Here is a 56,800-nt window from a genome sequence, read left to right as displayed (position 1 = left end):
ATCGATAAGCATCGATCCCTGTCAAGTCGGCGCGGCACATCGACCCGGACCGTCCGGCACGACCGCCGCTAGAATCCTCGAATGGACTCCTCCCCCGACGCCGCCGCCGACCCCGCGCCGCAAGGCGAACCGTTCACGATCGCGCAGCTCGCCGAACACGCGGGCGTCTCGGTGGCCACGGTCTCCAAGGTCGTGAACGGGCGGCTCGACGTCGCGCCCGAGACCCGGGAACTGGTCGAGACGCTCATCCGCCGCCACGGCTACCGCCGTCAGAAGAAGGCTTCGCGTCCCGCGCCGCTCATCGAGGTCGTCTTCCACGAGATCCGCGGCCTCTACCCGGTCGAGGTCATCAACGGCGTCAGCGCGGTCGCGCGCGCGAACGGCCTGGGCATCGTGGTCTCCGAGCTCGGCGGCAGCCACACCCCCGGCCGCGGCTGGGTCGAGGACGTCCTGGCGCGCCGCCCCGTCGGCGTCATCCCCGTCTTCTGCGGCGTCACCCCCGACCAGCGGGAGCGCTTGCGCGCCAGGGAGATCCCGATCGTCGCGGTCGATCCGACGGGCGAGCCCGACCACGACGACCCGTCCGTGGGCACCAGCAACTGGAACGGCGGCCTGGAGGCCACGAGGCACCTGCTCGAACTGGGGCACCGCCGCATCGCGGTCATCACCGGGCCGGAGAAGGTACTCGCGGGCCGGGCCCGGCTCGACGGCTACCGCGCCGCCATGGACCTGGCCGGCGTCCCGGTCGACCCCGAGCTGGTGCGCGTGGGCGACTTCCAGATAGAGGACGGCCGCAAGTTCACCCGCGACCTCCTGCGCCTGCCTGACCCGCCCACCGCGATCTTCGCGTGCAACGACGGCGAGGCCCTCGGCGTCTACCAGGCCGCCGCCGAGGCCGGTGTCCGCATCCCCGAGGACCTGAGCGTCGTCGGCTTCGACGACCTCCCGATGGCCGAGTGGAACATCCCGCCGCTCACCTCGATCCGCCAGCCGCTCCATGACATGGCCGAGACCGCCGCGCGGATGCTCCTCGAGCTCGCGGCCGGGCGGGTCCCGCCCAGGCGCCGCGTCGAGATCGCCACCGAGTTCGTCCTGCGCACCAGTACGGCCCCGCCCGCCCGCTGAACCGCGCGGGCGGGCGGGACGCCTGGTCAGCCGAGCGACCACCGCTGGTTGGATCCGCCGTGGCAGGTCCACAGCACCGCCTGCGTGCCGTTGGCCGTAGCGGCTCCCGAGACGTCCAGGCACAGGCCCGACAGGGCGTTCCTGACGGTGCCGTCGGACTGGAGGGTCCAGCGCTGGTTCGTGCCGCCGTGGCAGGACCAGATGATCACCGGCGTGCCGGCGGTGGTCTGGTTCTCGTAGGCGTCGAGGCAGCGCCGCGACGCTCCGCTGTAGACGGACAGTTCACCGCTCGCGCTCAGCGTCCACTGCTGATTGGCGCCGGTGTGGCAGTCCCAGATCTGGAGGCGGGTCCCGTTGGTCGTGGCTGAGTTCGGCACGTCCAGGCAGCGGTTGGACGCGGCCGAGCGGAGCTGCCCGGTGTCCTCGCCCCCGCCGCCGGTGGCCGGGGTGAGGTAGACCGAGTACGCGTCGCGGGCGTTCTGGATGTTGACCGGCACGGTGATCGAGCCGTTCGCGGCGCTCACATCCTGGCTGTAGACGACCTGCGGCGCGGCGAGCGGGGCCGCCTCCGGGATGCGGTTGACCGTGACGTGGACGTTCCCGCCCTCGGTCAGCCACGGCACCGAGGCCAGCCCGTTGAAGGTGACCGAAGTGGACCCGGTGGCGCCGTTGATGTTCCCCAGCACGGCCACCGCCCGGCGGGCGGCCTCGTCCTTGGCGGCCGAGATCGCGGTGCCGTTCACCTGGCCGGAGGTCTGGACCAGCCGCCCGGTCATGTCCGCGTAGGACTTCATCACCCACCAGTTGCCGGTGGGCTGCCAGGTGCCGCCGGACTGGGTCAGCAGCCCGGTCAGGTTCGGAGTGAGGCAGCAGAACCAGTTGCCGCGGATCGCGTTGTCGTAGTCGGACTGCGCGAACCGCGCCAGGTACCACGCGGTGACGTTGGCGGTCTGCATGTTCTGGGGCTGGTACTCGTTGGCGGACAGCGGCAGCGCCGGGATGCCCTGTGCGGAGAGCGCGGCGAGCGTCGCGTCGCCCACGGCCACCGGGTCGTCGACGTTGCCGAGGGTGTGGTTGGCGATCATGTCGGGCAGCGTGCCGGCGGCCTTGACGTGCGAGAGGAACGTGCGCCACTGCTCGGGGCGGCGGTCGGGAGTGTACGCGAAGGACGGGCCGACGATCTCGGCGTCGGGGTCGACGCGCTGAATGGTGCGGACCGCGGTGTCCCACATCTGGAAGTACTGGGGGCTGTTGACCCCGCGCGTCCAGAAGATGTCGATGTCGGGCTCGTTCCAGATGTCGTAGGTGATCGGCAGGCCGGTGTCGCGCAGCTGCGCGACGACGGTCTCGAGGAAGGTCACCCAGTTCGAGCAGTTGCCGTTGTCGCAGGGGTACATGGTGTTCGCGGGCTGGCCGCCGTACGCGCCGTACATGTCGCTGAGGATCGCCTGGTACTGGGCGTTGTAGGGGGCGGCGGTGAACCGCCGCGCCTGGGACGTGATCGAGGCGAGCACGGCCTGGGTCGCCTGGCCGTTGCGGTACCCGTCCTGGATCCAGCCGCGGGAGACGTGGCCGCCGCCGCGGAAGGCGTTCATGCGCAGGGGGTCGAGGAGTGAGGCGGGCGGCTGGGAGCCGTCCGCGTTGACGCCGTAGAGGAAGCCGAGCCCGACCCCGGTCGAGGGGCCGGCGTCGGAGGCGAGGTTCACGGTGAGCCCGCTCTGCGCCTGCGCCGCCTGCGGGGCGAGGAGCTGGGCGGACAAGACCATCAGGAAGGCGAGGAGGACCGCGGCGGCGCCGCGGCCTCGGACTGTGAGCGCTCTCAGTCTCATGGATGCTCCAGGTCGGTGAGGTTTCTCGGATGGGGTGGCCGAAGCCGGGAGGCGCCGCGGTCGCGGCGGGCGCGGGCGGGGACCGAGGGTGCCGCGCACCGATTCATTCGATGTTTCGACCGAACGTTTCGATCCACATACCATAGACAGATGTCGATATTCGGTCAACCCGTGCGAGGACGATGTGGAGCGCGGGCGGTGTCGGCGGGGCCGGATAGGCTCCGGCCATGCCGAACTCCTCGTACCTGTGCACCACCGACGCCGAATCCCTCTACCCCTCGACGACGGTGGCCGACTTCGAGCCGTCCACGCACGTCGTCGCGTGCGACGCCCGCTGCGTCCCGCTCCTGTGGCTCGCGCTGTTCCGCGCCGCGGACATCAGGACCCAGACGATCGTGATCGAGGCCGACCCCGACGCCGTGTTCTACGAGTTCGATGAGGCCACCGGCGACTTCGTCGAGACGGACGAGGAGGACGAGGACGAGGTCGTCGAGGCGGTCGCGCCGCTCGTCGCCAAGGAGCGGGCGCTCGCGCAGCTCGACGCCGCCGTGCCCGCACTCAACCGGCTCTTCGAAGCCGAAGGGCCCCTTGACGGTCACGCGGCGATGCTGCGGCAGGCCGTGGCCGCCGCGCCCGGGAGGTTCATCACGATCGAGCTCGACGAGATCGACGGCCTCTGGGAGGAGGGCACCTTCCAGCCCGCGCTCCGCGCCGCACTGTCCGCCATGGACGCGAGCGCCGACCCGGTCGCCGAGCGCGCCAACCTCGTCGAGATCGCGCAGCTGCGCGCCGGCCGCGCCTTCCCGCCGGCCCGCTTCCTGCTCGACGGCCGCGACGCGGCGGACGACGACCTCTGGAACTTCGTGCGGCTGCTCGGCACCGCGTTCAGCGCCGAGGTGCCCTGGGAGCCGAGCAGCTAAGCCGACTGTCGCCAGAGCATCTTGGACGCCACGACCCGGTTGATCGAGTCGAGCCGCGCAAAGTCGGCGGCGGCCAGCGCCTCCACGATGTCGAGGGTGTGCGCGGTGAGCCCCTTGCGGTCCATCGCGATCGAGGTCAGCGGCGGGTCGACCGCCTCGCCGAGCGCCAGGCCGTCGACACCGACGATCCGCACGCTGCCGGGGACGTCGATGCCGAGCGCGTGGGCGCTCTGGACCGCGCCGAGGGCCATGAGGTCGTTGAACATGAGCACGGCGTCGGTGTCCGGGTGGCGCTCCATGAGCCGGGCGAAGGCCCTGCCGCCGCCGGAGATCGACTCTTCACCGCGGACGACGGCGGTGAGCTGGTCGCCGACCTCCTCCTCGAACCAGCCGCGGCGCGGCGAGGGACCGTAGACGCCGCCGATCTCCTCCGAGTACGAGGAGTCGACCATCCCGAACCGGCGCGCGCCGCGCTCGCGGAGGGTGCGAATCGCTTCCACCACACCGGATCTGAGGTCGATTTCGACCGAGTGGACGCCGGGGAGCGCGCTCGGGGTCTCCAGTCGGACCACCGGCAGGCCCTTGGCCACGGCCAGCAGCTCCTCGTCCGGACCGGTGAAGTGCCCTATCACGACGTCGACCTGGTTCGACAGCAGGTTGATCGCCTCCGCTTCGGTGCCGGAGGAGGCCATGACGACCTGCCAGCCTCGTTCGGCGGCCGCTTCGACCAGGTCTCCGGCGAGCTCGGTGAAGTAGGGGTTGCGGAACGAGGCCACGACCAGGCCGAGCGCGTGGGTCTTCTGCCTGGTGACGAGGTTGCGGGCGAACCGGCTGGGGCGGTATCCGAGGCGTTCGGCGGCGGCCAGGACCTTGCGGCGGGTCGCGTCGCTGATGTCCCCCATGTCGTTCATCGCGCGGGTGACGGTCTGCCGCGAGACCCCCGCCTCCGCTGCGACGTCGAGGATCGTCACCCGTTTGGCCACTGCATTCCCTTTCGCTCCACTCGCCGTGCCGGTGCTCGATCGGCGGTGCTCAATTCGACCATGACGCGCCCGCCGGGCCCGCAGTGGATGCGGGCCCGGCGGGCGCGGACGCTGGTCAGGCGACGGAGGCCGGGGTGCGGCGGCGGCGTGCGGCCACGCTGTCACACGCTCCTCCCCGCTCATCCCCTGACGCCGAGGTCGGCCTCCCAGACGACGCCCGGGACGGCGGCGTCGTCGGCGAGGCGGTCGCGGGCGGCGGTGTCGCCGTACAGGCCCCACCGCATCCAGTCCAGATAGGTCTCCAGCGTGGCGCCCGCGTTGGGGCCGCCCCAGATGTACTCGTGGTGGCCCACGCCCGTGTGCGTCATGAACGCCTTCGGCGCCGGCAGCTCCGCGTAGGCCTGGCGCGCCAGGTCGAAGTGCGTGAGCGTGTCCTGGTCGCCGTGCACGAACAGGACCTTCGCCTTCACGTTCGGGGACGGGTCGCCCATGTCGATGCACGCGAACGGCACCGCGGCGGTGATCCGCGGGTCGGGCCACGCGGAGAGCAGGCCGTGGGTCGTCATGCCGCCCAAGGAGTGCCCGGCGGCGCCGACGCCCGCATCGACGGCCATGCGGCCGGCGAACGGGTCGCCGGCCGTGTCGTTCAGCGCGAGCGTCCGCGTGATGACCTCGGAGACGTCCTTCGACTGGTTGCCGTTGTAGACGTCGCCCACGTTGCCCTCGGTGCCGCCCGAGGTGGTCGGGAAGACCGGCGCGGGGACGATGAACCCGGCTTCGGCCAGCGGGAGCACGAGCGCCCCGTAGCTCTCGGGGCTGCCGCCGAGGCCGTGGCTGAACTCGCAGACGGGGAAGACCCCGTCAGCGAGCGGCGCGTCCCGGACCGGTCCGCCGCCCGCGGCGCCGGTGGCGGGGTAGAAGATGCGCGTGGTGAGGCGGCGGTCGCCGCGGTTCCACTGGAACTCGCGCACGCCGACCGCGAACGGATCGGTCGGCGCGGCTTGGCGGGGCCGGCCGTGGCCGGGCCGCGGGCCCGCGAGGGCCTGGCCGATGCCGAGCGCGGAGGCTCCGGCGGCGGCGGTGCCGGCGAGGCCGAGGCTCAGGAGGGTGCGTCGTCGCATGGTCATGTCGTCGCTCCTCAGCGGGTCGCGGCCGGGAGGCCGAGTCGGTGCGGACGGGGAGCAGCGGCATGCCGGGGGCCGGTACTCCGTTCGGGCGTGGAGGCGATTCGGTTGCGGCGCATAGGCGTCGTCTCTCCTTCGTTCGCAGTTTTCGGAGCGGTCTCCGAAACCAACGGTTCCAAACTATAGATATCGTTCGATATCGGGTCAAGACGTGAAGGTGGAGACCCGTAAGGCGAAGGCGGGCAGGGGCGGCGCGAGTGCGCCGCCCCTGGTCGTCCGTATGCGGTTAGGCGACGGTGCCGGTGACGACGTCACCGTTCTTGGTCACGGTGTACTCCATGACCGCGCCGCTCCAGAAGTAGAACGTCAAGGTCACGGGCGCGCCCTCGTCGATCTCGGCCAGCATGTCCTTGGTCAGCTGGATCGTGTCGTTCTTGTAGTCCGGCCGGAAGTGGTCCCAGAACCCCTTGTAGGTGGTCCAGTCATGGGGCCCGGCGCCGGTGCCGTCGGCATAGACGGCCTCCATGGTGGCCAGCTGGTCGCCGTTGAACTGCGTCGGGATGAACAGCGACTCGGCGGTGCCGGTCGCGTCCTCCTGCACAGGGTTCTCGTAGCTGATGACGTTCAGCTTCCACGGCATGCCCGCGGAGAAGCGGACCTCGAGCTGCGCCTTGGTGCCCGGCGCGCGGTCGCCCAGGATGCGGCTGAGGACCTTCGCCTTGACGGTGAGGGTGTCGCCCTCGAGGGTGTAGTCCTTGCCCTCCTTCAGCTTCGTGTTGCCGAAGTACAGGCCCGAGAAGTCCAGGCCGTTGTAGTTGAGGGTCACGGACTTGTCGGTGACCTTGTCGGTGGAGTCGACGAACACGAGGTCCGACGAGGCCGTGCCCGAGCGGGTGGTCCAGCCGCTGGCGGTGTACTCGTACTCCTCCTGGTCGCGCCACCGGTGGGTGAAGCGGTCGTAGAGGGTGCCGTTGTCCCACAGCATCGTGGTGATGCCGCTGGTGCGGGCGAGGTAGGTGAAGTGCTCGAAGAACTTCAGGGCCTCGCCGCGCTCGACCTTGCGCTGGTAGTTGTCGAGCAGGCCGTACTCGCCGATGATGACGGGGATTCCCTTGGAGACGAACGTGTCGACCTGGCGCTGGAAGTCGCCCTCCAGAATCGCCTGGTACTCCTCGGTGTACTTGGTGCCGCCGGCGATGTTGACGCTGAAGGGCCAGTAGCCGTATTGGTGCGTGGTCGCGGCCAGCATCGGGTCGTCCAGCGCCTCGATCTCGGCGGCGAGTGCGTCGAGGTGCTCCTGCGCGGCGTTGGTGTGGACCGTCTCCAAGACCAGGAGGCGATCGTCGTTGTCGCCGCCGGAGTTCCGGACGATCTCATGGAACGAGGTGTTCAGCTCGGCCATGAGGGCGTGATTCTCCTCTGTGCTGACATCGTTCCAGCCGACCTCGTTCATGGCCTCGAACACCAGCTCCTGCGGGTAGTCCTTGAAGGTCTCCGAGATCTGGACCCAGGTCGCGTCGAACTGGGCCAGGACCGCGTCGTGCTGGGCGGGGTCGGAGAACTTGTTGAGGTACTGCCACGAGTCGTGGTGCGTGTTGATCATGACGTAGAGGCCCTCGGCGAGCGCCATGTCGACGACCGCTTGGACGCGGTCCATGACCTTCGGGTCGATCTCGTAGTCGGGTGCGGGTCCGGTGTGGGTGTTCCAGCTGACGGGCAGGCGGATCGAGTTGAAGCCCTCGGCGTGGATGGACTTGAAGAAGTTCGCGTCCGGACGCGGGTTGCCCCAGGTGGTCTCGTCGGCGTTCTCGTCGCCGCAGCACATGGAGTCGAAGGAGTTGCCGAGGTTCCAGCCGGGCTGCATGGCCGCGACGATCTCCTCGGCGGTCTGCGGCTCGGGGTCCTGCGCCTGGGTCGCGGCGGGGACCGCCAGCAGCGTGAGGGCGAGAGGGGCCGCCAGGAGCATCCTCATTGCCTTGCGTATCAAAGGAGTTTCCCCTTTCAGTGCACCTGGGACGGTCCGCGACGCAGCCGCGGGGAGGTGCGGGATGGGTGGGTGCCGACTCGGCTCCAGACGGGATGCCGTGGGGCGAGATATGGAAAGACTGCAATACCTCGCTGGCCGTGTCAATGTTTGGACGGCCGATGAAACTAAAATTTCCGGAACCGTGACCTTGCCGGTCGACTGGCAAATAGATCCGACTTATTCGCCGCCCAACCCCGGAAGAGAGGCTGTTTAGCATGAAATGCCCGGTTTCGCGAGAACCGGATGGGAGCGATTCATCGGGGTATTCCAGTACCGGCCCTTGCGCTCCCCCCGCGGCCGCGACTAGCTTGATTCGATGACACCCTGCGACCTCTGATCCATAGTGGAGCGTTCTTTGGCAGCGACCGACCCCCGGCCCGACGTCGAGCCGGACTTCGAGTGGACCCTCCCCGGACTGCACCTGGGGTTCGACCGCGCCGATGACCGGCCGGTGCGGCTCGTGTGCTTGGCGACCGGGGCCGACGCGCCCTCGGCGGTCGCGCCCTGGGCGATCGTCGACGTCATCACCCCCGGCGAGCACCGCGCCCGAAACAACCAGAGCCTCCTGCACTCTGGGACGGGCCAGCGCCTCCGGTACGTCGACCACGAAGCGGAAGACGAGGAGCTGCGCGTCCGCCAGCGCGATCCGCTGACCGGCCTCGAGGTCACCAGCGCGTTCCGCGCCGCCGGGCCGGGACTGCAGCTGCGGCACACCGTGCGCAACGGGTCCGAGCGCGAGATGGTGTTGCTCTCGGTGAGCTCGCTGGTCGTGGCCGTTCCCGAAGGCGAGCACGAGCTCCTGTGGGGCGAGAGCGAATGGCTCGCTGAGGGGCGCTGGCGGCAGCGGCCGCTCGCGGAGCTGCTGCCCGACGTGAACGTGCCGTTCCACGGCCAGTACTCGCGCGGTCGGTTCGCGCTGACGAGCCACGGGAGCTGGTCCAGCGGCTCGGTGCTGCCGACCGGAGTGCTGGTGAACCACTCGGGGCCGTCGCTGGCGTGGCAGGTCGAGACGAGCGCGGGCTGGCACTGGGAGGTCGCGCAGACCGGTGCGACGGTCACCGTGGGGGTGAACGGCCCCACGGACATGTTCCACCAGTTCGCGGTGCGGCTGGCACCGGGCGAGACATTCACGAGCGTGCCGGCGGGCCTGTGCATCGCGGACGGCGGGCGGGACGCGGCGTTCGGGGCGCTCACGGGGTACCGGCGCGCGATCCGGGAGCTGCGGCCGGTCGACGCCCGGCTGCCGGTGGTCTACAACGACTTCATGAACACGCTCATGGGCTGGCCGACGACGGAGCGGCTGCTGCCGCTCATCGAGTCGGCGGCGGCAGCGGGCGCGGAGTACTTCTGCATCGACGCGGGCTGGTTCGCGGAGATGGAGGGCAACTGGTGGACGGGCGCGGGCGAATGGCGCGAGGCGCAGGGCCGGTTCGCGGGCGGGCTGCTCGCGGTTGTCGACGCTATCCGCGACAAGGGGATGCGGCCGGGACTGTGGCTCGAGCCGGAGGCGGTGGGCGTCGATTCGCCGCTGGCGGGGAAGCTTCCCGAGGAGGCGTTCTTCCGGCGCTTCGGGGAGCGGGTCGAGGAGGCCGGGCACTTCCAGCTCGACCTGCGGCATCCGGCGGCGCGGGCGCATCTGGACGAGACGGTGGACCGGCTGGTCGACGAGTTCGGGCTCGCGTTCTTCAAGCTCGACTACAACACGAACTCCGGGGTCGGCACCGACGTGGACGCCGCGGGCGCCGGTGCGGGGCTGCTGGGGCACACTCGGGCGTTCCGGGACTGGCTGCGGGCGGCGCAGGAGCGGCATCCGCACGTGCTGTTCGAGAACTGCGGTTCGGGCGCGATGCGCATGGACTACCACGTGCTCTCGGTCGCGCACCTGCAGTCGACGAGCGATCAGCAGGACTTCCGGCTGTACGCGCCGATCGCGGCGGCCGCGCCGGCGAGCGTGGTGCCCGAGCAGGCGGGGAACTGGGCGTATCCGGCCGCGTCGATGAGCGTCGAGGAGACGGCGTTCGCGATGACGGCGGGCGTGATCGGGCGGCTGTACCTGTCGGGGTTCCTGGGCGATTTGAGCGTGGAGCAGTCCTCGCTCGTGCGTGAAGCCGTGGCGCTGCACAAGGACTGGCGGCACCTGATCGCGGCTTCGACGCCGGTGTGGCCGCTCGGGCTGCCGGGGTGGGACGACGAGGTCGTGGCGCTCCAGCTCGACGCGGGCTCGCGGTCGCTGCTGGCGGTGTGGTCGCGGGGCGCCGCGGCAGAGGTCGCGCTGCCGGGGCTGCGCGGCCGGACCGTGGAGCAGGCGTATCCGATCGCGTTGCCGCAGTGGGCGATCCGCGGCGGCGGGGGCGTGCCGGTGCTCGAGGTGCCAGCGGGTCCGGCGGCCCGGATCTTCACCGTGAGGTGACGATGCATCAGATGTATCAGTCGACTCGATATATGTTTTGTGGCGTTTCATCAGTCTTGTAGGTGTCACAACTCGGCATCGATCACGATACATCTGATGTTTCGCGTCTCAGGGGTTGCATGCGCGGCCCGGCCTCGCCTACGTTTGTTTGCAGGCATATCCAAATTTAGAGATCCCTCGCTGCCCACCCCTCCCTCGCGGCAGCACGACTTGAAAGGCCGATGACGTGCCCGACTCCTCTTCCGCATCCTCGATGCGCCGCCGCTCGCTGTTCAAGGCCGCCGGGCTCGGTGCGGTCGGCGCGGCAGGGCTCCCCTTCGCCGCCGCCTGCTCCGACCTCAAGACCGGCGAAGGCTCCACCCAGAAGACCGAGGGCTTCGACTTCCTGCCCGAGTACAAGGAATGGCCCCTCCCGGCCGAGCCCGACCTGGTGGGCGAACCGCCGCACCACCCGTCCGCGTTCACCTCCTACCCCGAACCGGTCGAAGGCGTCACCGAGGTCGCCTCGGGCAGCGGCAGCTACGAGATCACCGTCCCGTTCTGGGGCGAGGCCCCCTCGAACGACGACCCCTACTTCGCGGCGCTGCGCGACGGGTGGGGCGGCACCAACATCAACCTGCGCCAAGCCGACGGCAACACTTACGCCGACACCTCCGTGCAGTGGCTCAACGCCAACGAGTACGGCGACGGCATCCTCCTGTTCAGCTGGATGCTCGGCTCCCACTCCAACTTCCCCGAGACTGTCGTCAACTCCTTCTACGACCTCACCGACATCGTCAAGGGCGACATCTCCGAGCGCTGGCCGCTCCTCGCCGGCCTACCGACCACCTCGTGGGCGCAGTCGGTGTGGTCGAAGGACCCGAGCGACCCCGAGACCGCCCGCATCTACGGCATCCCCTCCACCTTCAACGGCGGCATCGGCAACGGCATCCTCGCCCGCACCGACCTCCTCGAAGAGGCCGGCCTCGCCATGCCGACCACCGTCGAAGAGCTCCTGGACGCCGCCCGCGCCTGGTCGGACGACGCGAACGGCAAGTGGGCCTTCCCGGGGATCGACTGGATCCTGCCGCAGCAGTTCGGCCTCGTCGGCTACGACGGCTGGTCCTGGGACGAGGAGCAGGGCAGGCTCGTCCACGATTCCGAGCGGCCCGAGTTCACCGAACTCATGGAGTTCCGCCGCACCCTGTGGGACGAGAAGCTCATCCACCCCGACGCCCCCACCGGGACCTTGGACGGCAACGCCCTCCACGCGGCCGGCAAGGCCCTGTTCGCCCAGGTCAACCTCGTCCGCTGGTACGAGTACACGAACCTCATCAAGACCGGCGGCGCCCAGGGTACGGTCGCGCCGCTCCCGCCGCTCGGCGCGAAGGGCCGCACCCCGGTCGTGTCGGTCAACGCCTCCGTCGACGGCTGGACCTTCCTCAACAAGGACCTCTCCAAGGAGCAGGTCGAGGAGATCCTGGACGTGGCGAACTGGTGCTCCGCGCCGTTCGGCACCAAGGAGTTCGAACTCATGGAATACGGCGTCGAAGGCGTCGACTTCGACTACGACGCCACCGGCACCCCCGTCCACACCGAGCACGGCGCCAAGATCGTCCAGGCTCCCGTCAACCTCAAGATGTTCTCCGGCAAGGTGCAGCGGTTCCTCACCGGCGACCCCGAAGTGGTCCAGAAGCACTTCGAGTGGAACGCCGCGGCCCAGCAGTACATCGTCCCGAGCCTCTTCGAAGGCGTCCGCGTCGAGGCCCCGGCCGCCGCGAAGTCCGCCGCGCAGACCCTCAGCGACCAGCAGAACGACATCGCCTACGGCCGCGCCGAACTCTCCTCGATCCCCGACATCGTCGAGACCTTCATGGCTAACGGCGGCGAAGAGGCCCGCACCTTCTACACCGACATCTACAAGAGCCTCAACGAGAAGTGACCGGCTCCGGGCCGCATCGCCGGCCCGGGACGGCCGCGAGCGCGATGTGAGGGTCGGGGGGTCGATTCGCCGTCGTACTGCGCGCGGCCGGGGGCCTTCCGCCCCGGACCGGCAGGTGCACACTGCCGGACCGGGACCGGAAGGCCCCCTTTGCATACCACTGCGAGCAGCGCTGCTGTGGCGGGAATGGTTCGATGATTCTTGCGGTTCGCAGGCGACTCGGCGATACTTGCACCCATGTCCCGCACGGACGATGTCGTCAACGGCATCAAACACATGATCCTCAACGGCGAGCTCCAGCCCGGCCAGCGCCTGCCCGTGGAGAAGGACCTCGCCGAGGCCCTGGGCGTCTCCCGCGGCTCGCTGCGCGAAGGCGTCCGGGCCCTGTCGATCCTCGGCATCCTCAACTCGCGGCAGGGCGACGGCACCTACGTGACCGACCTCGGCGTCTCCCAGCTGCTCTCGCCGATGGGCTTCGTGGTCGACCTCCAAGGCGAGGGCCAGACCCGCGACATCCACGCCATCCGCCGCCTCCTCGAATGCGAGGCGGCCCGGCTCGCCGCCACCCGAATCACCGACGAGGCGCTTGCGGAGGCCGAGGCGCTGCTCAACGAGGCCGGCCGCATCCTCGACGAGACCCCCGAGGCGCACGAGCGGATCATCGAGATCGACATCGCGTTCCACCGCATCATCGCCGCCCACACGGGCAATCCCGTGCTCACCGGCATGATCGAGACCTTCGCGAGCCGCACGGTCCGGGAGCGGCTGTGGCGCAGCCTCCGCGAAGAGGGCATCGACCGGCGCACCCACGGCGAGCACCACGCCATCTGGCGGGCGCTCTACCACCACGATGCCGACTCGGCCCGCATCCGCATGGCGAACCACCTGCTCGGCGTCGAGGACTCGCTGCCGTTCCTGCCGTCCGATGAGGACGAGGCGCCCGAGCCCGCCTAGCCGGCTTCGAGTACGGCCATGGCCGCGTTGTGCCCAGGGATCCCGCTCACGCCGCCGCCGCGCACCGCCCCCGCGCCGCAGAGGAAGACGTTTGCGTGCTCGGTCTCCACGCCCCACCGGCCCGCATCGGCTGCGCCGCGAAACGGCCATGACAGGTCGCGGTGGAAGATGTTCCCGCCCGGCAGCCGCAGGTCGCGCTCGAGGTCGAGCGGGGTCTTCGCCTCGATGCACGGCGCCCCCTCGGCGTCCACGGCCAGGCAGTCGGCCAGCGGCTCGTCGAGGTAGCGGTCGAGCTGCGCGACCGTGGCCTCGAGCAAGCGCGCCCTCTCGTCCCCCGAACCGTCGAACAGCCTTGCGGGCGTGTGCAATCCAAAGAGCGTGAGCGTCTGGTACCCCTGGCGCACCAGGTCGTCGCCGAGGATCGACGGATCGGTGAGCGAGTGGCAGTACACCTCCGACGGGGGCTGCGACGGGAGCCGCCCGGAGGCCGCCTCGGTGTACGCGGCCTCCAACTGCTCGAACGACTCGGACACGTGGAAGGTCCCCGCGAACGCCTCGCTCGGGTCGACCCCGGTGTCCCGCAGCCGCGGCAGCCGCTTGAGCAGCATGTTCACTTTGAGCTGCGACCCTTCGGCCCGCTCGGGCCGCTCCCGGCCCAGCAGTGCCGCCAGCGCCTCGGGCGAGGCGTTCACCAGCACGTTACGGGCCTCGACCGTCCCGCTCCCGTCCGCATCCGTGTAGGACACCTCCGCGCGGGTGCCGTCAGTGGCGAGCGCCGTGACCTCATGGCCGGTGCGGATCTCCGCCCCGGCGGCCTCGGCGGTAGCGGCGAGCTCGTCGGTGAAGGCGCCCATCCCGCCGATCGGCACGTCCCAGTCCCCGGTGCCGCCGCCGATCACGTGGTACAGGAAGCACCGGTTCTGCCGCAGGTCCGCGTCCCACGCAGAAGCGAAGGTGCCGATGAGCCCGTCGGTGAGCACGACGCCGCGCACGAGGTCGTCGGCAAACGCCTGCTCGATGGTCTCGCCGAGGGGTCGCTGGAAGAACATGCTCCAGATCGCATCGTCGCCGACGCGCTCGCGCAGTTCGTCCTCTGTAGGCAGCGGCTCGGTGAGGGTCGGGAACACCCGCTCGGCGACATGCGCGGCCTTCCCGTAGAAGTCCTGCCAGGCCTCGAACTCCCGGTCCGACCCGGTCAGGCGCGCGAAGGACTCCCTAGTGCGGAAGACATCGCGCGTGACGAGGAGCCCGGTATCGCGCCCCCCGCGCTCGGTCGGCGTGTACGAGGAGACAGCGCGCTTGCGCACCTCGAACCGAAGGTCCAGATCCTCGACGATCTTGCGCGGCAGCAGGCTCACCAGGTACGAGTACCGCGACAGCCGCGCGTCCACCCCGGCGAACGCGGGCGCGGAGATCGCCGCCCCTCCCGTGTGCCCCAGCCGCTCCAGAACCAGGACGCGCTTCCCCGCCCGGGCGAGGTAGGACGCAGCAACGAGGCCATTGTGACCACCACCGACGATCACGGCGTCGTACGACTTGTGCAGAGGCATCCCCATTCCTAACACGCCCAAGGCCAGTCGTGTCGTTGCATAACCGTGATCTGGGCGTGGCCTGGTTGTGGCCGAGTGGTCGTAGATTCTCGGTTAATCGATTAACAACTTCTGGCGGCGACGTCTTAGTATGTTGGTTAATCGATTAACCTATGAAGGGAAGTCAATGGTGACCAAGCAGCCCCGATTGGCCGATGTCGCGCGGGCGGCCGGCGTCTCCACTGCCACGGCCTCCATGGCTCTCAACGAGACCGGGGGGCGGCGCATCGGCCCTGAGACCCGGGAGCGGGTGCGTGCGGCCGCCGCGGAGCTGGGGTACCGGCCGAACACGGTGGCGCGGGGGCTGCGGACGCGGCGGACCCAGATGATCGGGTTCGTCGGTGACGATGTCGCGACCACGCCCTTTGCGGGGCAGATGATCCGGGGCGCGCACGATGCGGCCCGCGAGGCCGGGTTCCTGCTCCTCATGGTGGACACCTCGGGAGACAAGGACGAGACCGCGGAGGCTATCGGGGCGCTCCAGGAGCGCCAGATCGACGGGATCGTCCTCGCGACCATGTACCACCAGGTCGTGGAGGTCCCGGACGCGATCGGTTCCACCCCTTGCGTTCTCCTCGACGCCAGGACCGCCGACGGGTCGGCCTCCTCAGTCGTCCCCGACGAGCGCGGCGGGACCCTCGGGGTCCTCGCCGAGCTGACCGGCGCCGGGCACGTCCGCATCGGACACGTCACCACCCGCGAGGAGGTCCAGGCGCGCGCCGTGCGGCTCGCGACCTGGCGCGAGCGCGTCAGCGACTGCGGGGTCGACCCCGAGCCGCTGCTCGTCGAGGTCGAGGACGCCACCACTCAGCTCGGCTACGAAGGCGCACTCGAGCTGCTCTCGCGGCCCGACCGGCCCACCGCCGTCTTCTGCTTCAACGACCGGATGGCCATGGGCGTCTACCGCGCCGCCGCCGAACTCGGCCTGTCCATCCCCCACGACCTGTCGGTCGTCTCCTACGACGACCAGGAGCTCATCGCACCGGCACTGCACCCCGGGCTCACCTCGGCCGCCCTCCCCCACTACGAGATGGGGCGCTGGGCGGTCGTGGAGCTGCTGCGCCGCCTCGACGACCCCGAGGCCGCGCCCGTGCAGCACCTCATGCCCTGCCCCGTGGCGAGGCGGCACTCCGTCGCCAAGCCGCAGTAGCCCGCAAGCCCTTCTGCCCGAATCACATTGGAGTGAGCACCATGCAACGACGCCACCTCATGAAACTGGCCGCCGCATCAGGAGGCGCGGCCCTCGCCGGTCCCGCCCTCGCCGCGTGCAGCACCGCCGGCTCCGCCTCGGACGGCGAGCTGGTCCTCTGGAGCCACAACGCCGGCAGTCCCCTCGAGATCGCGGTCACCGAAGAGATCATCAAGGCCTTCAACGACTCCCACGACGACCTGAAGGCCGCCCTGGAGCCGTTCCCGCAGGACGTCTACAACGACTCCGTGAACGCCGCCGCACTCTCCGGCGATCTCCCCGACCTGCTCACTGTGGACGGACCGAACGTCCCCAACTGGGCCTGGGCCGGGCACCTCCAGCCGCTCGACGTGCCGGAAGCGGTCACCTCCAAGTTCCTGCCCTCCACCCTCGGGATCTTCCAGGACCAGCTCTACTCCGTCGGCCACTGGGAGGCCGCATGCTCGGTCTTCGCCCGCCAGTCGGTGCTGGAGACCGCCGGGGTGCGCATCCCTACGATCGAGTCCCCTTGGAGCCGTGAGGAGTTCGACGACGCCCTCGCCGCCGTCACCGGCGCGGCCGGGTACGAGTACGCGATCGACTTCTCCACCGCCGACACCGGCGAGTGGTACCCGTACGCGTTCTCGCCCTTCCTGCAGAGCTTCGGCGGCGACCTCATCGACCGCTCGACCTACCGCAGCGCCGCCGGCGTCCTCAACGGACCCGAGGCGCTGGCCTGGGGCCAGTGGTTCCAGGGCCTGTTCACCGCCGGGCTCGCCAGCCCCGAGTCCCCCGGCGGCGCCGAGGACTTCATGCAGGGCAAGGCCGCCATGGCCTTCCACGGCAACTGGGGCGCCCTCCCCGCCATGGACCTGTACGACGACATGCTGTTCCTGCCGCCGCCGGACTTCGGCAACGGCCCCAAGATCGGCGGCGGCTCCTGGCAGTGGGCCGTCACCGCCACCGCCGACAAGACCGGCTCGAACTCCTGGCTCGAGACCGCCCTCTCCGACGAGTACGTCGCCGAGTACGCCAACCAGACCGGCCTCATCCCCGCCACCGACGCCGCCGCCGAGCTCACCGAGCACTACGGCACGGACGGCAAGCTGCGCATGATGGTCGAGTACTCCAAGGCCTACGCGACCCTCCGCCCCGAGACCCCCGCGTACACCGTCATCGCCTCCGTGTTCACCCAGTACGCCGGCGACATCGTCCACGGCGGCGACGTCCGGACCGCCCTGGACGCGGCCGTCGCCGAGATCGACGCCGACATCGACGCGAACTCCGGGTACGGGTTCTAAGCCGATGGCCACCACCGTCGCCGAGCGGACCGCGACGACAGCGGCGGCCCCACCCGGGCCGCCGCCCCGCCGCCGCCGCAGCCACTCCCGCGCCGAGCAGCGCGCCGGCGCCGCCTTCGCGGTGCCCGGGATCGTGCTCCTGCTCGTGTTCGTCATCGGCCCGGCCGTCGTGTCGCTGGTCCTGGCGTTCACCAACGCGCGGCTCATCTCCCCCACCCCGCCCGAGTTCGTGGGCCTGGAGAACTTCCAGCGCGCCTTCACCGAGGACGCGACCTTCCACCGCTCGCTGCTGAACACGCTGCTGTTCGCCGCCGTCGTGGTGCCGCTCCAAGGCGGGCTCGGACTCGTGCTCGCGCTCCTGGTGAACCAGAACCTGGCCGGGCGCAACGTCTTCCGCACGATCTTCTTCCTGCCGGTCATCACCTCGATGGTCGTGGTCAGCCTCCTGTGGCGGTTCCTGTACCAGGAGGACGGCCTCGTCAACGCCGCCCTCTCGATGCTTACCGGCGGCGCGTGGGCCGGCCAGGCGTGGCTCGCCAACCCCTCGACCGCCATGGGCGCCATCGTGGTCATGAGCGTGTGGCAGGGCGTGGGCTTCCACATGATCATCTGGCTCGCGGGCCTCCAGACCATCCCCGAGGAGGTCTACGAGGCCGGCGCGCTCGACGGCACCACGCCCTGGCAGCGGTTCCGGCACCTGACGCTGCCGCTGCTCAAACCGACGTCCGTATTCGTGCTCATCACCATCACGATCGCCGCGATGAGCCTGTTCGTGCAGGTCAACATCATGACCGGCGGCGGCCCCGTCGGATCGACCAGCACGCTCGTGCTCCAGATCGTCCAGAAGGGCTTCCAGCAGCAGCAGATGGGCTACGGCGCCGCGCTCTCGCTGATCTTCTTCTGCATCGTGCTCGCCCTGGCGCTGGTCCAGCGGCGGCTGACGAGGGACAAGGACTAGCTCATGGCGGCAACGATCATCAAAGCCCCCGCGAAACGCATGTGGGCCTACGCGCCCATGACCGTGCTCGCATTGTTCTTCCTCTTCCCGATCGTGTTCATGGTCGCCGCGAGCCTCAAGACCGACCACCAGATTTTCGCGGACATGAACTCGGTCAAGGCGTTCCTGCCCGTCGGCGAGCTCTCGCTCGACAACTACGCGGCCGTGTTCGACCGCGTCCCGTTCTGGCGCTTCCTCGGGAACACCCTGTTCGTCACCTTCATGGTCACCGCCCTCGGCCTCGTCGTGAACTCGATGTGCGGCTACGCGCTGGCCCGGATGCGCTGGAAAGGCCGCGGCCTCGTGTTCGGCCTCGTCATCGCCACGCTCGTCCTGCCGTTCGACACCACGATCGTGCCCATGGTGTACCTCGTGGCGAACCTGCCGTGGATCGGCTTCGACGGCCCCACCCCGGTCCTGGAGTTCGGCTGGCTCAACACCTACCGGGTGCAGATCGTGCCGTTCATCGTGAACGCGTTCTCGATCTTCCTGTTCGCCCAGTACTTCAAGAGCCTCCCCAAAGGACTCGAGGAGGCCGCCGCGATAGACGGGGCCGGCTGGCTGCGCACCTTACTGGCGCATCATCGTTCCCCTCTCCAAGCCCGTGTTCGCCACCGTCGCGATCCTGACCGTGGTCACCTCCCCGGCCACCTGGAACGCCTACCTGTGGCCGCTCATGACCGTCCAGAGCGAAGAGCTGCGCCCCGTCATGGTCGGCGTCCAGTACTTCTTCTCGCTCGACACCGCCTGGGGCGAGGTGATGGCCTACATCACCATGATCACCGTGCCGATGGTGGTCGTCTTCCTCGTCTTCCAGCGCGCGTTCATCCAGTCCATCGCCGCCGCAGGCATGAAGGACTGAACTCCCCCCACTAGTGAGGAAACCAATGCTCAAGCTCGCCGACCACTGGGTCTGGGACTCCTGGTACGTGATCGACGACGACGGGCGGCACCATGTGTTCTTCCTGCGCGCCTCGCGCGCGCTCCAGGAAGAGGGCCGCCGCCACCACCGCGCCTCCATCGGCCACGCCGTCTCCGAGAACCTGAAGGACTGGACGCTCCTGCCCGACGCCCTCGTCCACGCCGACGCGCCCGCCTGGGACGACCAGGCCACCTGGACCGGCTCGATCGTGCGGGAGGACTCGGGACGGTGGCGGATGTTCTACACCGGCGTCTCCCGCAGCGAGGGCGGGAACGTGCAGCGCATCGGCTCGGCCGTCTCCGACGACCTCATCGTCTGGCACCGCGAGCCCGGCCCGCAGGTCGAGGCCGACCCGCGCCACTACGAGCGGTTCACCCCCGAGTCCGACTGGTTCGACGAGGCCTGCCGCGACCCGTGGGTGGTCCGCGCCGACGACGGCTGGCACATGCTCTTCACCGCGAGAGTCGAAGGGCCCGAACCGGCCCGCGAGCGCGGCGTCGTCGGGCACGCCCGCTCGGACGACCTCGTCACCTGGGAGGTCCTGCCGCCCCTGAGCCGCCCCGACGCCCTCGGCTTCGGCCAGATCGAGGTCACCCAGCTGCACCGAGTGGACGGCCAGTGGCTGCTGCTGTTCTGCTGCGGCAAGGGCGAGGCCTCCGACGCGCGGCGGTCCCTCGGCGAGACCGGCGACAACTACGTGGTGCCCGTCGACGACGACCTCTTCGGCGGTTTCAACGGCGCCGTTCTCAACATCGCCAAGGCAAGGCCGTTCGAGCATGAGAGCCTGTACGCGGCGAGACTGCACGACGTTGACGGCCGGACCGTCATCATCGGCTTCCGCAACATCGAGGACGGCGGGTTCGTGGGCGAGCTCGCGGACCCGATCCCGGTCCGCTGGGACGGAGAAAGGCTGGTGCGCAAGTGATCGGAGTGGTCGGCGAGGCCCTGATCGACCTCGAGGTCGGGCACGAGGACGCCCGGCACCCGGTCGCGCACCCGGGCGGCAGCCCGATGAACGTCGCGGTCACTCTGGGGCGCTTGGGGTCCGAGGTCGCGTTCCTCGGGCGGCTCTCCGGCGACGCGTTCGGGAAGCTGCTGCGGACCCACTTGGCCGAGTCCGAGGTGAACCTGCGCTGGGTCGTCGACGCCGAGGAGCCGACCAGCGTCGCCATCGTGTCCGTTGCGCCGTCCGGCTCCGCGAGTTACGCGTTCCATGTGGACGGCACCGCCGACTGGCAGTGGCAGGACGCCGAGCTCCCCCGCAACCCGGGACTCGACGCGGTCCACGCCGGATCACTCGCGCTCGCCGTCGAGCCCGGCGGCCCAGTGCTCGAGCAGTGGCTCGCCGGCCTCGCCGCGCACACGACGATCAGCCTCGACCCGAACGTGCGCCCCGCGCTCCTCGGCGACCGGGACTCCTACCGCGAGCGCCTGCGGCGCTGGCTCGGACTCGCCGCGATCGTCAAGGTCTCCGACGAGGATCTGGCGTGGATCTGGCCCGGCATGGAACCGGCGGCGCTGGCCTACGGGTGGATCGCAGAGGGCCGCAAGCTGGTCGTGGTGACGCGGGGCGGCGGCGGCTCGCTGGTCTGGGCCGGAGGCGAGGCCTTCGAGGTGCCCGTCGCGCCGGTCGACATGGTCGACACGGTGGGCGCGGGCGACTCGTTCAGCGGCGCGCTCCTGGACTGGCTCGACCGCAACGGCCGACTGCGTCCCGAGGGCCTGGAGCGGTTGAGCGCCGGCGAGGCGCGCGCTGCGGTCGAGTTCGCGTCCAAGGTGGCCGCCGTGACCTGTTCGCGGGCCGGCGCCAATCCGCCATTCCGTTCGGAATTGTAGTTCAGCGTTTCCTTGGGGCCGTTTCGCAATGCGCGGAGCGGCCCGTCTCGAATTAACCGAAATTAACCAAATATATTGATGGATTTAACTTCACTTAACTGTTTACCCTGGTACCCATCAATTGCGACGACTCCCGGAGACTTTGGAGCGACGATGCTGCAGACCTCGAGAAGGAACCTCTTCCGCGCGGCCGCCGCCGGTGGCGCGATCAGCCTGTTCGGACTCCCCGCGGCGGCGCAGGACGCCACGTATCGGCCCGTCTACCACTTCTCGGTGCCCGACCGCTGGAAGAACGACCCGCAGCGGCCGATCTACGTGGACGGCAAGACGTACTACTACTACCTCTACAACAAGGACTACCCGGAGATGGGCACCGGCACTTCGTGGCGACTGGCGTCCTCGACCGACAACGTCGCCTTCACCGATCTCGGCACCGCCATTCCTAAGGAGACGAACCCGAACGGCTCGATCTGGTCGGGTTGCATGGTCGTCGACGAGCGGAACACGGCCGGCTTCGGCGCGGGCGCGATCATCGCGATCGCGACCCAGGAGGACCGGTTCGCGACCGCCCCGCACCGCCAGGCGCAGTTCCTCTTCTACTCCACCGACGGCGGCCGCACCTTCGCCCGGCACGAGCCCGCCGCGCTCCCCAACCCCGGCGTCGTGGACTTCCGGGACCCGAAGGTCGTCTGGGACGCCGCCCGCTCGCAGTGGGTCATGGCGCTCGCCGAGAACGACAAGATCGGGTTCTACCGCTCCGCGAACCTCAAGACCTGGACCTACACCGAGGGGTTCATCCGCGGCGGCATGGGCATCTTCGAATGCCCCGACCTGTTCTACCTGGAGTCCGCCACCGGACCCGGCCGCTGGGTGCTCGGCGCCAGCGCCAACACCAAGGGCTCGGGCGGCCCCGCGACCTACGCGTACTGGATCGGGAACTGGAACGGCACCACCTTCGTGCCCGACCACCCGGACCCGAAATGGCTCGACCACGGCTGGGACTGGTACGGCGCGGTCACCTGGGAGCGCCGGACCGGCGCGGTCCTCGACCCGCGCACGCGCTACGCGATCGGCTGGATGAACCACTGGGACTACTTCGACAAGACCCCTTCGTGGGACGCGGACGGGTTCAACGGCACCGACTCGATCGTGCGGGAGATCAGCCTGCGCTGGTACAGCGCGACCGAACCGGTGCTCCTGTCCACGCCGGTCCGCACGCTCGCCGACCGCGCTTCGCGGACGGTGAACCTCGGCGACCTCACCGTCGACGGCAATGTGCCGCTCGACTACCGCGGCCGCGCCTACGAGATCCGGACCAGGGTGACCTGGAACCAGTTGAACAACATCGGCATGCAGCTGCGGCGGTCCCCGGACGGCACGCGCCACGCCGACGCGGGCGTCTACCTCGCCGGCGGCTACGCGTACCTCAACAGGGGCTACACCGGGAACCCCGACGCGACGGGCCGCTGGCTGGAGAGCCGCACCCCGTTCGACGCCGCGAGGAAGGAAGCGACGCTGCGGATCCTGGTCGACAACCTCTCGGTCGAGGTGTTCATCGACGACGGCCGCTACGTCCACTCCAGCCTCGTCTACGCCCAGCCCGGCGACGACCGCCTGGCGCTCTTCACGGACGGCGGCTCGGCGGTCTTCAGCGACGTGACCATCACCGAGTTCCGCCAGATCTGACCGCGCGTTTTCGCTGCTCACGGCCACGCCGATCACTCCCGTGCTCGGCGTGGTAACCGCGCGGTCAGTATTGGTCTCCTCTGAGGACCATATGGGGGCGATACCGAACGCCCTGGTCCTGGAACAGGACGGCACGTAAAGAAAACGTCAAGACTCGCGGCCTGCCCGCCCGTTCTGAGCGGACTCCTGCTGGTGAGCGGCGTTGTGTCGCCTTCGGCGAGCGGGCCGTGGCGATATTCTGCTGACGGCGGCGCGGTCCGGTGCCGCTCCCATCCGTTGGAAGGCCGTCCTCTGCGAGCAATCCTGAGCGCCGTCCTCGAAGGCGTCATCCGGAACCCCGTCCGCGTCATCCCCGTGGCGTTCGCCGCGGCGATCTTGGCCGCCACAGGGCTGCTCATGCTGCCCGTCGCGCAGACGGCGCCCGGCGAGACCCGCTTCATCGACGCGTTCTTCACCGGCACGTCGGCCATCTCGGTCACCGGGTTGATCACCGTGGACACGCCGACGCACTGGACCGGCTTCGGCGAAGCGGTCATCCTGGCCTGCATGCAACTCGGCGGTCTGGGCATCATGACGACGGCGGCCTTCCTCGGCATGGTCGTGAGCCGCAGGCTGCGGCTGCGGGCGAAGCTGATGACGCAGGCCGAGCTGCACCCGTCGATCAGCCTCGGGGACGTGAAGAGCGTGCTGCGCTTCGCGGCCCTGTACACGCTCGCCGTCGAGATCCTGATCGCCGCGGTGCTCGCGTTGCGGTTCCACTTCGCCTACGGCTTCGCGCCGGGCGACTCGCTCTGGCAGGGCGTCTTCCACAGCGTGGCGGCCTTCAACAACGCCGGGTTCTCGCTGTTCTCCGATTCGATCATCGGCTTCGCGACCGACCCGTGGATCAGCATGCCGCTCATCCTCGGGACGATCCTCGGCGGGCTCGGCATCCCCGTCGTCTACGAGCTCTCGCGCCGGCGCGCGGTCCGGAACTGGTCGCTCCACACCAAGATGACCCTGTCCGGCACGGCGGTGCTCCTCTTCGGCGGCTGGCTCGTCCTGCTGGCCCTGGAGTGGTCGAACCCGGGGACGTTCGGCCAGTACGCGTGGCACGACCGGTTCCTACCGGCGTTCTTCCAGTCCGCGGTGCTGCGCACGAGCGGCTTCAACTCGATCGACGTGGGGCAGTTGAACGACGACTCGCTGCTGGTCTCGATGGTGCTCATGTTCATCGGCGGCGGTTCGGCCTCGACGGCGGGCGGCATCAAGGTCGCCACGTTCTTCCTGCTGATGTGGGTGATCTGGGCCGAGGTCCGCGGCGAGCGGGACGCCACGGCGTTCCGCCGCCGCCTGCCGACGCAGGTGGTGCGCGAGGCGCTCGCCGTCGCCTTGGTCTACCTCGCGCTCAATGTCGCGGCGGTCATGCTCATGCAGCGGTTCGAGCCCGACATCATGCTGGCGCCCATCATGTTCGAGGTCGTCTCGGCCGCGGCCACGGTGGGCCAGTCCACGGGCATCACCTACGACCTCGGCGACCCGTCGAAGTGGCTGCTCGCGATCGTCATGTACGGCGGCCGCATCGGCCCGGTGCTCTTCGCGACCTCGCTGGCGATGGCCACCCGCAAGCGCCTCTACCGCTACCCGGAGACGCGCCCGCTCGTCGGCTGACCGGCCGCGACCTCGGGCGAGTGCGGCGCGATGTCGTGCCGGCCGAGGCGCGACCACATCAGGCGCTGGATGAACAGCGTCGCGATCCCGGCCACGATCATGCCCGCGAGGTTGACGCCGAGCTGCACGAGCGACGCGCCCACCTCGTTCCAGTGCGCGAGCGCGATCGCCACGGCGATGTTCCCGGCGGCGGGAACCGTGGTGACCGAGATGAAGACGCCCACGAGCGCCGACGATTTGCGGGCGGTCATGGAGAGGATGCCCGCGACCCCGGCGAGGACGGCGACCACGAAGGACCAGCGGTCGGGGTGGATGATGAAGCTGGTGAGCGGCCGGTCGTCGAGCATCGTCGGCTCGATCCAGCCGATGAGGCGGCTGACGGCGGCGCACGCGAGCGTGATCGCGATGGCGACCGCGAACCCGGCGGCGAGGGTGCGGGCGGCCGCGCCGATCAGGCGCACGTTGCGTTGCAGCACGCCGAAGCACATGGCGGCGACCGGCCCGAAGTCCGGGCCGAGGACCATCGCGCCGACGATGAGGATGGGCTGATCGAGGAGTGCGCCGATCGCCGCGATCTGCACCGCCAGCGCCAGGAACGCGAAGTAGGACCAGGTCATGCGGGCCTCGGCGGCGGTGCGGGCGGACAGCTCCTCCCACACGACGGCGTCCTCGGGGTCGCCGGGGGCGGCGTGCTCGGCGGCTTCGGCGGCGGTGGAGATGGAGAGGTCGAGCTGCTCGACGCTGATGCCTCCGGTGTCCTTGAGCCCGAGGGCTTTGAGGTCGGCGAGCACGGCGTTCGCGCCTTCGCGGGCGACGTCGAACTCGACGAGGTCGCCTTCGGGGTCGAAGGCGGCGCCGGGGAGTTTGAGGACGTTGACGACGGCCGGGCTGTCGGCGGCGATCCGCAGCACCTCGTCGGTGCGGGAGGCGGGGGTGATCACGCGAATGTGCAACACGTACGGCATTCTCCCCTGCTTCGGGGCGGGCGCGGGGTTCAGGCCCGCCGCTCCTGCCGCCTGACGGCCCGGTCGATCCGGTGCCGCCAGACGGCCGTGCGCCACCGGGCGCCCATGAGCTTCGCCGCGACGCGGCACCGCCGGATCATGCGTCTACTCGCTGTAGATGCGGACCTGGGCTTCGGAGGAGTCGACCTCCACGATGACCTCGTCGAGATGGTTGACCAACTCCTCCAGCTCATTGGGTTTGAGCTGGGTGAGGTCGAAGGGGACCCCGGATTTGGCCATCTCGGCGTTGGCCTTCTCGAGGGCCTGCGCGGGGACGAGCGCGGAGAGGCGCACGCCGGCGCGCAGGAGCGCGACGGGGACGCGGATGTTGACGCGGCCGGGTTCGCCGTTCTCCGTGTAGTCCACGACGAGCCGCAGGTACTTCTTGCCGGTCTTGCGGTCGGCGGCGGGGGCGGTGTCGGCGGGTTCGATGGCGGTGAGGAGCCGTTCGGCCTCGGTGGCGTTGATCTTGCCTTCGGCCAGCATGTCGAGGATGGCTTTGCGTTGCTCGTTCACGGCGGGTGCCTTTCTCAGCGGATGATGAGGAGCAGGGCGGTGCGGCCCTGTTCGATGTGGAAGCGGGAGCCGGGGAGGGCGCCGATGAAGCGGCCGACGCCGGCGATGGTCGCGAACACGCGCATGTCGAACATGAGGCAGGCGATGATGCCGCCGATGAGCGCGAGGAGCAGGACCGGGGAGAGCAGGACGACGGCGAGGAGGACCGGGATCCAGAGGCGGACCGTGCGGTGGCCGGGCCGTTCGATCTTCAGGGTCACGAGTTGGGGCATCACGTCGATCCCTCCAGTTCGGCCAGCGCCTGGTCGGCGGTGATCTCGCCGCGGCGGAGGCGGTCGATGACGTCGGCGCGCGAGGGGGCCGGGTCGGTCTCGACGAAGTCGAGGGCCTGGCCGATGCGGTTGAGCCGGGATTTGACGGTCGGGTAGCTGATGCCGAAGGTCCGCTCCATCTCCTTGATGGAGCCGTGGCACCGCACGAACGCGGTGACGAAGACCTGGTCTTCGACGCTCAGCTGGGCGAGTTGGGGCAGCTCGAACGCGCCTTCGACCGCGATCCCGGAGTCGTCGAGGCGCACGCGCTCGACGGTGAAGGGGCGGCCGCGGGTCAGGTCGGTGAGCTCCTGCCAGTCCGATGCTTCATCTGCCATACTTTAAGTTGTACCTGCGAGATTCTTAATTTTCAAGAGTCAGAGATTGATTTTATTAATTTCAGGCCTGGAGTCGATGCGACGCCGCGACGTCATCGAGTTCGCGGTGGTCGTGATCGCTACGATGCCCTCGCTCATGCGTTTGCTCCAGAAGCACTGCGCAATAGGCAAGCTCATCGGAAGCGTGAAAGGCCGACCATGATCCACCTCGCCGGCGACTCCACCGTCGCTCCCACCGACGGCGGCGCCACCTCGGGCCACCCCGAACTCCCCCTGCTCGGCTGGGGCGACGAACTCGCCGCGTTCCTCGACGAGCCGGTCGCCAACCGCGCTTTCGGCGGCGCCACTACCCGGACCTTCCGCGAGCAGGGCAACTGGAAGCTCGTCACCGACGGACTCCAGGCTGGTGACACCGTCGTCTTCGGGTTCGGCCACAATGACCAGAAGGAGCCCGACGTGCTCGCCGCCGACGGCGGCTACCGCGAGCGCCTGACCGCCTTCATCGAAGAGGTCCGCGCCGCCGGCGCGAAGCCCGTGCTCACCACCAGCGTCGAACGGCGCATGTTCGAGCCCGATGGGACCCTTCGTTTCTCGCACGGCCCCTACCCGGCCGAGGTCCGCCGCCTCGGACACGAACTGGACGTGCCGGTCATCGACCTCAACGTCTTCACCCGCTGGCTCTACACCTCCCTCGGGCCGGAGGAGTCGGCCGCGCTCTTCGTCCACGGCGCCGCCGCCGCGCGCGGCATCGAAGTGAGCGCCGACCTCAAGAAGGACAACACCCACTACACGACCGCCGGAGCGGTCGCCGTCGCCCGCTTCGTGGCCGAAGCCCTCCGCGCCCTCGACGGGGCAGGCGCGGACGCCGCGCCCGCCGGGCTCGAGCTGATCCGCAAGTAGCCGTGTACCGCAACCCGCTCGCACTGGCCCTGATCGGGAACCGCCTCAGCGCTCGAGGCGGGACTGCACCCCGGTGAGCAGGGCGTCCAGGGCGAACTCGAAGACGGCGTCGAAGTCGGTGAACGCGCCGCCCGCCGGTTGACGGGCGAGCCGCGGGAAGGCGGCTGGGTCGAGCGTCTCGACGAGGTGCGAGGTCTGGGCCTCCCACCACTCCTCGATGCTCACGCCGGACGCGTCGGCCACCTCCTGCTCCGAGGTCGGCAGTAGCGCGATGCCCTGGACGATGCCGGAGGAGGCGAGGTAGACGGTCATGGCCGCCTCGGCGGGAAGCCCGGCGGAGGCGGCCGCGTCAAGCGCCCGTTCGACGTTGCCGAGCGTGTTGGGCCCCAAGGGCGGACGGGTGGAGGCGAGGACCTGGAGGACCCACGGGTGGCGGCGGTAGAGCCGCCACTCCTCACGGGCCTCGTGCGAAAGCCGTTCGCGCCAACCGAGGGCGGAGTCGCTGGGCCGCAGTTCACCGGCGACGGTGTCGGTCATCGCCTGGATGAGGGCGTCGCGGTTGGCGAAATGCCGGTACAGGCTCATGGTCGCCACGCCCAGCGCGGTGGCGAGGCGCCGCATCGAGAGTTCCCGCAGGCCGTCGGCGTCCGCAAGCGCGATCGCGGCGGCGGTGATCCGCGCCGGCGTCAGCGCTGACGGCCGTTCGACGCGCACCGCCGGACGGGTCCGCTTGCGGTCCCGGTACGCGCGGGCCTGGCACGCCCGGGAGCAGTAGCGGCGGCGTCGGCCGCGCGACGGCTGGTCGATCTGGCGGCCGCATTGCGCGCATCGGTCCACGGTTCGCTCATTTCGTCACGCGTTAGGAGTGTGACGTAATTCTAGGCGCTCAGCGGCGCGGGCGCTAACTTCGAGCGAAACGGATCACCGATCGAAGGGAACCCGAGATGAGCGACATAATCGTCCGCCGAGCTCAGGAAGCCGATCTCGACACTGTCGTGCCCGCGTTCGCGGCGGCCACCGCCGACGAGGTCGTCAACGCCTGGATCGCCGCCGCCGGACCCGTACCGGTCGATGCGTACACCGCCCACCTCATCGAGTCGATGCGCAAGCACCTGCGCGACGACGAGGTCTGGATCGCCGAGCGCGACGGCCGCATCGAAGGCCTTTCCGTATGGATCCAGGTGGCGTCGACCGAGCGCTTCCACGCCGAGGTCGAGGAAATCGCGGCGATGGCCGAGACCATGGCGCTGCCGATGCTGGGACGCGCCGAGACCGTGATGCGGCTCATCGCCGGGGCGCACCCCGAAAAGTTCCCGCACCTGTACCTCTTCTCGATCGCCGTGGTCCCCGAGCACCGCGGCGCCGGCGCCGGCGGGGCGATGCTCAAGGCGCGCTTGGCGACCGCCGAGCAGGAGGGCATGCCGGTGTACCTCGAGGCGAGCACCGAGGACTCCGCCCGCCTGTACCGCCGGCACGGCTTCGAGGCGATCGGCGACCGCTTGCGGCTGCCGGAGGAGGGGCCGACCCTGATTCCGATGTGGAGAAACTGATTCTGGCCTTGTCTGACTCGAGGTCAAGGCATCAGCGACGAAGAGGTGGCAGGGAGGGCCGGGTCGGGTCGCGGCGGCCTGGCCCGGTTCCGGTTGGGGCGCAGCCGGATCGGGGAAACATGAATGCTTTCTCGTCTTGTGGGCGATGCGGCCCGGACCGGGAGCATGGATAATTGAGGTACGTACGGGCGTACGGAATCCATGTAGGTGAACGAGATAGTGGTAAGCAGACTAAGACATAAGCCTCTGGCTATCTGCCTGCATTGCATGGACGTCGAGTTGCGTTGGGGACGAAAACCTTCGCTCTCGGCTACGGCCTCGTAGAGCACCACCCGCTCAGCACTGCGGCCTGGCAGCGATGAAGAACTGGCTCTCACCGGTCAGTGACGCGACCGTGCCGATCGCATCAGCGCAGGATGCGGGAGAGCGCCGCTTCTCCGGCAGGCTTCCAAGTCGGCTTGCCTCCGGCCCAGCCGCGCTCTCCGGCGATGCCGATCTCGATCAGCCCGAACGCCTTGATGAGCGCCAGACCGCGGGCGCGCAGGATCGTGGCCTCGTCGGCTGCCTTGTACGCGTTGAAGAACGCGTCGGAAGCGCCGTCGGGTAGCAGGATCCAGGCGGCGGCGAGGTCGACGGCGGGATCGCCGACGAAGATCTCGCCGAAGTCGATCACGCCCGACAGGCGGCCGTCCTCGACGACGACGTTGGCCGGGTGCAGGTCGCCGTGCAGCCACACGCCGGTGCCGTTGTGGGGGGCCGCGTCGAGCGACTCCCGCCAGACGGCGCGGGCGCGGTCGGCGTCGACCTCGGGGAGGCGTTGGAGGGTCTGCTCGAACCGCTCGTCCATGTCGGTGAGGGGCGCGCCGCGGCCGTCGTTCGCGGGGTTGTCGGCGGGGCCTTCGAGGTGGAGGGCGGTCAGGAAGTCGGCGAGCGTGGCGGCCGATTCGGGGTCGGTGATCGGGGCGAGGTCGGCAGGCGTGCCGTGGACCCAGGTGGTGATGAGCCAGTGGTAGGGGAACCGCTCCGAGGGCTCGCTGAGCCGGGTGGGCACGGGGACCGGCAGCGGCAGCCGAGAGGCGATGTCGGGGATCAGGCGGTGCTCCCGCTCGAGCAGCGCGGGGGCGTCGTCTCTCCGGGGGATGCGCACCGCCAGGTCGGGGCCGAGGCGCCACATCTGGTTGGTCCAACCGCCGTCGACGGACTTGACCTCGAGGTCGGCCAGGTCGGGGCATTGCTGCTCCAGGAGGTCCCGCAGCAGCCGTTCGTCGATCGCCGTGTCGCGCAATGTGACATCCCTTCTCTACGAATCCGGCGCCCACCCTACCCGCACCACCGGGGGCCGGGCGCCTGAGATCGGCGCCCGGCCCGCTACTGCTTCGCTGCCTGCTTTGAGTCGAGTCCCACCGCTCCACGGCGAGGACCGCCGAGAGGTGATCGATCAGATCGCGGGGCGGACCCGTGTTCGCGGATCTTCGGCGGGGTTGGCGTACATCGGCGGCGGGCCGTGTTCGATCGCTTCGGGACGCAGTTCGAAGTGCCAGGGCTCGTTCGCGTAGATGCGGCAGAGACCGTGGGCGGCACCGTGTTCGGATAGCCAGGCCGCGGCGTCGGGCGGGCCGATGTCGACCGCGCGACCGTCCACGTGCGCCGAGGTCTCCGGAGTGGAGACCCAGCGGGACGCGGCCGCCTCGGACCCGTATTCGGCAACTGCTTCGCGGCGCAGTTGACGCTGGTACTCGGGCGAGCGCCAGCCGCTGTTGACGTAGAGGGTGACGCCCCCTCGGGCGGCCTCGGCGCCGGCGCGGCGCAGGGCGGCGAGGAGCGGCGGGTCCAGGTTGGCGACGCCCGGCACCGTGTCGTCGAAGACCGTGGTCCGGTACGGGACCGCGCCGTCGGGGACGCCGAGCGCGCCGCGGTCCCGGATGCGCAGGAGCCGGTAGCCGAGGGCGGCGGCCAGCGCGGCGAGGACGGCGACCGCGCGGGCGGCGAGGCCCCGGCGGAGGCGACGGGTCATGGCGCGAGGCGCAAGGGTGCTGGACATGCGTCCAGTACAGGCGGGCCGGTGTTGTCGGCGCGTTAGCGGTTTTCCATATACCGACGATAGGGGCGCGGCCGTAGCATCTTGGGACTATGCGCGTGCTGATCGTCGAGGACGAACCCTTTCTGGCCGAGGCCATCCGCGACGGTCTCCGGCTGGAGGCCATCGCCGCGGACATCGCCGGGGACGGCGACGCCGCCCTGGAGCTGTTGAGCGTGAACGCCTATGACATCGCGGTCCTCGACCGCGACATCCCCGGGCCGTCGGGCGACGAGGTGGCCGCGCACATCGTGGCGTCCGGCACCGGCATGCCGATCCTGATGCTGACCGCGGCAGACCGGCTCGACGACAAGGCGTCGGGGTTCGAGCTCGGCGCGGACGACTACCTCACGAAGCCGTTCGCGCTCAAGGAGCTCGTGCTGCGCCTGCGGGCGCTCGACCGCCGGCGGGCCCACCACCGGCCGCCGGTGCGGGAGATCGCGGGCCTGCGTCTGGACCCGTTCCGGCGGGAGGTGTTCCGCGACGGGAAGTACGTGGCGCTCACCAGGAAGCAGTTCGCGGTGCTCGAGGTGCTCATCGCCGCCGAGGGCGGCGTGGTGAGCGCCGAGGACCTGCTGGAGCGGGCGTGGGACGAGAACGCCGATCCGTTCACGAACGCCGTGCGCATCACGGTCTCGGCCCTGCGCAAGCGCCTCGGCGAGCCGTGGGTGATCGCGACCGTGCCCGGTGTGGGCTACCGGATCGAGACGGGCGCGGCCCGTGGGTAGGCGGCCCGGCCTCAGCGCACGGCTGAAACTGACGATCAGCTATGCGGCGTTCCTCCTGCTCGCCGGGGTCCTGCTGCTCGCGGTCGTCTGGTTCTTCCTCCTCCGGTACGTGCCGCCTGAAGCGGTGACGATCCGCGGCGAGTGCTCGGACCCCGCCCGGCTCTGCCCCGGCACGTTCATCCCCGGCCGGGGCGACCTCATGCGGGCCTTCATACCGAAGGCCGCAGTGGTGCTGGGCTTCCTGCTCGTGTTCGGTCTCGCGGGCGGATGGCTGCTCGCGGGCCGGATGCTGACGCCGCTCAACCAGATCGCGGCCGCGACGCGGATCGCGGCGAACGGTTCGCTCTCGCACCGCATCCGGATGCCGGGCCGCCGCGACGAGTTCCGCGAGCTGGCCGACGCGTTCGACTCGATGCTCGAGCAGCTGGAAGCGCATGTGGCCGAGCACCAGCGGTTCGCGGCCAACGCCTCCCATGAGCTGCGGACGCCGCTCGCGACCATGCAGGCGCTCCTCGACGTGGCCCGGCGTGACCCGGCGCGGGGTTCGGAGGAGCTGGTGGAGCGGCTGCATTACGTGAACGCGAAGGCGGTGGATCTCACCGAGGCGCTGCTGATGCTGAGCCGCAGCGGCCAGCGCACGTTCGTCAGTGAGCGCGTCGACCTTTCACTGGTCGCGGAGGAGGCCGCTGAGACGCTGCTGCCGCTGGCGGAGGAGCGCGGCGTGGACATCGAGGTCGCCGGCGATTTCGCGGCGGCGGCGGGCTCGCCCGCGCTGCTGCTGCAGATGGCGGTCAACTTGCTGCACAATGCGATCGTGCACAATCTCGGCGAAGGCGGCACGGTGCGGATCAGGACGACCGAGGTTGCTGGCGGCGCGGTGCTCGCGGTCGAGAACACGGGCCCGCAGTTGACGCCGCACCTGGTCGCCACGCTCACGGAGCCGTTCCAGCGCGGCACCCTGCGAGTGCGCAGCGACCACGCGGGCGTCGGCCTGGGCCTCGCGATCGTGGACAACATCGTCCGCGTCCACGACGGGTCGCTCACCCTCACGGCCAGAGAGGGCGGCGGCCTCCGTGTCGAGGTGCGCCTACCCGAGGTCGCGTAGGAACCGCGACGAACGGCCGGTCTGCGCGGCATAGCCGCGGCTGCGGTAGAACTCGTGCGCTTCCCGGCGGCGGTCGCTGCTGGTGACCTCCATCCGCTGGCAGCCGTGAGCGGCCGCGAACAATTCGGCGGCCGCCACGAGCCGCCCGCCGACGCCCCGACCGCGGGCGTCCTCGGCGACGACCAACGCGGCGATGCGGCCCCAGGCGCCGTCGCGCTCGAAGTGCGGGCAGACGTGGACGGCGATGAGGCCCAGCACGTCGCCTTCGGATTCGGCTGCGAAGGCCGCGCTCGACGGGTCCTCGGCCCAGGCGGCGAGGCGGGAGGCGACGGCGGCCTCGCCGTCCTGGGGGTAGCCGAGCTGGCCGAGCAGGACGGCGGCGGCCGCCGCGTCGGCGGGGCGCACGGGTCGGATCAGCATGGTCCTCCTTCAGGTGATCGGGAAGTCGAAGTACGTGTCCGGGAAGGGCTCGTTCTTGAGCGTGTAGTGCCACCACTCCCATTGGTAGGGCGCGAAACCGCAGTCCTCCATGATGGAGCGCAGGAGTCCGCGGTTCGCGGTCTCCTCGCGGGTGGGGCCGGCGGCGCCGTGGTGGGAGAGCGGGTCCATCAGGTCGTGGTGGCCGCCCATCGGGACGGGTTCGCCGGTGTCGAGGCGGCAGAGGGTGAGGTCGACGGTGCTCCCCCGGCTGTGGCCGGATTTCGGGGCCACGTACCGCTTCGCGACCATTTCAGTGCGGTCGATGTTCGGGTAGTGGCGGGCCTTCGTGCGCCCGTCCTCGGGGAGCGCCGCCCACTGCAGGAACCGGTCCACGGCGCGCTGCGGCCGGTACGCGTCCCACAGCAGCAGGCCGAGGCCCATCGCCTCCGCTTTTCCTTGCGCCTCGCGCAGGGCCGCGCAGAGCGCGCGGGTCCCCACGATGCGGTCGGTCAGGTACCCCTCGACGGGCGCGCCGGTGAAGTTGTCCGGTCCGGCGTACCGCGCGTCCCAGCGCGCGCCGGGCACCAGTTCGTCGACGTACGCGAAGTCATCCCGCAACGGCCGTTCCCTCCAGCGCCAGCGCGACCAGCCGGTCGATCACCTCGGCGAGCGGCAGCCCCGACGCCGCCATCATTCTCGGGTAGCGGCTGTAAGAGGTCAACCCGGGCATGGTGTTCACCTCGTTCAGGACGACGGTGCCGTCTCCTTTGAGGAACAGGTCGACCCTTGCGAGGCCCCGGCATCCGAGGGCGCGGTAGATCGCCTTCGCGGTCTCCTGGACGAGTGCGCGCGAGGCCGCGGGGATGTCGGCGGGCACGATGAAGGTGGCGTTCTCGGACCCGGTCTCCGGCGCGTCCTCCTGGTGGATCCTGAAGAAGCCGTGGGAGAGCGCGACGCGGTCGACCTCGCCGGCGTAGAGCGCGGTGCCGTTGCCGAGGACGGCGCAGCCGATCTCCTCGCCCTCGACGGCCGCTTCGATGAGGACTTTCGCGTCGTACCGCCTGGCGGTCGCCATGGCCTCCTCGAGGTGGTCGGGGTGGTCGACCTTGGTGACGCCGAACGAGGAGCCGGAGCGGGCGGGTTTGACGAAGACGGGGTAGGGCAGGGTCTCGGCGTCGGTCTTCTCGTCGGGGCCGACGGTCCGGAAGCCGGGCACGGCGATGCCGGCGTCGCGCACGACGAGGTAGGCGAGGGTCTTGTCCATGCACAGCGCAGAGCTCTGCACATCGCAGCCGGCGTACGGGATGCCGGAGAGTTCGAGGAGGCCCTGGATGGCGCCGTCTTCGCCCTGCTTGCCGTGGAGCACGGGCAGGACCGCGTCGAGCGGGATCGTCTTGTGTCGGCCGCCTTCGAAGACGAGGAGGCCGCGGGTGCCGCGGTCGGGCGAGAGGATCGCGGGCAGGCCGTGCTCCCAGCCGGGTTCGGGTCCGTCGCAGAGCCGCCATTCGCCGTGTTCGGTGATGCCGATGAAGTGCGGCTCGTACCGGTCGCGGTCCAGGCTGTCGGCGACTTCGCGGGCGGATTTGACGGCGACGGCGTGCTCCTCGGAGCGGCCGCCGAAGACGACGCCGACCTGCAGTTTAGCCATGCTGGTTTCCCTTCTCGAAGTTCAGGCAGTTCACAATGGACTGCTCGACGATGTCGCCGAGCGCGTGGTCCGTGTAGTAGGCGGTGTGCGGGCTGATGAGCACATGGGGCATTTGCTGGAGGCGCAGCAGCGGCTTGCTCCCGACGGGCCGGTCGCGGCGGTCGGCGTAGAAGACGCCTTCCTCGCCTTCGACCACGTCGAGGGCCGCGCCGCCGAGCCTGCCGCTCTCCAGGGCCGAGACCAGGGCTTCGGTGTCGATGAGCGCGCCGCGGCCGGTGTTGACGACGACGGCGCCGGGTTTCATGAGCGCGAGGCGCCCGCGGCCCAGGAAGTGGTGCGTGCCCGCGTTGAGCGGGGTGTGGAGGGTGACGATGTCGCTGCGGCGCAGCAGGTCGTCGAGGGGCGCATACTCGGCGGCCGCCTTGGGGCCGTTGTCGTGCGCGAGGATGCGGCAGCCGAAGCCGCGCAGCCGGTCGATGACCGCCGATCCGATGCGGCCGGTGCCGACCACGCCCACGGTGAGGTCGCGCAGTTCCCTCCCGCGCGTCTCGTGGAGGCGGTAGTCGTGCACGTCGGCGCGGAGGACCGTGGACTTGGCGTGCCGCAGGGACATCAGCATGAGCATGAGCGTGTAGTCGGCGACGCTGTCGGGCGAGTAGGCGACGTTGCCGACCTCGATGCCGAGGCTGCGGGCGTACTGGACGCTGATGTGGTTGTAGCCGATGCTCCTGGTCGAGATGTAGGCGACGCCGGCTCGGCTCAGCGCCCGGAGGGCGGCGCCGGTGACGCGGGTCTGGTGGCCGATGCTCACGCAGCGGCAGCCCGCCGCGAGGCCGGCGTTCGCCTCAGTCGGCGCGGCGTCGGTGATGCGGGGCGCGACGCCGAAGCGCGGCGCGAGCGCGCGGAACAGCGCGGCCTCGTCCTCGCCGCATCCGTAGACGGCGATGCCGACCGGTTCCCTGTTGGTCATGCGCACAGTCAACGGGGCCGGGCGTTACCGGGGCGTATGGCGTTTTCGATACGCGCGCGATAGGCGCTTATCGGGGGCGTATGGAAAAGCGCATACGCCCCCGCAACCACGCGGGTCATTGGATGGGCGCATGATCCCATTCAGTCTCAAGGAGATCGCCGCCCTCGCGGACGGCGCGGTCGCGGGCGATCCCGATGTCATGGTGACCGCCCCGGCGGTGCTCGACGGCCGCCTCGCCGAGCCGGGCGGGCTGTTCGTCGCGTTCGACGGCGAGCGGGTCGACGGGCACGACTTCGCGGAGCAGGCCGGGAAGGCCGGCGCGGTGGCGGTGCTGGGCTCGCGGCCGACGACGCTGCCCACGGTCGTCGTCGCGGACGCGCGGGCCGCGCTGCAGGCGCTCGCCGCCAAGGCCGCCGCGCGGTTGCGGGGCGGGCTGACCGTGGTCGGCGTGACCGGTTCACAGGGGAAGACGAGCACCAAGGACCTGGTGGGGGCGGTGCTGTCGAGCGCGTCGCCGACGGTCGCCACGGCCGGGTCGATGAACAACGAGCTCGGCGTGCCGGTCACGATCCTGCGCGCCGACCCCGGGACTCGTTGCCTCGCTTTGGAGATGGGGGCGCGGCGCGTCGGCGACATCGCGGCGCTCGCCGCGCTGGCGCCGCCCGACATCGGGGTGGTCCTCAACGTCGGGCAGGCGCATCTCAGCTATTTCGGGACGCGCGAGGCGATCGCCGAGGCGAAGGGCGAGCTGGTGCGGGGCCTGCGGCCCGGCGGCACGGCCGTCCTCAACGCCGACGATCCCGCCGTGGCCGCGATGCGGACGCACACCGACGGGCCGGTCATCACCTTCGGTTCGGCTCCGCACGCCGATGTGCGGGTGGCGAACTTGATGTTGGACCGGCGCAGCCGGCCTTCGTTCACCTTGCACGCCAGGGGCATTGAGACGCGGGTCGCGCTGCCGTTCGTGGGTGCGCACCAGGCGCTCAACGCTGCGGCCGCCGCCGCGGCGGGGCTCGCCGCAGGGGTACCGCTCGAGCAGGCCGCCGCAGCGCTCGCGGGGGCCTCGCTGTCGAAGTGGCGCATGGAGCTGCGGGAGCTGCCCGGCGGCATCACGCTGCTCAACGACTCCTACAACGCGAATCCGGACTCGGCCCGCGCGGCCCTGGACGCGCTCGCCGCGATCGAAGGCGGGCACCGCATCGCCGTCCTCGGCGACATGGCCGAGCTCGGGGACGCGAGCGAGGCCGAGCACCTCGCGATCGGACGGTACGCGGCCGCTAAGGCGGACATCGTGATCGCGGTCGGGGCCGCGAGGCCGGTGACGGACGGGGCGGGCGAGCGCGGGATCGCGCTGGCGGACAACGCGGCCGCGATCGAGTGGCTTCGCGCCCGGCTCGAACCCGGCGACATCGTCCTGGTCAAGGCCTCGCGGGAGGCCCGCCTCGACGAGGTCGCGGAAGCCATCGGGTCAGACTGACGCTTCGAGGCCCGCGCGGTCCTTGTCCTTCAGGCCCGCCTGGGCTTTCCTGACCGCTTCGCGGAGCTGGGCGGCGAGGCCGATGCGGCCGTCGTCCTCGAAGAGGGCGTTGCGCATGAACGTGACACCGCGCAGCCGCCCGTACCGGTCCACGGTGGCGCGGCAGAGGCGGCTCGTCGAATACGCCTCGTAGCGGTACGAGTCCCCGCTGCCCTTGCCCGAGCCGATCTCCGGGAAGAGGTCGTGGCGGCCGATCTCCTTCGCGCTGCGCCAGCGCCGCTGCTCGGCGTCGACCCAGGCGCGGACGATGCACACGCCGAGGGTCTTGCCGCCCATGCGTTCGGCGCCGCGCAGCAGCTGGAGGTCGAGCATGGTGCCGTCGAGTTCGAGGGTCACCGAGGCGACGCCGTGGGGTTCGCGGCCGGTGAACTCGCTGCCGGGGTCGACGATCTCGTCGGCCTGGTCGCGGAAGTCGGAGTGGAGTTTGGCGATCTCGCGGATGACGAGGTGCTGGGCGGTGAGTACCTGCCGGGGGCTCATGCCGTCCACCGGAGTACCATCCACAGTGGAGCGAACGACGCGCCTGACGCCGCCGGCGTACTGGGGGTGGCGATCGCCGGTCCGCTCGATGAGTTCGCGCACCCGCGCCTTGTCCGGGTGCTTGCCGAGGTGCCGTGCGAGTGCGGTGTCGAAGACGCGGCGCACCAGGATGCGGTAGGACGCGCGCTCCTTGTCGGGGAGCTCGCGGTAGGCGATGCGGGCCTCGCGGCTGCCGGTCTGCATGTAGGTGACGAGCGCCCTCGGGCCGGGCACTGGTGGGGTCATTGGCGTCCTTGTCCTGGGCGGGCCACCGGAAACCCGCCCAGTCTACAAACGGAGCGCAAATCTATAGTGGACGGCTGCTTACGGGACGGTGTACCCGGCGGCGCTCAGCAGCTCGTACCACTCCGGGCGCGTCAGCGGGACGTCCGAGCCCTGGGCGGAGGCCGCCACGCGCTCGGGGTTGGTCGTGCCGATGACGACCTGCATCTGCGCCGGGTGGCGGGTGATCCAGGCGACCGCGATCGCGATCGGCGGCACGTCGTACTTGGCGGCGAGGCGGTCGATCACCTCGTTCAGCTCGGGGTAGCGCTCGGAGCCGAGGAACGGGCCGGTGAAGAAGCCCGCCTGGAACGGCGACCACGCCTGGAGGGTGATGTCGTGCAGGCGGCAGTAGTCGACGATGCCGTCGTCACGCGACACCGACTGGTCCAGGGCCTGCATGTTCGCGGCGATGCCCTGGGCGATCAAGGGCGCGTGCGTGATCGACAGCTGCACCTGGTTGGCCACGATCGGCTGGTCCACGTACTTGCGCAGCAGGTCGAGCTGGCGGGCGGTGTGGTTCGAGACGCCGAAGGCGCGGACCTTGCCGGCGGCCTGCAGGTCGTCGAAGGCGCGGGCGACCTCCTCGGGCTCGACCAGCGCGTCCGGGCGGTGCAGCAGGAGGATGTCGATGTAGTCGGTGTCCAGCGCCTCGAGCGACTCGTCGACGGACTCGACGATGTGCTCGTACGAGAAGTCGAAGTACGGGCCGGGGTGCATGATGCCGGTCTTGGTCTGGATGATCAGGCGCTCGCGCTCGGCGGGCGTCAGCTTCATGGCCTCGGCGAAGCGTCGCTCGCAGCCGTGGCGGCCGTTGCCGTAGAGGTCGGCGTGGTCCAGGAAGGTGATCCCCGCGTCGGTCGCGGTCTTGAGGAGGGTGCGCACCTCCTCGTCGGTCTTCTCCTGGATGCGCATCAGGCCGAGCACCACGTTCGGTGCGGTGATGTCGGTGCCGGGCATGGTGAAGGTCTTCATCGGTCTCTCCTCGCCGGAGCGGTCAACACGAGGCCCGGATGGGGCCGTGCCGACCATGCTAGGTACCGCTAATCTAGAAGTCCAACAACTGCCGATCATGGCATTGAGAAGCACGGGAAATCATTCATGGATCTGCGGCAGATGGAGTACCTGGTAGCGCTGGCGGATGAGAGGCACTTCACTCGCGCCGCCGAACTCACCGGCATCTCCCAGTCCGGACTCTCGGCCGCCATCAGGGGGCTCGAGGAGGAGCTGGGCACGAGCCTGTTCATCCGGACCACCCGGCGGGTCGAGCCCACCGAGGCCGGGTTCGCGCTGCTGCCGTTCGCCAGGGCGATGCTCGAGCAGGCCGCGGGCGCGCGCGACGCGGTCGTCAAGGCCAGCCGCGACCTCTCCGGGTCGCTGCGCATCGGCTCCGAGCAGTGCCTGGGCCTGGTCGACATCGGGTCCCTGCTCGACCGGTTCCACCGGCGGCACCCGCGCGTCGAGACCCACTTCGTGCAGTCGGGCTCGCACGACCTGCTGGGACTCCTGCGGGGCGGGGAGCTGGACGTCGCGTTCGTCGCCACCGACCGGCATCTGAGCGGCCTGCCGCGCCTGGAGATCGGCCGCCAGCCGCTGCTCGCGCTGCTGCCCCACGACCATCCGCTCGCCTCGAAGGCCTCGGTGCGGTGGGAGGCGCTGGCGGACGAGGCGTTCATCGACTTCGGGCCGTCGTGGGGGATGCGGACCTTGAACGACGACGCGTTCGCCGCGCGCGGCGTGCACCGGCGCGTCAGGTGCTCGGTGAACGACGTCCACACGCTGCTCGACCTCGTGTGCCGCGGGCTCGGTATCGCGGTGGTGCCGCGGCATGTGGCCGCGAAGCCGCAGGCGAACGGGCTGCGGGCGCTGCCGATGGCCGATGACCCTCCGGAGTGGACGGTCTCGGCGGTGGCGTCGGGGCTCGACCGGCCCGACTCCCCCGCCGCGCACTTCCTCGAGCTCGTCCAGGAGCCGCGCGGCTGAGGCCCTCAGGCGCGCAGCGGGTCAGTCCTGGACGGTGAACCGCTTGGTGACGTCGGCGACGACCGGCCGCACGAGCACCCACAGCATCAGGGCGAACGCCCAGGCGACCAGGAGCAGCACGGCCTCGGAGGCGAGGGCCACGACCCCGACGGCCACGGCGATCAGCAGGAGCATGCCGAGCGAGGCCTTCCAGGAGAGGAAGAACTCCGCGGCCGCCACCCGCAGCACGTCCCGGAACCGGAACGAGAAGAACGAGGACACCACGAGCAGGTGCCCGGCCCACACGGCGAGCACCGCCAAGAGGACCGCGCACACCGGCCGCAGCAGCGCGCCCCCGGCGACCTGCTCCGCGAAGAGCACGTTCACCGCGAGCACCGTCGCGACCGCCAGCACCGGCACCCACCAGGCGAGGGTGTCGCGCAGGTTCATCCGCAGGCCGCGGAACAGCGGCCGCGCCGGGCTCAGGTCCGGCTCCTTCTCCCAGGCGCGGTGCGCGTACAGCGCCGCCGAGAGCGCGGGCGCGGCCGGCAGGAGCGCCGCCACGAACCACGCGACATTGCCGGGAGCAGGGGCGAGCAGCATCCACACCAGCAGCGTCGGCACCCCCGCGACCGCGAGGAACACCCCGAGGACCAGGTACCGGTAGACGGCGGCGGTGAACCGGGAGAGCACTCCCGGACCGATCTCCCCCGCGTGCTGCCGCATGCTCATGCTGTCGCCCCTTCCCTTGCGCGCATTAGCCCTTGACCGATCCAAGCATGACGCCCGAGACGAAGTACCGCTGGACGAAGGGGTAGATCGTCAGGATCGGGATGACGGTGAGGATCATCGTCACCGCCTGGATGTTCGCCGAGACCTGCGCGGTCGTGCTGCCCGCGGCCGCGGCCCCTTCGGAGGCCGTGGTCGACGCGCCCGCGATGAGGTTGCGCAGGAACAGCGTGATCGGGAACAGCTCGCTCTTGTCGAGGTACAGGAACGCGGCGAACCAGTCGTTCCAGAACGCGACCGAGTAGAACAGCACCATCGTGGCGATGACGGCCTTCGACAGCGGCAGCACGATCCGGCCGAAGATGCCGTACCAGCCGAGACCGTCGATCTGCGCGGCCTCCTCGAGCTCCTTCGGGAGGTTCTCGAAGAACGCCTTCATCACCAGCAGGTTGAACACCGAGATCGCGCCCGGGAGCACGATCGCCCACATGGTGTTCTTCATTTCGAGCGCCGAGATGAGCACGTAGTTCGGGACGAGGCCGCCGTTGAAGAACATCGTGAACACGGCGATGCCGATGAGCACCTTGCGGCCCTTGAGGTGCGGCTTCGACAGCACGAACGCGTACGTCGTGGTCAGCGTCATGGCGATCGCCGTGCCGACCACGGTGTACAGCACCGTGTTGCCGTAGTTGCGCCAGAACATGTCGTTCGACATGACGGCCGCGTACGTGTCCAGGTTGAACCCGACCGGCAGGAAGTTCACCTGGCCGGCCTTGATGGCCCCGGAGGAGCTGAACGACTGGGCGAGCACCGTGATGAACGGGTACAGCATCCCCACGCACAGCAGCACGAGCAGGGTCGCGTTGACGGCGCCGAAGACGCGCTCGCCCCTCGTCCGGGCGGTCCCCCGCGGCTTCACCATCGCGAGGTCGGTCGTGCGTACATCGGTCACCACAGGCTCGTCCCCGTCGTCCGCCGCGAGATGAGGTTCGCGGAAAGCACCATCACAAGGCCGATCAGGGCCTGGAACAGGCCGATCGCCGTCGCATAACTGAGATTGTTCGACACGAGGCCGACCCGGTACAGGTACGTCGAGATGACGTCGGCCGTCTCGTACGTCAACGGGTTGTACAGCAGGAAGACCTTCTCGAAGCCCACGTTGATGAACATCCCGATGTTGAGGATCAGGAGCGTCACCATAGTGGGGCGGATGCCCGGCAGCGTGACGTGCCAGGTCTGGCGCCACCGGCCCGCGCCGTCGATCTTCGCCGCCTCGTAGAGGGAGTCGTCGATCGAGGTCAGGGCCGCCAGGTAGAGGATGGTCCCCCAGCCGACCGTCTGCCACACTTCGGATCCCACGTAGATGAAGCGGAACCACTCGGCGCGCTGCAGGAACGGCACCTCCTCGCCGCCGAAGGCGCGGATGATCTGGTTCACCGTGCCCTCCAGCGACAGGAGCTGCATCAGCATGCCGACGATGATGACGATCGACAGGAAGTGCGGCAGGTACGAGACCGACTGCACGAACTTCTTGAAGTACTGCTGACGCACCTCGTTCAGCATGAGCGCCAGCACGATCGGCAGCGGGAAGCAGACGATCATCGTCAAGGCGCCCAGGACGACCGTGTTCGTGAAGACGTGCCAGAACGACGGGTCGTTGATGAACATCTCGATGTAGCGCAGGCCGACCCACTCGTCGCCGAAGACGCTCCCGCCGGGGCGGAACCTGCGGAACGCGATGACGTTCCCCAGCATCGGGCCGTACTTGAAGATGATGAAGAAGATCAGCGGCACGACGGCCAGCGAGTACAGCTGCCAGTCGCGCTTGAAGGCCTCGCGCCAGGTCTGCTTCCGCTTGCGGGGCCGCGCCTTCGGCTGCGCCCCGCGCGGCCGCGCGGGCGCGGCGTCGGCGATGGCCCCGCGCGCCTCGGCCCGCGGGGACTGCTCGTCTTGTGTGAGGGACATAGATGCGCCCTCCCGTCCGAGGCGGGGGCAGAGCGGCTGATTCGTGAATGCGGCGGAGCCGTGTTCACCAGCCTCCCCGCCCCCGGCGGCGGACTAGGAGTTCTCCTCCTCGAAGCGTTCGCGAGCGGTGTTGATGAGGTCGACGTACTGCTGCAGGCCCTGGGCCTCGAGTTCTCCCACGTAGTCGTCCCACTCGGCGATGTCGCGCTCGCCGAGGATGAACTTCAGCGTGTTGGTGTCCACAGTGTCCTTGAGCGGGGTCGCCATCAGCGAGGACGACTCCAGCTCGGCCTCGTCCAGCGGGGCCGGCGGGTTCGGGTCGCGGGGGGTACGGCTCGAAAGCACGGCTTCGACATACTCGACGAAGGTGGGCGAGTTGTAGGACTCCTTCAGCGCCCGCGACTCGGACGAGTCGGCGAACACGGCGTTCGACCAGCCGAGGTCGCGCTGGATGTCCGTGGGCGCACCGGGGTTGATGTTGTAGGCGTTGAGGGAGAACTCCGGCTTGAGGGTGATCTTGCCGGAGGCGTCCTTGGTGTAGGTCTCGTCGAGCACGCCCCAGCGGATGAGCTCGCGGGCCTCCTGGTTGTAGTACAGCCAGTCGAGGAACTGCAGGATCGCGACGAAGTTCTCGGAGTCGGCGATCTCGGCGTTCAGCATGAAGCCGTTCCAGAAGTTGCGCGGTTCCACGATCTGGCCGGCCGGGCCGCCCGGCGGGGGGATCACGACGACCTCGTGGTTGCCTTCGCCGACCGTCTCGTTGAGGGCCTGCTGGAACTCGATCGCGGTGCCGGGCGAGCCGGACGCCGCGAACACGAGGTTGCCCGCGACCTTCTCGGTCACGCTGCCGCCGCCGCTGCCGTCGTTCGCCGCGGTCATCGAGTCGGTGTCGAGGAGGCCGTCCTCGACGAGGCCGCGGAAGAACTCGACCATCTGCTTGTAGCCCTCGGTCACGGCGGTGTACTCGAGCTTGCCCGAGCCGTCGTCCACCATGCCGTTGCCGAAGCCCCAGCCGGCCCGCGCGCCCCAGGCGTGGGAGGCGTAGTTCAGCATCGACGCGCCCTCGAAGCCGTCTGCGAGCGGCTTGGAGTCGGGGTACTTCTCCTTGATCTTGACCAGCGCCGCGCGCATCTCGTCCCAGGTCTGGGGCACGCCCGCGCCGACCTCTTCGAAGACGTCCTTGCGGATGACGACGGTGAAGACGGGGACCGAGACCTCCTGGAGGCCCGGCAGCATGTAGTACTTGCCGTCGGCCTGCTTGAGGTTGTTGACCATGTCGCCCAGGTCCCACTCCTCCACGTACTTCTGGAAGTTGGGCATGTGCTCGACGTAGTCGCTCATCGGCAGGATCGCGCCGGAGGAGACGAACGAGCTCTCGTCGCCGGTGTAGACCAGCGGGATGACCGTGGGCGCGTCGCCGGCGCTGATGAGGAGGCTGCGCTTCTCGGTGGCGTCACTGAACGGGATGTTCGTGACCTCCATCTTGACGTTGGTGCGCTTCTCGACCTCCTTGAAGAACTGCCACTGATCGGTGATGGGAAGGTCCGGCCAGTCGGTCCACAGCACTGACAGGGTGAACGGCTCGGTGGCCGTGAACTGCATGTCGGCCGCGAAGTTCTCCATCGCGCCCTTGGACTGCGCTTCGACGTCGATCTCGGTGCCGCCGTCGTCGCTGCAGGCCGCGAGGGCGGCCGCACCGCCCGCGGCGAGCGAGAATCCGATGACCCTGCGACGGGTGGCTCCACTGGGCGTCCGCCCGAACACACTCGACATGTCTCTCCTCCTTGAGATGGCCCAAGACTTCGCCCCGAGCTTCTCTTCGGGCGGGCGAGGTTGCACTGCCGTAACGATCGAAACTTTCGGGGCTATTTCCGATAACTTCCAGAGCTTACGTACCACGAGCAGTGATGTCAATAAATCTCCCCCGGTGGCTTGAGAAATACGCTGCGTGACCTCGGAGAACACTCGGAAACCGCGACAAAGGGGACGGCGTGAGAGCGCCTTCCTGCAGGCAGTGCCGGGAATGCTGTCAGTCTCGGACCGTCTTACCGGAAGGCCCGCCTTTCGCGCCGATTCGGCGGTTCGACGGCGTTCGGCCGGGCGCCAGGCAAGCCTTCTCCAGACCGGTCCGAGACTCGGCCGGGTCAAGAAACGACCGGAACTTTCAAAGCCCGGATCACGCCCAGGCCTTCGCGAGGCGCTCGTACTCCTCGGCGGTCACCGGGAGGACGACGCCGTGGCACGGGTCCGGCGGCAGCCGGAAGTCGGCGGCGGAGGTCCACTGCCCGCCCGCGAGGTCGTCGGTCTCGAAGGGCACGTACCGCCGCTCGGGGGTGAACTCGTCGATCCAGAGGTACCACTTGTCCTCGGTGTTCGACTTGTAGACGAGGGGGCCTTCGCCCTGCTTGACCGCCCCGAGGCCGATACCCTCGGCCAGCGGCGCCCACTCGGCGGCCGTGAGCGAGGCGGCGGCCTCGGAGAACACCGACTTGCCTTGCGGGGCAAGGCCGCCGCGGGCGCGCTCGTCCTTGAGGAAGCGGTAGTAGCGGCCGTCGTGGTCGATGACGGTGGCGTCGATCGTCTGCCAGCCGCGGTCGATCCACGTGCGCGCCTCCGAGAACTCCCGGAAGTCGCGGGTGAGGGCGTACATGATGCGGTTGTAGCTCTCGCCTTCGTGAGCGGCGTCGGCGTAGACGGTCGAGGACCAGTGGACGAGGTAGGCCTCCTGCTCGGGGTCCCACACGGACTCGGGCGCCCAGGTGTTGCCGGCCTCGGGCGGCGCGACCTCGATGAGGCGGCCCTCGCCCCAGTCGACGAGGTCCCGCGACTCCCACACCATGATCGAGCGGCTGCCCCAGCGCTGCATCTCGTCCCAGTCGGTGCGCTCGAATACGCGGAGGTCGGTCGCGACCATGAAGAACCGGTCGCCTTCCGGGGAGCGGACGATGTGCGGGTCGCGGACGCCGCGGTCGCCCAGGGTCGAGTACAGGACCGGCGCGCCGCCGTTGAGGTCGTCGAAGTGCAGGGGGTCGTTGCCGTCGCTGAGGGCGAAGTGGATCTGCTCGCCGTCGGCGGACTCGCGCTTGAAGTGCACGTAGAGGTAGCCAGCGTAGTCGGGGTGAGTGGACATGGCGCTCCTGAGTGGTGTTCGATTCCGGGGAATTGTGAAGGATCACGATAGCCGCGCGGATCGACCGTGCCAAGGCCTGCGAAGGAAAAGATCAGATGACCGTAGGCATCGAGTTATTTACATATCTGGACACTATGGATACCCTGAGCTCTAGTTTCCGAGATTTCGATGGATTCATCGAAAGTTTCGAGGACGATCGCACGACTCCTGAGGCGCGTGAGCGCCGGAAAGGTTCCCCATGACGACCCGCATCCCGCGTCGGCGCAGGATCGCCGCGGCGCTCGTAGCCGCGTTCGCGGCGGCCTCGCTCAGCGCGACCGCCGATCCGTCGCCCGACCCGGCACAGGCCGACAACCCGATCATCCAGACCATCTACACCGCCGACCCCTCGCCCCTGGTCCACAACGGCCGGCTCTACCTCTACACCGGCCACGACGAGGACGGCTCGACCTGGTTCACCATGAAGGAGTGGCGGGTCTGGTCCACCGACGACATGGTCAACTGGACCGACCACGGCTCGCCGCTGAACCTCGACACCTTCTCCTGGGCCCGGCAGGACGCATGGGCGGGCCAGGCCGTCGAGCGCAACGGCAAGTTCTACTGGTACGTCCCCGTCATCAACGACGCCACCGGCCGGCCCGCCATCGGCGTGGCCGTCGGAGACAGCCCCACCGGGCCGTTCCGGGACGCGCTCGGACACCCGCTGGTCCAGAACGGCGAGATCGACCCCACGGTCTTCATCGACACCGACGGGCAGGCCTACCTGTACTGGGGCAACCCGAACCTCTGGTACGTGAAGCTCAACGCGGACATGATCTCCTACTCGGGCGGGATCAACCGCATCCCGCTCACCACGCAGGGCTTCGGGACGCGGCCGAACAGCACCGACCGGCCCACCCTCTACGAGGAGGGGCCGTGGGTGTACAAGCGCAACAACCTGTACTACATGGTGTTCGCCGCCAAGTGCTGCTCGGAGTTCATCGCGTACTCGACGGCCCCCGGACCGACCGGGCCGTGGACGTACCGGGGCACGATCATGCCGACGCAGGGCTCCAGCTTCACCAACCACCCCGGGGTCATCGACTACAAGGGAGGGTCGTACTTCTTCTACCACAACGGCGCGCTGCCGGGCGGCGGCGGCTTCACGAGGTCGGTGGCCGTCGAGAAGTTCACCTACAACGCCGACGGGACCTTCCCGACCATCAACATGACCACGGCCGGAGCGCCGCAGGTCGGGACCCTCAACCCTTATGCGCGCCAAGAGGCCGAGACCATCGCGTGGGCGACCGGGGTGGAGACCGAGCGCTCCAGCGAGGGCGGCATGAACGTCGGGTGGATCGAGAACGGGGACTCCATCAAGGTCAAGGGCGCGGGCTTCGGCGCGGGCGCCAAGTCGTTCACCGCGCGGGTCGCCTCGGCGACCGGCGGCGGCGCGATCGAACTGCGGCTCGACGGGCCGAACGGCCCGCTCGCGGGCCGCTGCACGGTCTCGGGGACCGGCGGGTGGCAGAACTGGTCGAACGTCTCCTGCCCGGTGACGGGCGCGACGGGGACGCGGGACCTGTACCTGAAGTTCACCGGCGGCGGCGGTTACCTCTTCAACGTGAACTGGTGGCAGTTCACCGCGTAGCGGCTGCGGCGCAAAGGAACGGGCCTCCCTCGCGGGAGGCCCGTTCATTCATGTGATGCGCTCACTGTCGGATCAGACGAAGGACCATTTCTGGCTCGAGGAGCCGTTGCAGCTGGCCAGGACCACGCCCGTGCCGTTCGCGGTGCCGTTGTTGACCGTGCCCAGGCACAGCCCCGACTGGACGCCCGTGACCGTGCCGTCGGCGTTCACGTTCCACTGCTGGTTCGCGCCGGTGTGGCAGTCCCAGATGATGACCCGGGTGCCGGGGGCCGTGCCCGCGCCCTCCGCGTCGAGGCACTTGCCGCCGTAGACGCTCAGCTGCTTCGACGCGGTGCGCGTCCACTGCTGGTTGGAGCCGGTGTGGCAGTCCCACAGCTGGGCGAGCGCGCCGTTCGACTGCGACTGGGCCGCGACGTCGAGGCAGCGGTTCGCCGCGGTGTTGCGGACCTGGTCGGTCTCGGCCGGCGGGGTCGAGGAGAACTGGCTGATGAAGTTCCAGACCTCGTTCTTGACCCAGCTGCGGGCGCCGCTCTCGCAGCCCGTGCAGCCGTCCACCGGACCCTGCTGGTGGCCGCCGTCGAACGCCGCCCACCGGACCGGGTAGCCGGCGCGGCACGAGTAGTTGGTGGTGATGTGGGTGCCGCTGCCCGAGGCCGGCTCGCGCGGGCTCAGCGCCGCGCAGCCGTTGTTCGCCACGAAGCGGTCGCGCATCGCGCGGGCGTTCGGCATGCTGTCGGTGACGCCCTGGATGCCGAAGTAGGCCACGGCGCCGGTGCCGCCGCTGCAACCGCTGACCGGCCCCGGCACGGCGATCGCGATCACCGCGCGGAACACGGTCGGGCGGGCGCACGCCAGCGCGTAACTGATGGCCCCGCCGTAGCTGAAGCCCAGGGAGAACCGCTGCGACTCGTCGACGCAGAGGTCGGCTTCGATGCGGCGGATCATGTCATCGAAGAAGACGATGTCCCGGCCGTTCGGGTTGGCCCACGCGTTGTCGAGGCCCTGCGGGGCGACGAAGATCGCGGAGCCGCCCGAGAGGGCGTCGAGACCGTAGTGGGCGTAGACGGCGCCGTCGGAGCCGCCGCCGGCGACCTGCTGGGCGGTGCCACCCCACCAGTGGTTGCCGAAGATGAGCTTGTGGGGCTTGTTGCGGTCGTAGCCGGCGGGGATCTTGAGGATGAAGCTGCGGTTGATGCCGCTGCTCTGGATGGTGTGGGTGCCGCTGGTGAGGGTGGGGGCCTTGCCGCAGCCGGTGCTGGCGGCGGCGGTGAAGTCCGCTGTGGACTGCTCAGGCGTCCCGGCGGCTTGCGCGGTCGCGCCTCCGGCCATCGCCATGACGATCGCGGCCGCGAGGCACGCGAGAACGGATCTGATTCTCGACATCGAGGGAACTCCTTGTGGTCAGGCTCGTCGGAGACCTGTGGGGCGGCATCGCATGAGAGGTCCGTTGCGGAGGTTGCGGCCGGACGCTGGTTGAGATCGCTCCCAAGCCGGGCGGGGATCAGGCCGTACGGTGCCTTGAATATCGATGTGAGTCTATATAGATTGGATGTATGCGGTCAATACCCGAGGCGGTGGAGAAGTTTGCCGGAGTATGTCCACCGGTTGCGGCGCAAGACATCCGACCACTGGGCGGCGGTTCAGCGCGCCAGGCGGTCCGGGTCGCCCTGCTCTCCGCGGCGCACCAGCCACGCGTCCGTGATGTGGGCGAACATCGCCTCGGCCGCGCCCTCGGGGTCGCGGGCCGCGATGCGCTCCAAGATTCGGCGGTGACCCTGGTTCGAGGCCTCGCACAGGGCTCGCTCGGTCTTTCCCATGTAGCTGGCGGTGTTGATGACCTGGCTTTCGAGCGAGCGGACGACGGCGCGCGCGATGCGGTTGCCGGAGGCGCGCATGACCGTGTCGTGGAAGGCCCGGTCGTGCTCGTGGTAGGACGCGGGGTCGTCCACGAGCGCGTCCATGCGGTCGACCAGGTCGCGCATGCGGGCGACGGCCGCTTCGTCGGCGGCACGGGCCGCGACCTGCGCCATGTCGGACTCGAGGAGGCGGCGGGTGACGACGAGGTCGTCCAGGATGCCGAGGGTCGCGTCGTCCTCGATGGTCTCGGCGAGCACCGCTTCGTCGAGCAGGTTCCAGGAGGTCGAAGGCAGCACGGCGGTGCCGGAGCCCTGCCGGATCTGGACCAGGCCCTTCTCCTGAAGGACCTTCACGGCCTCGCGGACCACGGTGCGGCTCACCGAGAACGCGGCGCAGAGGGCGTGCTCGGCGGGCAGGGTCGACCCGGGCGGGTAGTCGCCGCGCACCACGCGCCGCACCAGCTCCTCGGTGACGGCCTTGGCCAGGTTGGCGGGCCGCCGCGACCATGCGGGCGGGGCGGGCTCTTCGGTGATCGGGCGGTGCAGTGCCATCGGTCCTCCGTCAGGGGTCGCGGGCAAGTATACGGCATCACTCCATTGACGTAAGACGTCATACAAGTTATGTTTACCGCGATCCTGTGAGCCGGATCCCTCCGGCACCCCTACAGAGAGTGATCTTGCAATGAAGCGACGAGCACTGTGGTCGACCGCCCTTATAGCGCCCCTCGCGCTGTACGGATGCGGCAGCGCCGCCGGACCGGACTCCGGATCGGGAGGCGACGGCGGCACCCTGGTGGTCTGGGACTGGAAATCCGGCGACGCGACCGCGACCTCCTATGTAGAGGCGGCGAAGGCCGACTTCGCCGCGAAGCACCCGGACGTCGAGGTCGAGTTCGTGGCCCAGCCGTTCGACCAGTACTACAACCTGCTCGGCACGGCCATCCAGTCCGGCGAGGGCCCCGACGTCATGCTGTTCAACGGCGGCGGGCAGCTGCGCGAGCGCACCGACGCGCTGCTCCCACTCGAGGACTACCTCGCCGAGGACATGGACCGCCTCGCCGGCTGGGAGGCGTTCTCCGCCGACGGCCACGTCTACGCCGCCCCCGTGACCCTGCAGGGCCACCCGATCTACTACAACAAGGCGCTCTACACCGAGGCCGGGCTCGACCCCGAGGCCCCCGCCGCCACCTGGGACGACTTCCTCGCCGACTGCGCGCAGATCGAGGAGGCCACCGGCGCGAACTGCTTCGCCCTGGGCAACAAGGAGGGCATCGGCATCCAGTTCTTCCTCTCCGGGATGGGACCGGGCGTGCTGAGCCCCGAGGAATACGACGCGTGGATCGCCGGCGACCGCGACTGGACCTCCCCCGACGTCAAGCGCGTCTTCGAGATGTGGGTCGAGGCCGAGCAGGCCGGGCTCAACAACGACGGCGTCAACTCCACCGCGATGTTCAACGACGAGTTCGCGATCTTCGACGCAGGGGACGCCGCGCACGTGATCGGGCTCATGTCCGATGTGGGCCACTGGAAGGACTTCGCCGAGTTCATCGGCCCCGAGAACGTCGGCGTCATGCCCGCCCCGCTCGCGAACCCCGTGGCCGACCCGAGCCTGCCCTACGACGGCGGCATCGGCTACGGCGTCGCCGAATGGACCGAGGACCCCGAGCTCGCCGCCGACCTCGTCCGCTCCCTGTCCTCGACCGCCGCGCTCGAGGCGTTCTACGCCGACGCCGGCGCCATCGCCGCCGACACCACGATCGACGCCTCCAGCTCCGGTCCCGCCACCGCGGCCATCGTCGACCAGCTGCAGACCGGCAAGCCCGCGCTGCACGTGGCGCTCTCGGCCGAGACCTTGGAGCTCATGGGGCGGCTCTCGCAGCAGCTCCTGAGCGGATCGGTCACCGTTGACGACGCGCTGGCCCAGCTCGCCGAGAGCGACCAGGCGGGCTAGATGCCGACCGCCACCACCGACTCGCCGGTCCGGACTGCACTCCGGACCGGCCCCGTAACCCCGCGGCGCCGCGCGAGATCCGGGCGCGGCGCCGCGGGCCGGTCCCGGGCGGAGCGGCTCGCGCCGTACGTCCTCGTCGCCCCCGCGGCGCTCATCATCGCCGTGTTCCGCCTGTACCCCTTGGGACTCGGCGTGAACTTCTCCTTCACCGGCGACGGCGACCGCAACGGGCAGGCCGTCGGCCTGGACAACTACGCGGCGCTGTTCGAGGACCCGCTGTTCCTCGCGTCCATGAAGAACGTGGGGCTGCTCGTGCTGCTCCTGCCGGTGGCCGTGGCGATCCCGGGGCTCCTCGCCACCTTCATCTACCTGCGCGTGCCCGGGCACCGCGTGTACCGGAGCGTCTACTTCTTCCCCGCCGTCCTCTCCCCCGTCATCATCGGCGCGATCTTCAACCTCCTGCTCGCCTTCGACGGACCCGCCAACGCGCTCCTCGGCACGGTCGGCCTCGGGCCGGTCGACTGGCTCGGCGACCCCGACATCGCGATGTACGCCGTTGTGGGCGTGCACATCTGGGCGACCTTCGGCATGGCGCTCGTGGTGTTCCTCGCCGGGTTCGCGACCCTGGACGCCTCGCTCATCGACGCGGCGCGCGTCGACGGCGCGTCGCTGCCGCGCGTGGTGCGGCACGTGATCGTGCCCGGGCTCTCGCGCACCATCCAGTTCGTCGTCGTCACCACGATGATCGGCATGCTCACCTCGATGTTCGGCCTGCTCTATGTGATGACCGGCGGCGGCCCGGAGGGCTCGACCTACCTGCCCGAGTACTACATCTGGTTCCAGCAGGGCCAGATGGGCCGCCCCGCCCTCGCCTCCGCGGCGTCCACCGTCCTCTTCTGCGTGATGCTCGTGGTCGGCCTCGCCCAGATCGCGGTCCTGCGCCGCGCCGGGAGGGAGGACTGATGAACGCCCTCCGCGCCGGCCGCTGGCTCGCCGCGATCCCCATGGCCGCCTTGGCGATCGCCACCGTCTACCCGCTCGTGTTCACCGCCAACGTGGCCATGAAGACCCGGCACGAGTACGTGCTCGACCGCTTCGCCCCCGCCGAGGGCCTGCGCTGGGACGCGTTCGCGACCGCGTGGGCCAGCGCCGACATGGGCCGGTACCTCGCCAATTCGCTCATCGTCGTCGGCGGCGCGGTCGCGCTGCTGCTGCTCTTCGGGTCGATGGCTGGGTTCGCCTTGAGCCAGTTGCGGTTCCGCGGCTCGCGGGCGCTGTACCTGGCGTGCCTGGCGGCGCTGTTCATCCCGTTCCAGGTCATCATGGTCCCGCTCGCGCGGACCATGGGCCAGGCCGGGCTCGTCGACACCTATCCGGGGCTGATCCTCGCGTACACCGCGCAGTTCCTGCCGTTCACGGTGTTCCTCATGACCAGCTACTACAGCGGCATCCCGGCCGAGATCGTCGACGCGGCGCGGATCGACGGGAACTCCGCGTACGGGGTGTACGGGCGGATCATGCTGCCGCTGGGGCGCCCGGCGCTCTTGTCGGTGGGCATCCTCAACGCCCTGTTCTGCTGGAACGACGTTCTCATCGCGCTGCTGCTCATGCCCTCGGCCGAGCACCGCACGCTCATGGTCGGGGTGACCTCGCTGCGCGGCCAGTACTCCGCGGACATCCCCACGTTCGCCGGGGGCGTGCTCATCGCGGCCCTGCCGGTGCTCGTGCTCTACCTCTGCTTCCAGCGCCAGATCGCCACCGGCGTGACGGCCGGCTCCACGAAGGGATGACATGCGGATCACCGGTTACCGCACGCTGACGACGATCCAGGAATGGGCGCGGCCCGTCGGCGACGCCAACGGCGTCTTCGCCGACGGCGTCACCTCCGTCCCGCTCGTCCTGGTGGACACCGACGAGGGCTTCACCGGCGTCGGCATCGGCTCGCACGCCGGGATCGAGCACGTCTTCGGGGCGATCGAAGGCGAGGACCCGCGCGCCGTCACCGCGCTGTACGACCGGATGCTGCGGCACGCCTTCAAGGCCGGGCACGCGGGAACGGTGTTCGCGACCATCGGCGCGCTCGACACGGCCCTGTGGGACCTCAAGGCGCAGGCCGCGGACGAGCCGCTGTGGCGGTTCCTCGGCGGCCGGGACCGGATCGTGCCCGCGTACGCGTCCGGGCTCGACATCGGCCTCGGCGACGAGGACCTGGCCGCGGCCTACCGCGTCTACGCCGAACGCGGACTGCGGGCCGCCAAGCTCAAAGGCGGTCTCGACGTGGAGGCCGACCGGCGCCGGCTCGGCATCGTGCGGGACGTGCTCGTCGAGGCGGGCACCGCGCGGCCGGGGCTCATGCTCGACGCGAACGAGACGTGGTCGCGCAAGCAGGCCGTGCGCCACGTGCGCGAGATCGAGTCCACTATGGATCTGATTTGGATCGAGGAACCGGTGCGGCGCTGGGACGCCGAGGGTCTGGGGGTCGTGCAGCGGGGCGTGCGCGCGGCCGTGGCGACCGGCGAGAATCTCACCGGGATCGAGCAGTTCCGCCCGCTCCTGCAGGCGGGCGCGGTCGACGTCGTCCAGACCGCCGCCGTCGGCGGCGTCACGCACTTCCTGCGGGTCGCCGCGCTCGCCCACGCGTTCGACCTGCCGGTGAGCCCGATCGGGAACGTCCCGGTGGGGCTGCTCCACGCCGCCACGTCCGTCCCCAACCACCTCGTCAGCGAGCTGCAGGACCTGCGCCCGCCCGTCGGCGTCACCGCCGACCTCGACATCGAGGACGGCGCGTTCGTCCTCGGCGACACCCCCGGCCTGGGACTCACCGTCCACACCGGGGCCATCGCCGGACTGGGCCGCGAGCCCGGCCCGGCGGACCCGGCCGGGCCGGGCGTACGGCCCGCCCGCGCCGGACTGCAACTGCTCGCGACCACCCTTCGCGCGCAACGCGACACGACCGACCGATCCCCTGCCCGCCGCGGACTGGAGGAGACCGAGGCGCCACCCGCCTCGCGGCGCGCACCCGCCACCTGACCGACCGCCTCGCCAATGAAGGAAAGGCACGACCCATGCGGCACTCACCCCCATTGTTGTGTTCCCCCAGGAAGAAGCTCACCGCACTCGCTGCGACCCTGCTTCTCGCCGTCGCCGGGGCCCTCGCGGCCCTCGGCGCTTCCCCGGCACAAGCGCAGACCGCCTACACCTACCACGTCTCACCCAACGGCAACGACAGCAACCCGGGCAGCTCGACCCAGCCGCTCAAGACCCTGACCGAGGCCCAGCGGCGGGCCAGGCAGTCCGCCGCGGCGGGCGACGGCGACGTCACCGTCACCCTTCTCGCCGGCACCTACCGGCTCACCAGCCCGCTGCGGTTCAACGCGACCGACAACGGCCGCAACGGGCACACCGTGACCTGGAAGGCCGCCGACGGGGCCGCCCCGGTCGTCACCGGCGCGCAGCCCGTCACCGGCTGGGTCCTCGACGACGCCGCCACCGGGATCTACCGCGCCGACGTGGGCACCGGGTTCGACACCCGGCAGCTCTACGTCGACGGCGTGCTCGCCCAGCGGGCCCGCACCGGCATCGCGCCCGGCGACATGACGCTCAACGCGAGCGGGTTCACCCTCAACAACGGCAACTTCGACTACCTGGCCGGCCTGCCCGACAAGCAGCGCATCGAACTCCAGGCCATGCTGTCGTTCACCAACCGGTTCGCCCCCGTGCAGGGCATCAGCGGCCGCACGGTGACCATGCAGCAGCCCGCCTGGAACAACAACACCTACGGGTACGACACGATCCAGAGCCCGTTCCGCAACCCGCAGTTCTTCCTGCTCAACTCCAAGCGCTTCCTCGACCAGGGCGGCGAGTGGTACCTCGACACCGCCGCCGGACGGCTCTACTACAAGCCGCTCTCGGGCCAGAACATGGCGAACGCCAAAGTGGAGCTGCCGCGCCTGAAGACCCTCTTCGAAGTCGGCGGCACGTACGACCAGCCCGTGCGCGGGCTCGTGTTCTCCGGGCTCACCTTCACCGGCACCACCTGGACCGAGCCGGGCTCGAACAACGGGTACGCCAACCAGCAGACCGGCACGTTCATCACCGGTGTGCAGCAGCACCGGCCCGCCGACGCGTTCACCTCCTGCCGCTCCGGCTGCAAGGGCTTCGAGGCCGCGCGCAACGGCTGGGCGCAGATGCCCGCCGCGGTGCAGGTCTCGGCCGCCGACGGGATCACCTTCTCTGACAACAGGTTCGTGAACCTCGGCTCCGTCGGGCTCGGCATCGGCAACGACGCGAACGCGCACGCCACCGGTGTGGGCCTGGGCGCCAAGAACGTCAAGGTCACCGGGAACGAGTTCACCTCCAGCGCCGGCGGCGGCATCGTGGTCGGCGGCGTCCGGCCCGACGCCCACCACCCGTCCGACGCGCGAATGCTCAACAGCGACATCCTCATCAGCGACAACAGCGTGTACGCCACGGCGCTCGAATACCTCGACCACGCCGCGATCCTCGGCACCTACGCCACGCGCCTGACCATCTCCCACAACTACGTCTCCGACATGCCCTACAGCGGCATCAACGTCGGCTTCGGCTGGGGCGCCAACGACCCCGGCGGCAGCCCCGAGTACCTCAACCGCGGCCTGTACGACTACCAGCCGATCTACCAGACGCCCACGACCCTGCGGGAAGTGCACGTCACCGGCAACCACGTTCGCAACGTCGTGAGGACGCTGTGGGACGCGGGCTGCATCTACTCGCTCTCGGCCCACCCGAGCAGCACCATCTCGGGGAACTTCTGCGAGAACAGCGGCCAGCTCGGCCTGTACTTCGACGAGGGCTCGCGGTACTTCTCCGCCACCGGGAACGTCTTCCGCAACACCGCGGGACAGTGGGCGCACGCCAACAACCAGAGCGGCAACCTCACCGGGAACATCACGCTGACCGGTAACTTCACCACCAACTCGGCGATCACCGGGCTCGTGGACGGCCAGCGCGGCAACACCGTCAGGAACAACACCACGTTCAACGCCGGCTCGCCTCCGGCCGAGGCGTCCCGGATCATGGCCGCCGCCGGCCCGAGGGACGACGGCGGCGGTTCGACGACGGGCGCGTTGCGTTCGGCGGCTTCGAACCGGTGCTTGGACGTGCCGAACCAGTCGACGACGAACGGCACGCAGGTGCAGATCTACGACTGCTGGTCCGGCGCGAACCAGCAGTGGACCTACACGGCCGCAGGA

Annotated in this window: 50 protein-coding genes; 25 read left to right on the top strand and 25 right to left on the bottom strand. The window is 69.8% G+C overall.

Annotation, left to right across the window (positions count from 1 at the left end):
• The first annotated feature begins 81 nt into the window (after positions 1-81).
• Complete coding sequence (locus J5V16_RS03170) at positions 82-1,125, top strand: LacI family DNA-binding transcriptional regulator (protein WP_208494559.1); 1,044 nt, start codon at positions 82-84, stop codon at positions 1,123-1,125.
• Positions 1,126-1,151: 26 nt separating this feature from the next.
• On the opposite strand, the gene J5V16_RS03165 is transcribed toward J5V16_RS03170, so the two are convergent.
• Entirely contained in the window at positions 1,152-2,954 is a 1,803-nt protein-coding gene (locus J5V16_RS03165) for an RICIN domain-containing protein (protein ID WP_208494558.1), read from the bottom strand.
• Between the two features lie 227 nt (positions 2,955-3,181).
• Here J5V16_RS03165 and J5V16_RS03160 point away from each other — a divergent pair, with 227 nt between their 5' ends.
• Positions 3,182-3,874, top strand: a complete 693-nt coding sequence (locus tag J5V16_RS03160) for a hypothetical protein (protein WP_208494557.1) — start codon at positions 3,182-3,184, stop codon at positions 3,872-3,874.
• Here the strand turns inward: J5V16_RS03160 and J5V16_RS03155 are convergent.
• The 3 genes from J5V16_RS03155 to J5V16_RS03145 all read right to left on the bottom strand — a co-directional run bounded on the left by J5V16_RS03155 (position 3,871) and on the right by J5V16_RS03145 (position 7,947).
• Positions 3,871-4,857: a LacI family DNA-binding transcriptional regulator gene (locus J5V16_RS03155; RefSeq protein ID WP_208494556.1), complete on the bottom strand. Its 987-nt coding sequence runs from the start codon at positions 4,855-4,857 to the stop codon at positions 3,871-3,873. The two genes, J5V16_RS03160 and J5V16_RS03155, sit on opposite strands and share 4 nt — an antisense overlap.
• Before the next feature lie 179 nt (positions 4,858-5,036).
• Positions 5,037-5,984, bottom strand: coding sequence for an alpha/beta hydrolase family protein (locus tag J5V16_RS03150; RefSeq protein WP_208494555.1), 948 nt, complete (start codon positions 5,982-5,984; stop codon positions 5,037-5,039).
• A 283-nt stretch (positions 5,985-6,267) separates the two neighbouring features.
• Positions 6,268-7,947 carry a cellulase family glycosylhydrolase gene (locus J5V16_RS03145; RefSeq protein ID WP_208494554.1) on the bottom strand — a complete coding sequence of 560 codons (1,680 nt, stop codon included), beginning with the start codon at positions 7,945-7,947 and terminating at the stop codon, positions 6,268-6,270.
• A gap of 415 nt (positions 7,948-8,362) precedes the next feature.
• Here J5V16_RS03145 and J5V16_RS03140 point away from each other — a divergent pair, with 415 nt between their 5' ends.
• The 3 genes from J5V16_RS03140 (at position 8,363) to J5V16_RS03130 (ending at position 13,292) form a co-directional block, all read left to right on the top strand.
• Positions 8,363-10,417: a glycoside hydrolase family 36 protein gene (locus tag J5V16_RS03140; RefSeq protein ID WP_208494553.1), complete on the top strand. Its 2,055-nt coding sequence runs from the start codon at positions 8,363-8,365 to the stop codon at positions 10,415-10,417.
• A 226-nt stretch (positions 10,418-10,643) separates the two neighbouring features.
• Complete coding sequence (locus J5V16_RS03135; protein ID WP_208494552.1) at positions 10,644-12,338, top strand: type 2 periplasmic-binding domain-containing protein; 1,695 nt, start codon at positions 10,644-10,646, stop codon at positions 12,336-12,338.
• Positions 12,339-12,575: 237 nt separating this feature from the next.
• Positions 12,576-13,292 carry a FadR/GntR family transcriptional regulator gene (locus J5V16_RS03130; protein ID WP_208494551.1) on the top strand — a complete coding sequence of 239 codons (717 nt, stop codon included), beginning with the start codon at positions 12,576-12,578 and terminating at the stop codon, positions 13,290-13,292.
• Here J5V16_RS03130 and J5V16_RS03125 read toward each other — a convergent pair.
• A complete protein-coding gene (locus J5V16_RS03125; protein ID WP_208494550.1) occupies positions 13,289-14,842 on the bottom strand; it encodes a phytoene desaturase family protein in 1,554 nt (517 codons plus the stop codon). The two genes, J5V16_RS03130 and J5V16_RS03125, sit on opposite strands and share 4 nt — an antisense overlap.
• 166 nt (positions 14,843-15,008) lie before the next feature.
• Between J5V16_RS03125 and J5V16_RS03120 the strand changes: the two genes are divergently transcribed.
• The 8 genes from J5V16_RS03120 to J5V16_RS03085 all read left to right on the top strand — a co-directional run bounded on the left by J5V16_RS03120 (position 15,009) and on the right by J5V16_RS03085 (position 24,441).
• A complete protein-coding gene (locus tag J5V16_RS03120) occupies positions 15,009-16,031 on the top strand; it encodes a LacI family DNA-binding transcriptional regulator (RefSeq protein WP_208494549.1) in 1,023 nt (340 codons plus the stop codon).
• Between the two features lie 41 nt (positions 16,032-16,072).
• The gene (locus J5V16_RS03115; RefSeq protein ID WP_208494548.1) at positions 16,073-17,350 is read left to right on the top strand and encodes an extracellular solute-binding protein; all 1,278 of its coding nucleotides are present in this window, start codon (positions 16,073-16,075) and stop codon (positions 17,348-17,350) included.
• A gap of 4 nt (positions 17,351-17,354) precedes the next feature.
• Positions 17,355-18,308 carry a carbohydrate ABC transporter permease gene (locus J5V16_RS03110; RefSeq protein WP_208494547.1) on the top strand — a complete coding sequence of 318 codons (954 nt, stop codon included), beginning with the start codon at positions 17,355-17,357 and terminating at the stop codon, positions 18,306-18,308.
• A gap of 3 nt (positions 18,309-18,311) precedes the next feature.
• The gene (locus J5V16_RS03105) at positions 18,312-19,223 is read left to right on the top strand and encodes a carbohydrate ABC transporter permease (RefSeq protein WP_208494546.1); all 912 of its coding nucleotides are present in this window, start codon (positions 18,312-18,314) and stop codon (positions 19,221-19,223) included.
• 11 nt (positions 19,224-19,234) lie between these two features.
• Positions 19,235-20,194 (top strand): glycoside hydrolase family protein, encoded by a 960-nt coding sequence (locus J5V16_RS03100; protein ID WP_208494545.1) that lies wholly within the window; start codon positions 19,235-19,237, stop codon positions 20,192-20,194.
• On the top strand, positions 20,191-21,105 hold the full coding sequence (locus J5V16_RS03095) for a carbohydrate kinase family protein (protein WP_208494544.1): 915 nt from the start codon (positions 20,191-20,193) through the stop codon (positions 21,103-21,105). The genes J5V16_RS03100 and J5V16_RS03095 overlap by 4 nt, the downstream gene beginning before the upstream one ends.
• Before the next feature lie 153 nt (positions 21,106-21,258).
• Positions 21,259-22,791 carry a glycoside hydrolase family 32 protein gene (locus tag J5V16_RS03090; RefSeq protein ID WP_208494543.1) on the top strand — a complete coding sequence of 511 codons (1,533 nt, stop codon included), beginning with the start codon at positions 21,259-21,261 and terminating at the stop codon, positions 22,789-22,791.
• Positions 22,792-23,067: 276 nt separating this feature from the next.
• On the top strand, positions 23,068-24,441 hold the full coding sequence (locus J5V16_RS03085) for a TrkH family potassium uptake protein (protein ID WP_243900718.1): 1,374 nt from the start codon (positions 23,068-23,070) through the stop codon (positions 24,439-24,441).
• Here the strand turns inward: J5V16_RS03085 and J5V16_RS03080 are convergent.
• The 4 genes from J5V16_RS03080 to J5V16_RS03065 form a co-directional block, all read right to left on the bottom strand.
• Positions 24,411-25,397, bottom strand: a complete 987-nt coding sequence (locus J5V16_RS03080) for a DUF389 domain-containing protein (protein ID WP_208494542.1) — start codon at positions 25,395-25,397, stop codon at positions 24,411-24,413. The two genes, J5V16_RS03085 and J5V16_RS03080, sit on opposite strands and share 31 nt — an antisense overlap.
• A 153-nt stretch (positions 25,398-25,550) precedes the next feature.
• Positions 25,551-25,961 carry an SHOCT-like domain-containing protein gene (locus J5V16_RS03075; RefSeq protein WP_208494541.1) on the bottom strand — a complete coding sequence of 137 codons (411 nt, stop codon included), beginning with the start codon at positions 25,959-25,961 and terminating at the stop codon, positions 25,551-25,553.
• A 14-nt stretch (positions 25,962-25,975) separates the two neighbouring features.
• Complete coding sequence (locus J5V16_RS03070; protein ID WP_208494540.1) at positions 25,976-26,233, bottom strand: hypothetical protein; 258 nt, start codon at positions 26,231-26,233, stop codon at positions 25,976-25,978.
• Entirely contained in the window at positions 26,233-26,610 is a 378-nt protein-coding gene (locus tag J5V16_RS03065; protein ID WP_208494539.1) for a DUF2089 domain-containing protein, read from the bottom strand. The genes J5V16_RS03070 and J5V16_RS03065 overlap by 1 nt, the downstream gene beginning before the upstream one ends.
• 198 nt (positions 26,611-26,808) lie before the next feature.
• On the opposite strand from J5V16_RS03065, the gene J5V16_RS03060 reads away from it, so the two are divergent.
• Positions 26,809-27,510, top strand: coding sequence for a rhamnogalacturonan acetylesterase (locus J5V16_RS03060; protein WP_208494538.1), 702 nt, complete (start codon positions 26,809-26,811; stop codon positions 27,508-27,510).
• A gap of 45 nt (positions 27,511-27,555) precedes the next feature.
• Here the strand turns inward: J5V16_RS03060 and J5V16_RS03055 are convergent, their stop codons facing one another.
• Complete coding sequence (locus J5V16_RS03055) at positions 27,556-28,347, bottom strand: TetR/AcrR family transcriptional regulator (protein ID WP_208494537.1); 792 nt, start codon at positions 28,345-28,347, stop codon at positions 27,556-27,558.
• A gap of 107 nt (positions 28,348-28,454) precedes the next feature.
• On the opposite strand from J5V16_RS03055, the gene J5V16_RS03050 reads away from it, so the two are divergent.
• Positions 28,455-29,060, top strand: coding sequence for a GNAT family N-acetyltransferase (locus J5V16_RS03050; protein WP_208494536.1), 606 nt, complete (start codon positions 28,455-28,457; stop codon positions 29,058-29,060).
• Between the two features lie 406 nt (positions 29,061-29,466).
• Here the strand turns inward: J5V16_RS03050 and J5V16_RS03045 are convergent, their stop codons facing one another.
• Positions 29,467-30,345 carry an aminoglycoside phosphotransferase family protein gene (locus tag J5V16_RS03045; RefSeq protein WP_208494535.1) on the bottom strand — a complete coding sequence of 293 codons (879 nt, stop codon included), beginning with the start codon at positions 30,343-30,345 and terminating at the stop codon, positions 29,467-29,469.
• 153 nt (positions 30,346-30,498) lie between these two features.
• Positions 30,499-31,101 (bottom strand): M15 family metallopeptidase, encoded by a 603-nt coding sequence (locus J5V16_RS03040; RefSeq protein WP_243900717.1) that lies wholly within the window; start codon positions 31,099-31,101, stop codon positions 30,499-30,501.
• An 89-nt stretch (positions 31,102-31,190) separates the two neighbouring features.
• On the opposite strand from J5V16_RS03040, the gene J5V16_RS03035 reads away from it, so the two are divergent.
• Both J5V16_RS03035 and J5V16_RS03030 read left to right on the top strand, forming a co-directional pair.
• Positions 31,191-31,865: a response regulator transcription factor gene (locus J5V16_RS03035; protein ID WP_208494534.1), complete on the top strand. Its 675-nt coding sequence runs from the start codon at positions 31,191-31,193 to the stop codon at positions 31,863-31,865.
• Positions 31,858-32,970 carry a sensor histidine kinase gene (locus J5V16_RS03030; protein WP_208494533.1) on the top strand — a complete coding sequence of 371 codons (1,113 nt, stop codon included), beginning with the start codon at positions 31,858-31,860 and terminating at the stop codon, positions 32,968-32,970. The genes J5V16_RS03035 and J5V16_RS03030 overlap by 8 nt, the downstream gene beginning before the upstream one ends.
• Here the strand turns inward: J5V16_RS03030 and J5V16_RS03025 are convergent.
• From J5V16_RS03025 to J5V16_RS03010, 4 genes are read right to left on the bottom strand one after another with little or no spacing between them, the layout of a single operon-like run.
• The gene (locus J5V16_RS03025) at positions 32,953-33,390 is read right to left on the bottom strand and encodes a GNAT family N-acetyltransferase (protein WP_208494532.1); all 438 of its coding nucleotides are present in this window, start codon (positions 33,388-33,390) and stop codon (positions 32,953-32,955) included. The genes J5V16_RS03030 and J5V16_RS03025 overlap by 18 nt on opposite strands.
• A gap of 9 nt (positions 33,391-33,399) precedes the next feature.
• Complete coding sequence (gene vanX, locus J5V16_RS03020; protein WP_208494531.1) at positions 33,400-34,008, bottom strand: D-Ala-D-Ala dipeptidase VanX; 609 nt, start codon at positions 34,006-34,008, stop codon at positions 33,400-33,402.
• Positions 33,998-35,038: a D-alanine--(R)-lactate ligase gene (gene vanA, locus J5V16_RS03015; RefSeq protein ID WP_208494530.1), complete on the bottom strand. Its 1,041-nt coding sequence runs from the start codon at positions 35,036-35,038 to the stop codon at positions 33,998-34,000. The genes vanX and vanA overlap by 11 nt, the downstream gene beginning before the upstream one ends.
• Positions 35,031-36,008, bottom strand: a complete 978-nt coding sequence (locus J5V16_RS03010; RefSeq protein WP_208494529.1) for a D-isomer specific 2-hydroxyacid dehydrogenase family protein — start codon at positions 36,006-36,008, stop codon at positions 35,031-35,033. Before J5V16_RS03010 ends, vanA begins: the two co-directional genes overlap by 8 nt.
• A gap of 130 nt (positions 36,009-36,138) precedes the next feature.
• On the opposite strand from J5V16_RS03010, the gene J5V16_RS03005 reads away from it, so the two are divergent.
• A complete protein-coding gene (locus J5V16_RS03005; protein WP_243900716.1) occupies positions 36,139-37,485 on the top strand; it encodes a UDP-N-acetylmuramoyl-tripeptide--D-alanyl-D-alanine ligase in 1,347 nt (448 codons plus the stop codon).
• Here the strand turns inward: J5V16_RS03005 and J5V16_RS03000 are convergent.
• Together J5V16_RS03000 and J5V16_RS02995 are read right to left on the bottom strand one after the other, a co-directional pair.
• A complete protein-coding gene (locus tag J5V16_RS03000; RefSeq protein ID WP_208494527.1) occupies positions 37,477-38,310 on the bottom strand; it encodes a hypothetical protein in 834 nt (277 codons plus the stop codon). The two genes, J5V16_RS03005 and J5V16_RS03000, sit on opposite strands and share 9 nt — an antisense overlap.
• Positions 38,311-38,388: 78 nt before the next feature.
• The gene (locus J5V16_RS02995) at positions 38,389-39,321 is read right to left on the bottom strand and encodes an aldo/keto reductase (protein WP_208494526.1); all 933 of its coding nucleotides are present in this window, start codon (positions 39,319-39,321) and stop codon (positions 38,389-38,391) included.
• A gap of 126 nt (positions 39,322-39,447) precedes the next feature.
• Here J5V16_RS02995 and J5V16_RS02990 point away from each other — a divergent pair, with 126 nt between their 5' ends.
• On the top strand, positions 39,448-40,329 hold the full coding sequence (locus tag J5V16_RS02990; RefSeq protein ID WP_208494525.1) for a LysR family transcriptional regulator: 882 nt from the start codon (positions 39,448-39,450) through the stop codon (positions 40,327-40,329).
• Between the two features lie 21 nt (positions 40,330-40,350).
• Here J5V16_RS02990 and J5V16_RS02985 read toward each other — a convergent pair whose 3' ends face one another.
• The 5 genes from J5V16_RS02985 to J5V16_RS02965 all read right to left on the bottom strand — a co-directional run bounded on the left by J5V16_RS02985 (position 40,351) and on the right by J5V16_RS02965 (position 46,132).
• A complete protein-coding gene (locus J5V16_RS02985) occupies positions 40,351-41,040 on the bottom strand; it encodes a hypothetical protein (protein ID WP_208494524.1) in 690 nt (229 codons plus the stop codon).
• 25 nt (positions 41,041-41,065) lie between these two features.
• A complete protein-coding gene (locus tag J5V16_RS24145; RefSeq protein ID WP_408612371.1) occupies positions 41,066-41,959 on the bottom strand; it encodes a carbohydrate ABC transporter permease in 894 nt (297 codons plus the stop codon).
• A gap of 26 nt (positions 41,960-41,985) precedes the next feature.
• Positions 41,986-43,002, bottom strand: a complete 1,017-nt coding sequence (locus tag J5V16_RS02975; protein WP_208494522.1) for an ABC transporter permease — start codon at positions 43,000-43,002, stop codon at positions 41,986-41,988.
• 93 nt (positions 43,003-43,095) lie between these two features.
• Complete coding sequence (locus J5V16_RS02970; protein ID WP_208494521.1) at positions 43,096-44,775, bottom strand: ABC transporter substrate-binding protein; 1,680 nt, start codon at positions 44,773-44,775, stop codon at positions 43,096-43,098.
• 403 nt (positions 44,776-45,178) lie between these two features.
• Positions 45,179-46,132 carry a glycoside hydrolase family 43 protein gene (locus J5V16_RS02965; RefSeq protein WP_208494520.1) on the bottom strand — a complete coding sequence of 318 codons (954 nt, stop codon included), beginning with the start codon at positions 46,130-46,132 and terminating at the stop codon, positions 45,179-45,181.
• A gap of 238 nt (positions 46,133-46,370) precedes the next feature.
• Between J5V16_RS02965 and J5V16_RS02960 the strand changes: the two genes are divergently transcribed.
• Positions 46,371-47,762, top strand: a complete 1,392-nt coding sequence (locus tag J5V16_RS02960) for a glycoside hydrolase family 43 protein (RefSeq protein ID WP_208494519.1) — start codon at positions 46,371-46,373, stop codon at positions 47,760-47,762.
• Between the two features lie 72 nt (positions 47,763-47,834).
• On the opposite strand, the gene J5V16_RS02955 is transcribed toward J5V16_RS02960, so the two are convergent.
• Together J5V16_RS02955 and J5V16_RS02950 are read right to left on the bottom strand one after the other, a co-directional pair.
• Positions 47,835-49,145 carry a ricin-type beta-trefoil lectin domain protein gene (locus J5V16_RS02955; protein WP_208494518.1) on the bottom strand — a complete coding sequence of 437 codons (1,311 nt, stop codon included), beginning with the start codon at positions 49,143-49,145 and terminating at the stop codon, positions 47,835-47,837.
• A 257-nt stretch (positions 49,146-49,402) separates the two neighbouring features.
• Positions 49,403-50,170 carry a FadR/GntR family transcriptional regulator gene (locus J5V16_RS02950; RefSeq protein ID WP_208494517.1) on the bottom strand — a complete coding sequence of 256 codons (768 nt, stop codon included), beginning with the start codon at positions 50,168-50,170 and terminating at the stop codon, positions 49,403-49,405.
• Between the two features lie 130 nt (positions 50,171-50,300).
• Here J5V16_RS02950 and J5V16_RS02945 point away from each other — a divergent pair, with 130 nt between their 5' ends.
• The 5 genes from J5V16_RS02945 to J5V16_RS02925 form a co-directional block, all read left to right on the top strand.
• Positions 50,301-51,569 (top strand): ABC transporter substrate-binding protein, encoded by a 1,269-nt coding sequence (locus J5V16_RS02945; RefSeq protein WP_208494516.1) that lies wholly within the window; start codon positions 50,301-50,303, stop codon positions 51,567-51,569.
• Entirely contained in the window at positions 51,570-52,532 is a 963-nt protein-coding gene (locus J5V16_RS02940) for a carbohydrate ABC transporter permease (protein WP_208494515.1), read from the top strand.
• Positions 52,532-53,359, top strand: a complete 828-nt coding sequence (locus J5V16_RS02935) for a carbohydrate ABC transporter permease (RefSeq protein WP_208494514.1) — start codon at positions 52,532-52,534, stop codon at positions 53,357-53,359. The genes J5V16_RS02940 and J5V16_RS02935 overlap by 1 nt, the downstream gene beginning before the upstream one ends.
• Position 53,360: 1 nt before the next feature.
• Positions 53,361-54,599 (top strand): mandelate racemase/muconate lactonizing enzyme family protein, encoded by a 1,239-nt coding sequence (locus tag J5V16_RS02930; RefSeq protein ID WP_208494513.1) that lies wholly within the window; start codon positions 53,361-53,363, stop codon positions 54,597-54,599.
• Between the two features lie 35 nt (positions 54,600-54,634).
• Positions 54,635-56,800, top strand: a 2,166-nt coding sequence (locus tag J5V16_RS02925) for an RICIN domain-containing protein (RefSeq protein ID WP_208494512.1), incomplete at its 3' end; no start/stop codon positions are given.

It is taken from the genome of Glycomyces niveus (assembly GCF_017592475.1).
Classification (GTDB): Bacteria; Actinomycetota; Actinomycetes; order Mycobacteriales; family Micromonosporaceae; genus Glycomyces; species Glycomyces niveus.
Note: the sequence above shows the minus strand (reverse complement) of the source record. Positions and strands in the feature narration are given on the sequence as shown.

Excerpts from the sequence above, each read along its gene's own strand:
- J5V16_RS03010 (WP_208494529.1), bottom strand. The coding sequence starts at position 36,008 with ATGACCAACAGGGAACCGGTCGGCATCGCCGTCTACGGATGCGGCGAG.
- J5V16_RS02940 (WP_208494515.1), top strand. The coding sequence starts at position 51,570 with ATGCCGACCGCCACCACCGACTCGCCGGTCCGGACTGCACTCCGGACC.
- J5V16_RS02995 (WP_208494526.1), bottom strand. The coding sequence starts at position 39,321 with ATGAAGACCTTCACCATGCCCGGCACCGACATCACCGCACCGAACGTG.
- J5V16_RS02985 (WP_208494524.1), bottom strand. The coding sequence starts at position 41,040 with ATGAGCATGCGGCAGCACGCGGGGGAGATCGGTCCGGGAGTGCTCTCC.
- J5V16_RS03060 (WP_208494538.1), top strand. The coding sequence starts at position 26,809 with ATGATCCACCTCGCCGGCGACTCCACCGTCGCTCCCACCGACGGCGGC.
- J5V16_RS03145 (WP_208494554.1), bottom strand. The coding sequence starts at position 7,947 with ATGCTCCTGGCGGCCCCTCTCGCCCTCACGCTGCTGGCGGTCCCCGCC.
- J5V16_RS03070 (WP_208494540.1), bottom strand. The coding sequence starts at position 26,233 with ATGCCCCAACTCGTGACCCTGAAGATCGAACGGCCCGGCCACCGCACG.
- J5V16_RS03025 (WP_208494532.1), bottom strand. The coding sequence starts at position 33,390 with ATGCTGATCCGACCCGTGCGCCCCGCCGACGCGGCGGCCGCCGCCGTC.
- J5V16_RS03150 (WP_208494555.1), bottom strand. The coding sequence starts at position 5,984 with ATGACCATGCGACGACGCACCCTCCTGAGCCTCGGCCTCGCCGGCACC.
- J5V16_RS02950 (WP_208494517.1), bottom strand. The coding sequence starts at position 50,170 with ATGGCACTGCACCGCCCGATCACCGAAGAGCCCGCCCCGCCCGCATGG.
- J5V16_RS03170 (WP_208494559.1), top strand. The coding sequence starts at position 82 with ATGGACTCCTCCCCCGACGCCGCCGCCGACCCCGCGCCGCAAGGCGAA.
- J5V16_RS02955 (WP_208494518.1), bottom strand. The coding sequence starts at position 49,145 with ATGTCGAGAATCAGATCCGTTCTCGCGTGCCTCGCGGCCGCGATCGTC.
- J5V16_RS03130 (WP_208494551.1), top strand. The coding sequence starts at position 12,576 with ATGTCCCGCACGGACGATGTCGTCAACGGCATCAAACACATGATCCTC.
- J5V16_RS03105 (WP_208494546.1), top strand. The coding sequence starts at position 18,312 with ATGGCGGCAACGATCATCAAAGCCCCCGCGAAACGCATGTGGGCCTAC.
- J5V16_RS03115 (WP_208494548.1), top strand. The coding sequence starts at position 16,073 with ATGCAACGACGCCACCTCATGAAACTGGCCGCCGCATCAGGAGGCGCG.
- J5V16_RS02965 (WP_208494520.1), bottom strand. The coding sequence starts at position 46,132 with ATGTCCACTCACCCCGACTACGCTGGCTACCTCTACGTGCACTTCAAG.
- J5V16_RS03065 (WP_208494539.1), bottom strand. The coding sequence starts at position 26,610 with ATGGCAGATGAAGCATCGGACTGGCAGGAGCTCACCGACCTGACCCGC.
- J5V16_RS03125 (WP_208494550.1), bottom strand. The coding sequence starts at position 14,842 with ATGCCTCTGCACAAGTCGTACGACGCCGTGATCGTCGGTGGTGGTCAC.
- J5V16_RS02970 (WP_208494521.1), bottom strand. The coding sequence starts at position 44,775 with ATGTCGAGTGTGTTCGGGCGGACGCCCAGTGGAGCCACCCGTCGCAGG.
- J5V16_RS03090 (WP_208494543.1), top strand. The coding sequence starts at position 21,259 with ATGCTGCAGACCTCGAGAAGGAACCTCTTCCGCGCGGCCGCCGCCGGT.
- J5V16_RS03050 (WP_208494536.1), top strand. The coding sequence starts at position 28,455 with ATGAGCGACATAATCGTCCGCCGAGCTCAGGAAGCCGATCTCGACACT.
- J5V16_RS03110 (WP_208494547.1), top strand. The coding sequence starts at position 17,355 with ATGGCCACCACCGTCGCCGAGCGGACCGCGACGACAGCGGCGGCCCCA.
- J5V16_RS02935 (WP_208494514.1), top strand. The coding sequence starts at position 52,532 with ATGAACGCCCTCCGCGCCGGCCGCTGGCTCGCCGCGATCCCCATGGCC.
- J5V16_RS03035 (WP_208494534.1), top strand. The coding sequence starts at position 31,191 with ATGCGCGTGCTGATCGTCGAGGACGAACCCTTTCTGGCCGAGGCCATC.
- J5V16_RS02930 (WP_208494513.1), top strand. The coding sequence starts at position 53,361 with ATGCGGATCACCGGTTACCGCACGCTGACGACGATCCAGGAATGGGCG.
- J5V16_RS03165 (WP_208494558.1), bottom strand. The coding sequence starts at position 2,954 with ATGAGACTGAGAGCGCTCACAGTCCGAGGCCGCGGCGCCGCCGCGGTC.
- J5V16_RS02990 (WP_208494525.1), top strand. The coding sequence starts at position 39,448 with ATGGATCTGCGGCAGATGGAGTACCTGGTAGCGCTGGCGGATGAGAGG.
- J5V16_RS24145 (WP_408612371.1), bottom strand. The coding sequence starts at position 41,959 with ATGGTGAAGCCGCGGGGGACCGCCCGGACGAGGGGCGAGCGCGTCTTC.
- vanA (WP_208494530.1), bottom strand. The coding sequence starts at position 35,038 with ATGGCTAAACTGCAGGTCGGCGTCGTCTTCGGCGGCCGCTCCGAGGAG.
- J5V16_RS03005 (WP_243900716.1), top strand. The coding sequence starts at position 36,139 with ATGATCCCATTCAGTCTCAAGGAGATCGCCGCCCTCGCGGACGGCGCG.
- J5V16_RS02960 (WP_208494519.1), top strand. The coding sequence starts at position 46,371 with ATGACGACCCGCATCCCGCGTCGGCGCAGGATCGCCGCGGCGCTCGTA.
- J5V16_RS02975 (WP_208494522.1), bottom strand. The coding sequence starts at position 43,002 with ATGTCCCTCACACAAGACGAGCAGTCCCCGCGGGCCGAGGCGCGCGGG.
- J5V16_RS03000 (WP_208494527.1), bottom strand. The coding sequence starts at position 38,310 with ATGACCCCACCAGTGCCCGGCCCGAGGGCGCTCGTCACCTACATGCAG.
- J5V16_RS02945 (WP_208494516.1), top strand. The coding sequence starts at position 50,301 with ATGAAGCGACGAGCACTGTGGTCGACCGCCCTTATAGCGCCCCTCGCG.
- J5V16_RS03160 (WP_208494557.1), top strand. The coding sequence starts at position 3,182 with ATGCCGAACTCCTCGTACCTGTGCACCACCGACGCCGAATCCCTCTAC.
- J5V16_RS03040 (WP_243900717.1), bottom strand. The coding sequence starts at position 31,101 with ATGTCCAGCACCCTTGCGCCTCGCGCCATGACCCGTCGCCTCCGCCGG.
- J5V16_RS03120 (WP_208494549.1), top strand. The coding sequence starts at position 15,009 with ATGGTGACCAAGCAGCCCCGATTGGCCGATGTCGCGCGGGCGGCCGGC.
- J5V16_RS03100 (WP_208494545.1), top strand. The coding sequence starts at position 19,235 with ATGCTCAAGCTCGCCGACCACTGGGTCTGGGACTCCTGGTACGTGATC.